Origin of the sequence: Pseudomonas reinekei (genome assembly GCF_001945365.1) — a bacterium.
GTDB classification, from domain to species: domain Bacteria; phylum Pseudomonadota; class Gammaproteobacteria; order Pseudomonadales; family Pseudomonadaceae; genus Aquipseudomonas; species Aquipseudomonas reinekei.
This window is the reverse complement of record NZ_MSTQ01000030.1, coordinates 1-45,415: the sequence shown is the minus strand read 5'-3', so window position 1 is coordinate 45,415 and position 45,415 is coordinate 1. Positions and strand designations below refer to the sequence as shown.

The window sequence follows — 45,415 nt, the reverse complement described above, 5'->3', positions numbered from 1 at the left end:
TGAGCGCCTGCCACAGGCAACCTCGGTTGAAGATTACGAAGCCTTGCTGCCGTGGAACTGCTCGCCCGCATCGCTTAGCTAAGCGCGCCGCCTATTTTTGAACAGGTGGGGTTTATGGAGCGCTTACCACCAACTCAACCTCGACGGACAGTTGATCAGCGACATCGAGCGCGACGACCTGCACCGCGAAGTCCTGCGCACCCAAGGCGCACTCACCAGCTGCTTCGGCTACGACGCCATGGGCCGCAAGAGCTGGCAGTTCGCCTCGCGCCTGCCAGCGGAAAAACTCTCAAAAGTTCACAACCCTGGCATCCAGCCCGACCTGCTGGTGGAGCACGCCTACAACCCGATCCACCGCCGTCACCAGTACGACCCGGCCGGCGAGTTGACCCGCACCCTCGACAAACTGCGCGGCGAGATCAAGTACGAGTACGAAGCCAACGGCCAGTTGCACAGCCGCGACACCGGCAAGCTTGTCGACAGCGAAGAATTCCGCTACGACGCTGCAGCGAACCGGCTGAATTTCAACACCAGCCAGTTTGACCACGTCAAAGACAACCGCCTCAAACGCTGGCGGGATCAGGAATATGCCTACGATGCGTGGGGCAACCTGATCGAAAAACGCAGTGGCATGGGCAAACTGCAGACGTTTGTTTATGACTGCGAAAACCGCTTGGTCCGGGCCGAGACGTTGGTCAACGGCAAGCTGGAAAGCAGTGGTTTTTATCGATACGACAGCCTGGGACGGCGGGTCGGTAAGCAGTCCGTTGTTAATGGCGTGATCGAGCAGAAACACTTCTTGTGGCAAGGCCAGTCGATTTCGATGCCTCGAGCAAGCCGGCTCCTGCGGGGTTCTTTGGGTTAGCGAGAAATAAGCCCGTGATCCAGGGCGTATTTGACCAGCGCCGCTGGCTTGTCGATGTTGAGTTTGCGGCGAATGCTCAGGCGATGGGTTTCCACGGTGCGCACGCTGATGTCCAGTTCCCGGGCCATTTCCTTGTTGTTCAGGCCCTGGGCCATTTTCGCCAACACCTGGCTTTCCCGCGGTGTGAGTTCGTTGTCAGTGTTCCTGTCGGCGATCAATCGTTGGGCGATTTCGGCGCTGTAGAAGGTTCCGCCGCTGGTGATGGCTTCGATGGCCGCGATGATTTCCCGTGAGGGGGCGTTCTTCAATACGTAGCCGCTGGCGCCGGAACGCACCGACTCACTGACGTATTCGTAATTGTCGTACATGCTCAGCATCAGCACCTTGAGCGACGGGTACTGACTGCGCAACACGCGGGTCAACTCCAGGCCGTTCATGTCCGGCAGGCTGATGTCCACCAGCAGCAGGTCCGGCTTACAGCGCCCAACCATCTCGATGGCCTGTGCGCCGTTTTCCGCTTCGCCGACCATTTCCAGTGGCGACATGACGGCCAGCAGCGCCTTGATGCCATCGCGGACCAGGGAGTGATCGTCGACCAGGGCAACGCGGATCGGGGAGGGCAGGTTCATGCAAGGCTTCGCTCTTGTTATTCAGGGGTATCAGCGTTGGCGGGTGGGCAGTTGCATCGGAAGCAGAACATCCAGCTCGCTGCGTCCCGCCATCGAAATCAGTTCGAAGCGGCCACCAAAATGCTCGACACGTTCGCGGATATTGCGTAGGCCGATGCCGGCGTGACGCCGTTCGACCTGGGCGACGTTGAAACCCACACCGTCGTCGACCACGGTCAGCCGCACGGATTGTTCACAGCCGCGCAGGGTAATGGAAACGTTTTTTGCCCCGGCATGACGTTCGATGTTGGTCAGGCCTTCCTGCACGATGCGGAACAACGCAACAGCGGCGCCATCCACCAGCTGACAGTCGAACTCATTGTCGTCATAGGTCACCGTGAGTCCGCTGCGCTGTTCGAATTCCGCGGCCAATTGGCCGATTGCCGCCGACAGGCCAAGGGTGTCGAGCAAGGATGAGCGCAGGTCGTGAGAAAGGCTGCGCACCTCGCCAATCGCTTCGCCCAGCCGTTCGGTGGCGTCTCTTAACGTGCTCAGGCCTTTGTCGTGAGCCTGACCGTTTTCCAGCAGATGGCTGGCCAGTTCGAACTGAAACTTGATCGAGACCAGCACCTGGCTGATGCCGTCATGCAGCTCGCGGGATACCCGTGAGCGTTCTTCCTCCTGGAGGCTGACGATACGCTGGGTCAGGCGCTGCAGTTTTTTGTCCGCCAGACGGTGCTCACTGACGTTGAGGGTCATGCCAGTGGCGAACACGAACAGCACCGCGACGAGGGCGACCACGGCAATCGCCATCATGGTCTTGCGGATGCCCATCGCCACTTCGTCTCGGGCCTGTTGGGTGGCGCGCTCGACGTCTTCGAGGTAGATGCCGGTGCCGAGCATCCAGCCCCAGCGATCGAGCATCACCACGTAGGCCAGCTTGTCGGTCACTTGACCGGAGGACGGTTTGTTCCAGGCATAGCGTTGAAAGCCTTCACCCGACTGCGCGCTTTTGAGCAAGGCCTGGATCACCGGAAGGCCATGAGGGTCTTTCATGTCCCAGAGGTATTTGCCCACCAGTTCCGACTGCCGCGCGTGCATCAAGCTGCGGCCCTCGTGGTCGTACACGAAGAAGTAGCCGTTGATACCGAAACTGAGTTTGCGCAGCTCTTCGAGCACTTTTTGCTGGGCGTGGACGTCACCGTGACCGTCGTCGTAAAGCGGCTCGATCAGGCTTTGCGCCATTTCGACGTAGTTTTTCAGTTCCGCGCGTTTGCTCGCCAGAATGCTGTCTTCGATCAACTGAGCCTGCTGATCACCGAGTTGGCGATTCAGGGAAATCACCAGCGCGCAGATGACGGCAATGGCCAGCACCAGCGGCAGAATCCCGAGGGCGACGATCTTGTGTTTGAGCTGCATCTCTAATCCTGGCGGGGCCGGGGAGGGCGAAGGCTCGGCATCATATGCCAAAGCGAGGGTGGGCCAGTAGCGCGGCTGGACGGAATGACCGGTGAGCGGGATGCCATGGGGTTGAAAGACCAACCCTGTGGGATCCATCCCGTCTACGTAGAACTACGTAGAGAGCGCGTACGTAGTAACGCGGATTTATTTGTGGACGGCATGCGCGGATATTGGGCCAGCTCCGCACAGCGGACACAATTATAAAAATTACCGCCGCAGTCACGAGCTGTCGGCAGGAGACCCTCTATGCCCCGTCTGGCTAAACACCTCGGCTGGTTTGCCGTGGCTGTCCTGGGAGCGATTGCGCTGAGTGTCGTGGCCTTGCGCCGCGGCGAAGCGATCAACGCCCTGTGGATCGTCGTCGCAGCTGTTGCCATCTACCTTGTTGCCTACCGCTATTACAGCCTGTTCATCGCCAATAAAGTGATGCAGCTGGATCCCAATCGCGCCACTCCCGCTGTACTCAATAATGATGGTCTGGACTATGTTCCGACCAACAAACACGTGCTTTTTGGTCACCACTTTGCGGCCATTGCCGGTGCCGGACCACTGGTGGGCCCGGTTCTGGCGGCGCAAATGGGCTATCTGCCCGGCACGCTGTGGCTGATCGCCGGCGTGGTGCTGGCCGGTGCCGTTCAGGACTTCATGGTCCTGTTCATGTCCACCCGCCGCAACGGTCGCTCTTTGGGCGACATGGTCCGCGAAGAAATGGGCCGCATTCCCGGCACCATCGCGCTGTTTGGCTGCTTCCTGATCATGATCATCATCCTTGCGGTGCTGGCGTTGATCGTGGTCAAAGCCCTGGCTGAAAGCCCGTGGGGCATGTTCACCGTCATGGCGACTATCCCGATCGCGATGTTCATGGGCATCTACATGCGCTACATCCGTCCAGGCCGTATCGGTGAAATTTCCGTCATCGGCGTATTGCTGCTGCTGGGTTCGATCTGGTTGGGCGGGCAGATTGCTGCCGATCCAGTGTGGGCCAAGGCGTTCAGCTTCACCGGTGTGCAAATTACCTGGATGCTGATCGGCTACGGGTTTGTCGCTGCGGTTCTGCCGGTGTGGCTGATCCTGGCACCGCGAGACTACCTCTCGACGTTTCTGAAAATCGGCACCATCGTCGCCCTGGCCATCGGTATTCTGGTGACCATGCCTGAGCTGAGAATGCCGGCGCTGACCCAGTTCGTCGACGGCACCGGACCGGTATGGAAGGGCGGTCTGTTCCCGTTCCTGTTCATCACCATCGCCTGTGGCGCGGTCTCCGGTTTCCACTCGCTGATTGCTTCCGGCACCACGCCGAAGTTGCTGGCCAGTGAAGGTCATGCCCGCTACATCGGTTACGGCGGCATGCTGATGGAGTCGTTCGTGGCGATCATGGCCATGGTGGCTGCCTCGGTGATCGATCCGGGTGTGTACTTCGCCATGAACAGTCCGGCCGCCGTCGTCGGTGCCGATGCTGTTACCGTCGCGCAAACCGTCAGCAGCTGGGGCTTTGCAATCACCCCGGAAGCGCTGCAAGCGGTCGCCCATGACATCGGTGAAACCACCATCCTGGCCCGTGCCGGTGGTGCGCCGACCCTGGCAGTCGGTATCGCGCAGATCCTGCACAGCGTGCTGCCGGGTGAAAACACCATGGCGTTCTGGTACCACTTCGCGATCCTGTTTGAAGCGCTGTTCATCCTCACCGCAGTCGACGCTGGTACCCGTGCCGGTCGTTTCATGCTGCAGGATTTGCTTGGTTCGTTCGTACCGGCGTTGAAACGCACCGAATCCTGGACCGCCAACCTGGTGGCAACCGCTGGTTGCGTGGCGATGTGGGGTTATCTGTTGTACCAAGGCGTGATCGATCCGCTGGGTGGCATCAACACCCTGTGGCCGCTGTTCGGTATCTCTAACCAGATGCTGGCCGGTATCGCGCTGATGCTCGGCACCGTCGTGCTGATCAAGATGAAACGCCAGCGTTATGTCTGGGTGACGTTGCTGCCGGCTGTTTGGCTGCTGATCTGCACCACCACCGCAGGCTTCATTAAGCTGTTCGACGCCAATCCGGCAATCGGCTTCCTGGCCCTGGCCAAGAAGTACAGCGATGCGCTGGCCAATGGTCAGGTGCTGGCCCCGGCGAAGAGCGTTGACCAGATGCAGCACGTGATCTTCAACGCTTACACCAATGCAACGCTGACCGCTTTGTTCCTGTTCGTGGTGTTCAGCATCCTGTTCTTTGCCCTCAAAGTCGGCATCGCCGCCTGGGGCACCAAGGAACGCACGGATAAAGAAGCGCCCTACCAAGCGCTGCCGGATGCCTGATCATGTTCAATGACCTGAGTCGACTCGGCAAATACCTCGGTCAGGCCGCACGCCTGATGGTGGGCATGCCCGATTACGACAACTACGTCGAGCACATGCAGACCAAACATCCGGACAAGCCGCTGATGGACTACGAGGCGTTCTTTCGTGAACGCCAGGAGGCCCGTTACGGCAGCAAGGCTGGACCGAAGTGTTGTTGAGTGAATAAAAAAAACCGGCCCTGAACAGGCCGGTTTTTTATGCGCGATGTTGTAAAACTGTCGAATCACGCCGCAAGGCGATCCGAGTCATCATCACTGTGCGAACGCTGAGCCTCAACCTTGCATTCGCGAGGCGTGGAGTCTCGCCGTTGTGCTTGCAGTGCACGATCAGCCAGTTTGGCGTTGTGAATCAGGCGACACAGCACGGCGGCAGTGGCGATGGACAACAGTGGCCAGTAAATGAACAGCGCTTTCAGGGACATGGCGTTTTCTCACGCTGCCGACGTTTTTCGTGACCGCCGAATCTTTACGGCAGTGGTGTAGTGTCATTGTGACATCTTTTTATGACAAATAATGTTGATTGTTGTGCTTGAGCATGAAAATTCTGTAGGAATTGCCATTTGCCCATGACTTCCCAAACCAAAGCGGGATAGCCGTTTGTCGGGGGTATCGGTATGCTCTGCGCGTCGTCTGAATGCCATCGATTAATAACTACAGTGATGCCATGAGCCAATCAGAATCGCGTGCGAATGTTCTAGCGCTGTATCCGGAAGACTCCCGCGAGGCAGCGGCTTTGCTCAAGCAAGCCGTCCCCTTGATGGTTCGCCATAACATTCCACCCAATCCTGTGCATTACGCGCTCTGGTACACCTACAGCAAAGGTCAGGATCCGGAGCTCAACCGGCACCTGGACAGGGTTCTCCGCGACTTCGACGGTTGCCCTCCGGAATCCGCGTCCCGGCTGTTTCGCGAATACATCATTCGTGACGAACTCGAAGACGTTCGCGCCGGGCAGCAACAGGTCTTCAGTCTGGTTGATGGCATGGAGCGCGACGTTTCGCGCAGTGTGATGGGCAGCCAGAACTTCCAGAACCGCTTGGGCCAGTGCCTGGAAATGCTCGACGAACCGGCCAGTGACCGCTTGCCGGGCATTCTCAATGAGCTGCAGCAAAGTACCCGCGTTATGCAGAGCCAGCAGGAACACTTCCTCGGCCAGTTGCAGTCGGCGCAAAACGAAATCAAGACCCTGCGCGACAAGCTGGAGCGCGCCCAACGGGCGGCGACCCTCGATGGGCTGACCGAACTGCTCAACCGCACGGCGTTTACGCGTTTGCTGGAGCAAGCGCTGGGCAATGCCTCCCGGGGCGTGGCGCTGGTCATGCTCGACATCGACCATTTCAAGCAATTCAACGATCAGTACGGCCACCCCTTGGGCGACCGCGTTTTGCAGCATGTCGGGCAGGTGTTGCGCGCCGCGCTGCCCGCCAATGCGTTCGCCGGACGTTACGGCGGCGAGGAGTTCTGCGTCGTGCTGGAAGGCTGCGCCGATCTGGCCGGCGCCCGTGCCTTCGCCGAGCAACTGCGCCTGAAAGTGCAATCGTTGCGGATCAAGGCGCGCGGCACCGATACCGTGCTGGATACCATCACCGCGTCTTTTGGTGTCGCCTTCGCTGAGCCCGGTGAAAGTCTGGAAAGCCTGGTGACCCGCGCCGATGACGGACTGTATGAAGCCAAGCGCAACGGTCGCAATCAGGTGCATGGCATGCACATACGCCCGGCGTAACCCTGCGGTTGCGTTGCGCCGGATTTCTGTATGGGCTTACTGACCGTCCACGCTGCGCGGCACTCCGAAAGGGTTGCTGTCACGCAAGACCTCCGGCAACAACGCATCAGGGAAGCCCTGATAGGACAACGGACGCAAAAAGCGTTCGATCGACGTCATGCCCACTGAGGTGAAGCGGCTGTCTGACGATGCCGGAAACGGTCCGCCGTGAATGGTCGCGTATGACACTTCCTGCGGATGGGCAAACGCGTTGACCACGATCCGTCCGGTCCGCCGTTCCAGAATCGGCAGTAATCGGCGGGCCAGCTCAAAATCGTCCTCTTCCAGATGCATGGCCGCGCTCAATTGACCGCGCAGTGCACGAGCCACCGCGAGCATTTGCGCTTGATCCGTTACCTTCACCAGCAGCGCTGCCGGACCGAAGACTTCGTGTGCCAGGGCCGCTTCGCTGAGGAAGCGTTCGCCGTCCACTTCCAGCAAGGCTGACTGGCCGTCCAGGTCCGCCACCGCTGCCGAGCCTTCAACCACCGATCGGGCGCCAGCGCTTTGCAGTTGGTCCAGACCGTTGAGGTAGGACGCGTGAATGCCCGGCGTCAACATAGGACGCGCTGGTGCATCTGCCACACGTTTGATCATGGCCGCGCGCATCGCATCGAAGCCGTCGCCCTCGATTGCAATCAGGATCGCCGGCTTGAGGCAGGCTTGGCCGACGTTGACCAACATGCGTTCGATGAATCCGTCACCGATCTGCGCGCCGCGAGCAGTCATTGCCCGGGGCAGAATGAATGTCGGGTTGACGCTGGTCATCTCGGTAAATACCGGGATCGGCTCAGGTCGCCGTTGAGCGCGGCGATACAGCGCCATGCCGCCCTGTTCGGAACCGGTGAACGTCACGGCCTTGATCAGCGGATGGTCAACCAACGCCTCGCCGATGGCATTGCCGCCGCCCCGCACCATGGAGAACACGCCTTCAGGCAATCCGCTGTCCTGCACGGCTTTGCGAATGGCCTTTGCCTGAATCTCCGAAGCGCCAGGGTGGGCGTTGTGCGCTTTGACGATCACCGTCGCGCCGGCCGCCAGTGCCGAGGCGGTATCGCCACCGGCCACCGAGTAACTGATGGGGAAGTTGCTCGCGCCGAAAATGGCCACCGGGCCGAGGGCGATTTTCTGCAAGCGGTGATCCATGCGCGGTCGTGGCTGGCGATCGGGCTGGGCTGGATCGATGGCCAGTTGCAGGAAGCGGCCTTTGCGCACCACTTCGGCAAATTGACGGAACTGGGTCGCGGCCTTCGCCGCTTCGCCCTGAAGTTGCGCCTCGGGCAGGCCGGTTTCCAGCGCGGCCCGTGCTGCCAAGGGCAGGGCGACTGCATCGAGGTTATCGGCGATGCGCTCGAGGAAGGCCGCCCGTTCAGTCAGCGAGGTATGGCTGTACTGATCGAACGCTTCATCGGCGAGGTTCACCGCCATGTCCACTTCCACCACGCCACCGAAGGCGAAGTCCGGCTCGATGAGTTGATTGGTCGAGGGATTAAGCGCTTTCATGGTCCCGGCACTGGCGGGGACTTCGTTGGCGCCGATTAACAGGTTTCCGGTCAGTTTCATTTTCAGCTCACGACTTGAGGGTGGCGATCAATTGCTCGGTCGTCACAATCGAATGGGCGTACGTCGGACCGTTGAGTTCATGGGCGGCGTGCATCATTTCCGGCTTGAAAGCGGCGGTGGCGTCGCGCACCAGGGTGACGTGGTAGCCGAGTTCCTGTGCGTAACGGGCAGTGGCTTCAATGCAAGTGTTGGCGAGCAAGCCGACGATGATCACGTGGGTAATGCCTTGCTGCTTGAGCCGGAAATCCAGGTCGGTATTGGCAAAGCCGCTGGAACCCCAATGCTCCTGAACGATGATGTCGCCGTCCTGCGGCGCAAAGTCTGGATGCCATTCGCCGCCCCATTCGCCACGTGCGAAGTGATGCATGTGCTGGATCTTGCATTGGGTGGGGCTGGGGTGATCCCAGTTTTCGTAGTCGCCTTGTTCCCAGCGACGGTGCGGTACGATGACCACCTGGATGTCGAGGGCACGGACGGTGCGGTCGAGGCTGCGCAGGTTATCGAGCAGGCCGACCTGGTTGGCGATGGGTTCGAGCAGGGGGAAGATCTTGCCGCCTTCGGACAGGAAGTCGTTGTAGGGATCGACCAGCAGGTAAGCGGTCCGATCAAGCGGGTAGGCTGCGTTGGACATGACTGATTCTCCAGGGATTTAGACTGACCCATGCCATGGGATTGCCTTGGCATGGTGTTAATATGATAATCATAGTAACCAGGAAAGAGGCAAGCCCGTATGGCGGTAAAGAAGAATAGTCCTGAAACGTTGTGCCCGATTGCGCGGGCCGAGGACATCGTCGGCGATCGCTGGACCGTGCTGGTTTTACGCGAATTGTTCATGCGCAATCATCGTTATGACGAGATTCAGGCGCAGACGGGCGGCACCCCGCAAATGGTCGCGGCGCGCCTTAAAAGCCTGGAGGCTGACGGCATGGTCGAGCGCCGCGCCTACAGCGAAAGGCCCCCGCGCTACGAGTATCACCTCAGCGCCAAGGGTGAGGCGTTTTACTCGGTGGTATTAGCGTTGCGCGCCTGGGGTGAGACGTGGTGCAAATCCGCGGATGAAGGCCTGGCCGTGCGTTACACCCACAAGACCTGCGGCCAGCCTGCAGGGCTGGGGCCGTTGTGCGGACATTGCGGTGAGTTGCTGAGCCGCGAAACGTTGATCAGCGAACCTGAACCAGCTTACGTCGAAGAGCGCGCGACACGGCGCGAAGCCTTCAAGGGCAAGCGCGGGGCGGTGGCCGACAAGCTCGAACAGTGAGACCCCGCCGCAGGCTTCGGATCATCGATGTGTTAACGCCAACTATTCGTTCCAGTAATAGTGACCATCACCCATCACAAGTTCTGTTGCTGGCGGCAAACAAGGAAAATCGCGCCCATCTGAAACGCTTCTACCGGAACCGGCGCGATGAAAAAATTGACTCGACTGGCGCTTTTCGCACCCTTGCTTTTAGTAGGTTGTGCCTCAACGCCAAACGACCCGACGCTGACCTTGCAGACGAAAAAAGCGCCTGAGGATTACGCTCAGTGTGTGTTGCCAAAACTGCATGAAGGCGCGCTACACGCCACCGTCTCGGAAACCTCGCGCAGCTATCGGATTGTGGTTTCGAGCAAGGTCGCGGCCAACGATGTTCTGGAGGCGTACAAGGGCAAGGTGTTCCTGTATGAACGTACCTTGCTGGCGTCGACTTTCGGCCCATCGCGGCTCGAACGCGCTGCACAGGAATGCCTTTAAGCAACCGTCTACCCCGCCTGTTTCCTTCGCATTGACACGTTTGTGATGAACGTGTCGAGGCTATTTATCGCCTCGGTTTTTCTTCGCCGTTTTTAATATTGATCAAGTGTTCAATTGTGTTGCGTCGGAGGTGTTTGCCTCGATATAGTGGCAAAATAATATCAACTATAAATTACCTGCCAGCAGGGCTGCGGCACCCTCGTTTTTGCGTGGTCTGTTTGCTGGTTGACGAATCGCTCATTCGAGAATGTTCATGTCTAATCGCTCTCTGCACTTCAAACTGTTCTGGACGGCGCTGATTGGTACCGTTGTCGTCATGGCACTGCTGCTGGGCTCCATCGCTTACATCGCCTATGGCTCATCCGTAAAAGAAACGTTTGCCCTGGTCGATACCATCGTCAAGGCCAACGCCAAAGAAGTTGAAGTTGAACTGGGTGTCGGTTTTACCGTGGCCGAATCCCTGGCCAGTGTCGCCATCGCGATGCAGCAACAGCAGGTCGACCGCAAAACCGCCGATGCAATGACTCGCCAGTTGTTTGAAGCCAATCCCAAGCTGTTGGGGCTGGGCCAATACTGGGAACCGAACGCGTTCGACGGCAAGGACAGTGAGTTTGCCAACCAGCCGAATCACGACGCCACGGGCCGCTACCTGACCTACTGGAACCGTGCCAGTGGCAGCGTGAAGTCCGAGGTATTGAGCGGTTACGTGCCGGAAAATGCTGACAACCAGTATTACTACCGACCGCTGCGTTCACGCCAGCCGTGGGCCTCCGAACCCTATGCCTACGGCATCGGCAGCGGACAGAAAGTGATGTTGGTGTCGATCATGGTGCCGCTGTTGCAAGGGGGCAAAGCGATGGGTGTGGCCGGGGTCGATATCCCACTTGAAAGCATCACCCGCCAGCTCTCGACCATCGATGCCTACAAAGGCTATGGCGCGCTGATTTCCAGCGACGGCCTGTACGCCAGCCATCCCGATGCCAAGCGTTTGAGTCAGCCTGCCGACGAGTTGCCAGCAGCCGCCAAAGACGCGATCAAGGCCGGCCGGTCTTACAGCTTCGAGCACGATGGCTGGGGCTATGTGCTGCAACCGGTGCACATCGGCAAGTCGCCAAACAACTGGGCCCTGATGGTCGCTTATCCGCTGGCCGAAGCCATGGCCGGGATCAATCAATTTCTTTACACCGCGGTCATCATTGGCCTGGTGGCCTTGCTGTTGCTGGCCATCGTGCTGTGGCATTTGCTGGCGTGGCAGATTCGTCCGCTGTCGGGGCTCACGGTCGGTATCCAGGCCTGGGGTGGAGAACTGGGGCTGCGTTTCGAACAGCGCAGCGGCGATGAAACCGGAAAACTGGCCGGGGCGTTCAACCAATTCATTCAGCGTCTGGGGAATCTTGTGGGCTCGATTCGACAGAGCAGCACGGCACTGATGCAGATCTCCAATCACCTGGGCGATACCACGCAAGCGGTGGCCGAACGTGCGACGTCGCAACACACGGCCACCGAAGAAATGGCCAGCGGCGTCACGGCGCTGGCGCACTCTGTGACCGAGATGTCCCAGCAAGCCGAGGATGTGGAACAACTGGCGCGCAACACCGAAGCATTGACCACCCACATTTCCGGCGACATGAGCCAGACCCTGGCCGGCATCACCCACATCGACCAGACCATGGACGTGGTGGCGGGCGCGGTGGGCGATCTGGAAAAACGTTCGCAACAGATCGCCGGGATCATTGCGGTGATCCGCAGCATCGCCGATCAGACCAATCTGCTGGCCCTCAACGCCGCGATCGAAGCGGCGCGGGCAGGTGAGCAGGGCCGAGGGTTCGCCGTCGTGGCGGACGAAGTGCGGCAACTGGCGGAACGTACCAGCCGCTCGACCGGTGAAATCGGCGAGATGATCGGCGCCATCGGTTCGGACGTGCGCAACACCGTGGCCAACGTGCAGCAGGTCGGCGAAGCGGTACGCCAGGGCGTGGTGCAGCTGACCACGTCTGCCCAGGGCGTGGATCAGATTCGCCAACATGCCCAGGATATCCTCGCGCGCATCAGCGAAGTGGCGCGCCAGACTCAAAGCCAGGCTGCAACCGGGGAGCAATTGTCGGTAGCGATCCAGGGCGTCAGCCGAATCTCCGAGCAAAACGACCAGGCGATTCGCAGCCTGCTCGATCAGTCCCAGCAACTGCGCGACCAGGCCGGTTCCTTGAACCAGCAACTGACGCAATTCCGCGACTGACACACAAATCCCCCTGCAGGCGTCAGCAAGCCGGCGCCTGCAGGGTGGGTTATTTGAGTGCGGCCGTGCTCTGGCGCAACGTCAGCTCGAACGGCAACACCACATGCCGCTGCGCCAACGGCTTCTTCTCGATCAGCGCGATCAACATTTCCACGGCTTTCTGGCCGAACATTTCGGCCGGTTGCGCGATGGTCGTCAGCGGCGGGTCGCAATAGGCCGCGAACGGGATATCGTCGAACCCCACCAGCGACACATCCTGCGGAACGCGCAGCCCCTGTTGCTTGAGGTGCTTGAGCGCGCCGATGGCCATCTCATCGTTTTCGCAAAACAGTGCAGTGGGACGATCAGGCAGTTTAAGCATCGCTGCCGCGCCGTCATATCCGGCCTTGAGGCTGAAATCACCGTGACAGATCAATTCCGGGTCGCAGGCAATGCCGGCGTGCTGCAACGCATCCTGATATCCCGCCACGCGATCGCGGGTCAGAGGGCTGCTTTTCGGGCCTTTGATCAGGCCGATGCGGCGGTGACCGAGTCCGATCAAGTGTTCGGTCATGGCCTTGGCCGCGGCGCGGTTGTCGAGGCTGATGGTCGGATGGCGACCGCCCTGAATGACTTCGCAGGCGTTGACGATGGGCGGCAGCTCGGCGCTGGGGAAGGGTGTCTGGAACGGGTCGTAGGCGCGTAACTGGATCACGCCGTCGGCTTGATGGTTGTACACCAGCTCGGCGAACTCCCGTTCGATTTCCTCGCGACCCTGGGTGTCGCACAGCAATAAACGATAGTTAGCCACCTGCGCGGCCTGTTGCGCCCCGCTGATGACCCGGGCGAAAAAAGTGTTAGCGATGGCCGGCACCAGAATCACCAGGTTGCCGGTCCGGCGCGAGCGAAACTGCACCGCCATCAGGTTCGGTCGATAACCGGCCTGTTCCACGGCGGCGTTGACCTTGTCCCGGGTTTCGGGGAGCACACGCTCGGGCGACTTCAATGTTCGGGACACCGTGGCCACCGAGACACCGGCCAGCCGGGCCACTTCGCGGATATTGGACAAGACCACCTCGTTTTCAAACAGCGCGGCCAGCGAGCTTACCGCAGGTCGGCCATGGGCTGAAATGTTCGTGGACGCTAAACCGGGGTTTGACACGTCACCCAACAGCGCCTAAATTTCCGCCACGATGTAACCGGTTACATCATGACTGGATTACTACCTGACATCCGCATCAATCAGGGAGCAAGTGAATGAACGCTGCCGTGCCAAAAATAAGAATGGGATTTGTCGGAGGCGGTGAAGGGGCCTTTATTGCCAAGGCTCATCGTCAGGCCGCCGGGCTCGATGGGCGCTTTGAACTGGTGTGCGGTGCGTTCAGCCGTGATGCCGAAAACAACCAAAACACCGGCGCGGCACTGGGCCTGTCGGCATCACGCTGTTACAGCGACTGGCGGCAGATGATCGAATCCGAGCGCGCCTTGCCCGCTGGGCAGCGCATGGAACTGGTGGTCATCGTCACCCCCAATCACCTGCACGCACCGGTGGCCAGCCAGGCACTGAGTGCAGGGTTTCACGTGTTCAGCGAAAAACCTGCGGCGTTGAATCTGGCCGAACTGCTGGCGCTCAAGGACGTCGTCTCTCGCAGCAATCGTCTCTATGGCCTGGCCCACACTTACCTGGGCTATCCGATGGTCTGGCAAGCGCGGGAGATGGTGCGCAGCGGGGTGATCGGTGCGGTGCGCAAGGTGATTGTCGAGTACCCCCAAGGCTGGCTGAGCCAGGACGTGGCCGCGCAGGGCAACAAGCAGGCTGCCTGGCGTGATCTGCCGGAGCAGTCCGGGGTGGGCGGATGCATCGGTGATATCGGCACCCATGCCTTTTCCCTGGCCGAGTTTGTCGCCGACCAACCCATCCAGCACCTGTGCGCGATGCTGGGCGTGCACATCGAAGGCCGGCAGTTGGACGATGACGCCTCGATGCTGTTCAAGATGGCCGATGGCGCCAGTGGTGTGCTGATCGCCAGCCAAGTCTGCGCGGGTGAAGAGAACCCGCTGAAAATCCGGGTCTACGGCGACAAGGGCGGCCTGGAATGGCGGCAGGAAGAACCCGCCAGCCTGGTCCATCGCGCTTTCGATCAGCCGTTGCGCATCCTGCGTTCCGGCGTCGGCCAGCCATGGTTGTGCGAAGCCGCCAGTCAGCGCATGCGCCTGCCCGCCGGGCATCCCGAGGGGTATCTCGAAGCCATGGCCAATCTTTACGGCGATTTTGCCAGTGCGATTCGTGGCGAGGTGACCGGCCACGATGCCCCCGGCGTACCCGGCATCAACATCGGTTTGCGTGGCATGGCGTTCATCGAAACCGTCATCGCCAACCATCGCGGCGACAGCAAATGGACCGAACTGGTCTGCACCCCATGACCCTGGAGACTTCCGTGACCACTCCCTCCGAAATCTCATCCGGGCTGCGCGGCCCGGGTATTTTCCTTGCGCAGTTCATGTCCGCCGAGGCCCCGTTCGATACCTTGGCCAACATCGCCCAATGGGCGGCCTCCCAGGGTTACAAGGGCATCCAGTTGCCGACGTCGGGAACGCAGTTCATCGACCTCGCACGCGCCGCCGACAGCCAGAGCTACTGCGACGAATTGAAAGCGGTATGCGCCGCGGCGGGAGTCGAGATCAGTGAATTGTCGACCCACCTGCAAGGCCAACTGGTGGCGGTGCACCCGGCGTTCGACACGCTGTTCGATGATTTCGCGCCGGAGCATCTGCGCGGCCAGCCTGAGGCGCGCACCGCGTGGGCCATCGAGCAGTTGAAACTGGCTGCACGCGCGAGTCAGCGCCTGGGCTTGAAGGCGCACGCGACGTTTTCCGGCGCATTGCTCTGGCCGTACGTGTACCCGTGGCCGCAGCGTCCGGCCGGTCTGGTCGAACAAGGTTTTGCCGAACTGGCCAAGCGCTGGTTGCCGATCCTCGACTGCTTCGAGGCCGCGGGTGTCGACCTGTGCTACGAGATTCACCCCGGCGAAGACCTGCATGACGGCGCTTCGTTCGAGCGTTTTCTCGAGGCGGTCAATCACCATCCCCGCGCCGCGATCCTTTACGACCCGAGCCATCTGTTGTTGCAGCAAATGGATTATCTGGGGTTCATCGACCGCTACCACGACCGCATCCGTATGTTCCACGTCAAGGACGCCGAGTTCCGCCCCGATGCCCGATCCGGTGTCTACGGCGGTTATCAAGGCTGGGTCGAGCGGCCGGGGCGTTTCCGCTCGTTGGGCGACGGCCAGATCGATTTCAAATCGATCTTCAGCAAACTGACCCAATACGACTTTTCCGGTTGGGCCGTGCTCGAGTGGGAATGCTGCCTGAAAGATTCCGCGCAGGGTGCCGCGCAAGGTGCGGCGTTCATCGAGCGACACATGATCACCAGGACGCGCAAGGCCTTCGACGATTTCGCCGGTGTGTCTGCTGATGAACGTTTCAACCGGCGATTGCTGGGGTTGCCCGACGCCTGATGCGGGTCCCTTGCGGCTAAAAAACAACAATAAGACGGTGACTGTGATGACTTTGATGAATGCGCGACTCAGCGCAATGATGTTCCTGCAGTTCTTTATCTGGGGTGGCTGGTTCGTCACCCTCGGTACGTTCCTTGCCAGCAATCTGGGCGCCACGGGCGGGCAGATCGGCATGGCGTTTTCGACCCAGTCCTGGGGTGCGATCATCGCGCCCTTTGTGATTGGGCTGATTGCCGACCGTTTCTTCAATGCCGAGCGCATCCTCGCGGTGCTGCATCTGATCGGCGCGGTGTTGCTGTTTCAGCTGTACCGCGCGCCGGACTTCAGCACGTTTTACCCGTATGTGCTGGCCTACATGATGATCTACATGCCGACCCTGGCCCTGGTGAACTCGGTCGCATTCCGCCAAATGAGCGACCCGGCGCTGGAGTTTTCGCGCATACGCGTGTGGGGCACGATCGGCTGGATCGTGGCCGGTGTGGTGATCAGTTTTGTGTTCGCCTGGGATTCGCAAGCGGCGATTTCTGCTGGCGGCTTGCGCAATACGTTCCTGATGTCGGCCATCGCCTCGCTGCTGTTGGGGCTCTACAGCTTCACCTTGCCACGCACTGCGCCCTTGAAGCCGGAAGCGGGGCGTGGCGGGCTCAAGCAAATGCTCGGGCTGGACGCGCTGGGTCTGCTCAAGGATCGCAGCTATCTGGTGTTCTTCATTGCCTCGATTCTGATCTGCATTCCACTGGCTTTTTACTACCAGAATGCCAACCCGTTCCTCGCGGAAATCGGCGTGACCAACCCCACGGCGAAGATGGCCATCGGGCAAGTCTCCGAAGTGCTGTTCATGCTGCTTCTGCCGCTGTTCATTCATCGCTTTGGCATCAAGCTTGCGCTGTTGGTGGGCATGTTGGCGTGGGCCCTGCGCTACCTGTTGTTTGCCTACGGCAATAACGGCGACCTGGCCTTCATGCTGTTCACCGGCATCGCTTTGCACGGCATCTGCTACGACTTCTTCTTCGTCTCGGGCCAGATCTACACCGACGCCAAAGCCTCGGAACGATTCAGAAGTTCAGCCCAGGGCTTGATCACGTTGGCCACTTACGGCCTGGGCATGCTGATCGGTTTCTGGGTGGCGGGGCAGGTGACCGATCACTATGCGACCACCGCAGGCAGCCACGACTGGAAGCACATCTGGCTGTTCCCGGCAGGTTTTGCCCTGGCGATCTTTGTCTGTTTCTCCCTGGCGTTCAAGGGCCGCGAGGCGGCGGTGATGCAAACGTCGGGTTGATGCCCCTCGCCGCAGCGCTTTCGCAACGCGCTGCGGCCATTACCGAAAAGCACAAGACTTGCGGCGGAAAAGCCGGATAATGGCCGCCATTCGTTTAGCTCGTATTCTGGTAATCCCGCATGGAAATCAAGGTCAATTTTCTCGACAACCTTCGACTTGAAGCCAAGTTCGATGACTTCACCGTGGTGGCCGATCAACCCATCCGCTACAAGGGCGATGGATCGGCACCGGGTCCATTCGACTACTTCCTGGCTTCGTCGGCGTTGTGTGCGGCTTACTTTGTGAAGTTGTACTGCCAGACCCGCAACATTCCCACCGACAATATCCGTCTGTCGCAGAACAACATCGTTGACCCGGAAAACCGCTACAACCAGATTTTCAAAATTCAGGTCGAGTTGCCGGCGGATATCTCCGACAAGGACCGCCAGGGCATTCTGCGTTCCATCGACCGTTGCACGGTGAAGAAGGTGGTGCAGGCCGGGCCTGAGTTCGTGATCGAAGAGGTGGACAACCTCGACGCCGATGCCCAGGCATTGTTGATGCCTGCTTCGATGTCAGAGGCGGGCACCTACATCGCCGGCAAGGATCTGCCGCTGGAGCAAACCATCGCCAACATGTCGGGCATTCTCGCCGGCCTGGGCATGAAGATTGAAATCGCTTCGTGGCGCAACATCGTTCCCAATGTGTGGTCGCTGCACATCCGCGATGCGCACTCGCCGATGTGTTTCACCAATGGCAAGGGCGCCACCAAAGAAAGCGCGCTGGCGTCGGCACTGGGCGAATTCATCGAACGCTTGAACTGCAATTTCTTCTACAACGATCAGTTCTGGGGTGAGGAGCTCGCCAACGCGGCGTTCGTGCATTACCCGGACGAGCGCTGGTTCCAGCCTGGTCCGAAGGATGAGCTGCCGACCGAAATCCTCGATGACTATTGCCTGAAAATTTACAACCGCGATGGCGAGTTGTGTGGCTCGCACCTGTACGACACCAACTCGGGCAATGAAGAACGCGGCATCGTTTCGCTGCCGTTTGTGCGCCAGTCGGACGGCGAGGTGGTGTACTTCCCGTCCAACCTGATCGAAAACCTGTTCCTGAGCAACGGCATGAGTGCCGGCAACACCCTGGCCGAAGCGCAGGTGCAGTGCCTGTCGGAGATCTTCGAGCGCGCGGTGAAACGCGAAATCATCGAAGGCGAGTTTGCCCTGCCGGATGTGCCGGCCGACGTGCTGGCAAAGTATCCGGGGATCCTCGCCGGGATTCAGGCGCTGGAGGAGCAAGGCTTCCCGGTGTTGGTCAAGGATGCGTCCCTGGGTGGCGAATTCCCGGTGATGTGCGTCACCTTGATGAACCCGCGCACCGGCGGCGTGTTCGCCTCGTTTGGCGCCCACCCGAGCCTGGAAGTGGCGCTGGAACGCAGCCTTACAGAGCTGCTCCAGGGCCGCAGCTTCGAAGGCCTGAACGATCTGCCTCAACCGACGTTTGAAGGGCACGCGGTGACCGAGCCGAACAACTTCGTCGAGCACTTCATCGACTCCAGCGGTGTGGTGTCGTGGCGCTTCTTCAGTGCCAGCTCCGACTACGAATTCGTCGAGTGGGACTTCTCCGGTCAGGGTGAAAACTCCAATGCCGAGGAAGCCGCGACCCTGTTCGGCATTCTCGAAAACATGGGCAAGGAAGCGTACATGGCGGTGTATGAACACATCGGTGCCACCGCCTGCCGCATTCTGGTGCCGGACTATTCGGAGATCTATCCGGTCGACGATCTGATTTGGGATAACACCAACAAAGCCCTGTTTTTCCGCGCTGACATTCTGAACCTGCACAGCCTGGACAAGGCCGGCCTGAAAGCACTGGTCAAGCGCCTGGAAGACAGCGAACTGGATGACTACACCGACATCACCACGCTGATCGGCATCGAATTCGACGACAACACCGCTTGGGGTCAGTTGACGATTCTGGAGTTGAAGCTGCTGATTTATCTCGCCCTGCAAAAATTTGAAGAGGCGAAAGAGGCGGTGGAGATGTTCCTGCAGTACAACGACAACACCGTCGAACGCGGCTTGTTCTACCAGGCGGTGAATGTGCTGCTGGAGATGAAGCTGGACGAAGACCTGGTGCTGGAAGACTACGAAGCCAACTTCCGCCGGATGTTCGGCAACGAGCGGATGGACGCCGCCATCGGTTCGGTCGAGGGCGCGGTGCGCTTCTACGGGTTGACGCCTACCAGCATGAAGCTCGAGGGGCTCGACCGACACCAGCGCCTGATCGACAGCTACAAAAAGCTGCACGCGGCGCGGGCCAATGTAACGTCTGTCTCCCGTTAATCGCACTGATGACAAAAGCACCTTCGGGTGCTTTTGTCGTTTTTGACAAGCCGCAACCCGACGCGCTCGGTCACCCTTTTTTTGCCTCGACCGGGGTCATTGCCTCGCTTGCAACACGCTGATTCCAGCACTTGCCACCCGCCCTCGTGACGTTCCGCTCCCGGTTCGACTAAGGGAAACCTTTACCTGCCTTGGCGTTTTCCCCCCTTCGGATGCTGTTCGTCTTAATACCGGCGCGGCGTCTACTGACTTACCTTGCGTAGACAAGAGGCGTGTCGTCGCCACGGATTGTTCCATGCAATCCGTCTGGCGGTTTACCCCATAACAACAAGAGGCCTTGGTAATGCGCGATTCAAACGTCCCCTGCATCTCCCCTGCTTTGCGCCGGAAAGTGGCATGTATCTGCCCCTCAAGTTCCCGGCGACTTTTAGTTTGACACTGCTCCTATAAATACAGTGCCCAGAGCACATACAGATGTGGAGATGTTAGATGCATCATGTAAAGCAATCTTGCCGCGGGCTGGGTATGGCCGGCGTGCTGGGGATGATCTGTTCGCCTTTGGCGGCACAGGCCGATGTCATTGATGACAGTCACTTCAAAGTGGATACCCGTAACTTCTACTTGCACCGTAACTACACCAATACCAATGCACCGGATTCCGAAGTGCACAGTTGGTCCCAGGGTTTCGATGCGCAATTCACCTCCGGCTACACCGACACGGCGTTGGCCATCGGCCTGGATGTCGATGCGCAATACGCCCTGCGCCTGGATTCGTCGGGCAACGACGGTTCGCTGCCGTACAGCGTGAGCGATCAGCAGACAGCCGATGATTACAGCCGCGCCGGTGCCACTTTGAAGATGCGTTACAGCAAGACCGAGTTGAAGGTCGGTGATCTTCGCCCGCAATTGCCGGTGGCGTTCGATGACCCAAGCCGTCAGCTGGATACCATCTATCAGGGCGCTGTGGTCGAGTCCAGGGAAGTCGACGGATTGACGCTGACCGGGGGCCGTTTCTGGTCGGCCGCGACGCGGGAATCTTCCAATCACGAGAAGCTGTACAAGTTTGGCTCTACCGATAACCTCGACAGTGACGGCCTGGATTTTGGCGGCGCAACCTACGACATCAGCAAAAACCTGCAAGTCAGTTATTTCTACGGCGTGTTGCACGATATTTATCAGCAGCACTATTTCGGCCTGATGCATATGGCTGACCTGGGCAACGGCTACAAACTCAAAACCGACTTGCGCTACTTCAATAACAATGAAGACGGCAATGCCCTAAACGGCGAGGTCGACAACCGCTCCTACGGTGCCTTGTTCAGCTTGCTCAAGGGGGCTCACATGTTTGGCGTCAGTTACCAGCGCATGCTCGGTGACAGCGTGTTCCCGACCATGAATGGCTATATTCCGCAGCCTTACCTGGTGCACTGGTCGTCTCTGGCCTTTGTCCGTCCGGATGAAAAGTCCTGGTCGGCGCGTTACAGCTATGACTTTGCCGGGATGGGCATGCCGGGGCTGAAGTTCTTCACCCGCTACACCAAGGGCACCAACTGGGACCGTGGCGGTAACCTGAGCGACAACGAAGAAAGCGAACGCTTCCTGGGGCTTAATTACGTAGTGCAGAGTGGACCGTTGCAAGGCCTCGGGCTGGACCTGCGCAACATCGATGTAAAACAGAAATTCGGCTACGACTACAACGAATTCCGCGTCGCCACGACCTACACCTGGAAGTTCTGGTAAGCGTGCTGACACCATAACAATAAGAGGCCTGACCATGATCGAACCCATCATCCTTTACATCTGCCCCGCAACTTCCCAGTCGGTGCCCAGTGCACCGTCACCCGGTGCGCTGCGCGCATGAGCGGATTCCAAAAGGAGCAAACACTAGTGAATATCCAGGTCGATAACGCGGTCCTGCAGCAACAGAAGAAGACTTACCTTTACGAGTGGTACGTGGTGGGTCTGTGCATGATCGCGTACATCTTTTCCTTCGTGGATCGGCAGATCCTGGCGCTGATGATCGAACCGATCAAAGCCGACCTGCAGATCAGCGACACCCAGTTCAGCTTGCTGCACGGGCTGGCTTTTTCGTTGTTCTACGCCTTCATGGGCATGCCCATCGCCTATCTGGCCGACCGCTTCTCCCGGCCGAAGATCATCGCCGTCGGCGTGGTGTTCTGGAGCCTGGCGACAGCGGCCTGCGGCCTGAGCAAGAACTTCCTGCACATGTTCCTCGCGCGCATTGGCGTGGGCGTCGGCGAAGCGGCCCTGTCGCCGTCTGCCTACTCGATGTTCAGCGACATGTTCCCCAAGGAAAAACTCGGCCGCGCCGTGGGCATCTACTCGATCGGCTCCTTCGTCGGTGGTGGTCTTGCGTTCCTGGTGGGCGGCTATGTGATCGCGATGCTCAAGGACATGAACACCATCGAGGTGGCGTTTCTCGGTGCGATGAAAGCCTGGCAGCTGGCGTTCTTCATTGTCGGACTGCCCGGCATCGTCGTTGGTTTGCTGATCTGGCTCACCGTGCGTGACCCGGCGCGCAAAGGCCTGCAGGTCGATGCACAGGGGCGGGCGAAGAAGGTCGGGTTGAGCGATGGCTTGCGTTTTCTCGGTCGCCACCGTGCCACCTTTACCTGCCATTACCTGGGCTTTTCGTTTTATGCCATGGCCCTGTTCTGCCTGATGAGCTGGAGCCCGGCGCTGTACATCCGCAAGTTCGGCCTGTCGCCCATGGAGGCGGGCTACATGCTCGGCACCGTGCTGTTGGTGGCCAACACCACCGGCGTGCTGTTCGGTGGCTGGCTCACCGATTATCTGGCCAAAAAAGGTCATCAGGACGCCGCCATGCGCACAGGCGTCATCGGTGCCCTCGGCATGGCGGTTCCGGCCGTGATGTTCTCGCAAGTCGATCAGCTGTGGCTGTCGGTGACGCTGTTGGTGCCGGCGATGTTCTTTGCCTCGTTCCCGATGCCGGCGTCCACGGCGGCGATGCAAATCCTCGCGCCGAATCAGGTGCGCGCCCAGGTCTCGGCGGTGTTCCTGCTGATCAGCAATCTGCTGGGGCTGGGGTTGGGCACCACACTCGTGGCGTTGTTGACCGACCGTTACTTCGGGACGCCAGCGGCGGTGGGCTCTTCGATGTCGCTGGTGATCGCCGGTGCGTCGGCGCTGACCGTGCTGCTACTGTGGCGGGGTTGCCGGCATTTCCGCGAGAGCTATGCGCGGGAATACCCGACGCACGCTTGATCGGGCATAGTCCATGATCGGCGCCTCGGCCTCGCTCCTTTCGAAGGGAGCGGGGCCTTGGCGCTTCAGGCCGGGAGAACCCTTGATGCTGAATGACGTACACCTGCTGGAACGGCACAGTCTGCTGAGCTCGGCCGATTACCGTGAGATCAAGGACAAGGTCAGCCACTACCTGTGTCCACACAGCTTCAACGTGCTGCGTGACGAGCCGATTCACACCCGGCTCAACGGCGTGTTTTTCGGCGATTCGGCGCTGCTCGACTTGCGCTATGGCGCGCCGGTGGAAATCACCATCGGCGACATTGCCGATCAATACCTGTTTCGCATCACCTTGCAGGGGCATTGCGAAGTGGCCCACGGCCGGCGTAGCGCGGCGATGCAGTCGGGCTGCCTGAGCGTTTCCTCGCCCTTCGCGCAAAGCCGCATCGTGACCGATGGGCAATGCCGCAACCTGATCCTGCGTGTCGACCGCGATGCCCTGGAGGCGCAACTGCAACGCCTGTTAGGTCGCAGCCTGCGGCAGTCGGTGATCTTTGATGTCAGCGTCGACCACCTCGGCGCCGGCGTCGTCAGCCTCTATCACACCCTGGACTACATCTGCCGGCTTTACGGCGATGGCGTCGACGGTTCGCGCCTCGCCAGCGGCCTGTCCGAATACCTGATGCAATTGCTGCTCACCCAGTTGCCGCACAACTACTCGGCGGATCTGTTGATCGACTCGCGCGCACCGCTGCCGCATCACGTGAAGAAGGCCCGCGACTACATTGAGGCGCACCTCGACCAACCGATCAGCCTGACGACCTTGAGCGAGCTGTGTGGCGTTTCAGTGCGTACGTTGCAGAACGGCTTCAAGCAATTCCTCCAGCAAGCGCCGGTGGAGTTCATTCGCGACCGGCGCCTGGCGGTGATCCACGAATCGCTGAAGCAGGGCCGGGACGGTGAAACCGTCACCGATATCCTGTTGCGTCACGGCATCAACAGCTTCGGGCATTTTTCCAGCGCCTATCGGCTGCGTTATGGCTGTTTGCCGTCGGACACCCTGCGGCGACAGAAGCACTGAGACGGCTGCGCAATCCGTCACCCGGCTGCGCAATCGGGTGAGTCCGCAGCGGTCCAGCTCGATAGCATCGAGTCACATACAAGAGGAGTGACTCCATGAAAATTACAGTGTTGGGTGGTGGACACGGCTGTTATGCCGCTGCTGTCGAAATGGCTGAAAAGGGGCATCAAACCCGCCTCTGGCGTCGTGACGGCGCCGCGCTCAAGGCGCTGCTGGCCATCGGCAGCCTGACCATCAAGGACTACAAGGGCACTCGCCAGCTGTCCGTCGGCAAAACGGGCGACAACCTGTCGTTGACCGATAACCTGGCCGAGGCCCTGAGCGACGCGCAACTGGTGCTCATCCCGCTGCCGTCGACCTCCCACGAAGCCCTGGCCAAAGACGTGGCGCCGCACCTGCGCGACGGCCAGGTGGTGTTCCTGCCACCGGGCACGTTCGGCAGCTACGTGTTCGCCAAAGCCATGGCCGATGCGGGCAACGGCAGCAAAGTCGCCTTCGCGGAAACCGGCACGTTGCCGTATCTGGTGCGCAAGCATGGCGCCAGCGACCTGGTGATCAGTGGCTATGCCACCCGCCTGCCGACCGGCGTGTTCCCCAGCAACCTGTCTGAGCACGCCTTCGCGGTGTTGCGCGAGGCGTACCCGAGCGTTGAGCCGATTGAGGACGCCCTGAGCGGTGCGTTGATGAACGCAGGCCCCATCATCCACCCACCGCTGATCATGATGAACGCCGGTCCCCTGGAGCACTTCGAGTCCTGGGACATTCACAACGAAGGTACCCAGCCGTCGATTCGCCGCGTGACCAACCAGCTCGACGCCGAACGCATGGCCGTACGCGAAGCGCTGACCTACGGCGCGCCGCACTTCCCCCTGGCCGACCACTACAACATCCGCGAAGGCGATGAGTGGATGTACGGTCGCGGTGCCCACGGCAAGCTGACCGACAGCGGCGACTGGCGCGAAGATATCGACCTGCAAAAGCATCGCTACATGCTCGAAGACACGCGTTTGGGGTTGTCCTTTCTGGTGTCCGTCGGCCGCTGGGCCGGTGTGCCGACACCGGTTGCGCAAGGTTTGCTGAGCATTGCCTCGGTTGTCGCTGAACGTGATCTCTACGCCGAAGGCCGTACCCTGGAAAATCTCGGCCTGGCCACACTCGACCGGGCGCAGATGACCGAACTGCTGACCAAGGGTTTCAACTGATGAACGCCGCGTTGCCCCACGTCAGCGTGGTCGGTGCCGGGCGGATGGGCGAGGGCATTGCCCTGGCGTTCATTCATGCGGGCTTGCCGGTCACCCTCATCGACATCAAGGATCGCGCCGAAGATGAGCGGCACGGCTACTTCGAACGGGTGCGCAACAACATCCGCAGCGAACTGCAGATGCTGGTGCGGCTCGGCATGCTCCAGCTTGAACAGGCGGACATCGCGCTATCGCGCTTGACCCTGCAATCCCGGTCTCAAGCTGCAGAGACACTGCGCCTGTGCGACCTGGTGTTTGAAGCCGTGCCGGAAATCATCGGGGTCAAGCAGCAGACGTTCGCCTGGGTCAGCGAACATGTCCCGGCATCGGCCATCATCGCATCAACCACGTCGACCTTTCTGGTCACCGAGTTGAGCGAAATGGTCAGTGAGCCGAAGCGCTTCGTGAACGCCCACTGGCTCAATCCGGCCTACCTGATGCCGCTGGTGGAAGTCAGCCGCAGCGAAGCGACCTGCCCACACGTGGTCGAACGCTTGCTGCAACTGCTCAAGCGCATCGGCAAGGTGCCTGTGGTGTGCAACGCCGTGGCCGGCTACATCGTCCCGCGCATCCAGGCACTGGCAATGAACGAGGCCGCACGAATGGTGGAAGAGGGCGTGGCCAGCGCAGAAGACATCGACACCGCCGTGCGCGTCGGCTTTGGTTTGCGCTTCTCTGTGCTGGGCCTGCTGGAGTTCATCGACTGGGGCGGTGGCGACATCCTCCATTACGCCTCGCGCTACCTCAGTGGCGCGCTGTCGCCGCGCTTCGAGTCGCCGCAGGTCATTGCCGACCACATGCAAAACGGTCGCAATGGCCTGCGCGATGGCCAGGGCTTCTACGACTACCGCGACCTCGACGTGGAGGCCTACAAGCAACAGCGTCTCGGTGACTTTGTCCGCAAGCTGGAGTTGTCGGGGTTGACGCCGACGTTCGATAGCGCGTTGAAGCAGGCGTGAGTTCAGGGCCGGGAACCCGGCCCTGACCGTTAGGGTTTCTTCGGCGGAACGATAAAACTCACGGTCGTACTGGTGAGGATTTTATGAGTCGGGTCGGCGATCTCAAGCAGCACGTTGTGAGGGCCGGGTGTCAGTCCGACCAGGATAATCGGGTCTTCACTGGTGTGCGCCCATGTACCTTTCCAGTCGTCGACGGTCACGTGAAGATGGCTCAGACGAGGTGATACATCAGCCGCCGCTTTACCGAATACCGGCATGATCCTGGCGTGTTCCGTTCGATACTGGATGATGACAACCCCGCGCGCGAGCGGCTCGGCTAGCGGCGGATAGGCCATGAGGCTTGGCACCGATTCGGATTCCAGGGGCAGAATCGCCGGCGGCGGGTGGGTGTCGGCTGCTTGACCAGAGGCGGTTGAGCAAAAAAACGCAGCCAACGTGATGGCCGTCAGATTTCCGAGAGCGAGGGACATGAGGGTTACTCCCGCGGGATGTCATCTAAGCCTAGATCAAGCTACGTGTTGCGCGGGGGTTGATACAGCCTGGAATCGCGGGGTCAGCAAAGCAAGCATCAAATGTGGCATTTTTTCGACCTTGAGGATTGTTTAAGTTGCTGGCTATTCGAAGTGCTTTTCGGCAGAGCGCTGAAAGGCTGCAGGCGAGAAAAGCTGATTCGACTAGGGTAAGAATTGTGATTGCCGATTAGCAGCGAAAAACCAGTCTTTCGGGCCTCATTTCCCGCTTCAACGTACGTATGCACGGGAGTAAATCCACCCATGGAAGCCAACCGATTCGGTGATATTGCTGCATTTGTCTGCGCCGTGAAGGCTGGCAGTTTTACTTCCGCGGCCGCTTCACTGGGTCTGACCCGATCGGCTGTCGGTAAAAGTATCGTTCGTCTTGAGAGTCGGATGGGGGCACGGCTGCTCAATCGCACCACGCGCAAACTGAGCCTGACTGACGAAGGGCAGGTCGCCTATGAACGCTGGAAGCAAATTCTCGAGGATCTTGATGAGGTGGATGCAACCATGGCCTTGCGCCGTGGACGGCCGACCGGCACGTTCAAACTCACAGCCCCACTTTCTTTCGGCCAGCGCCACATCCTGCCAATTCTGGATGCTTATCTGAAACAGTGGCCCGAACTTCGTGCTGACGTCTGGTTCACCGATCGCTTTGTCGACCTGGTCGAAGAGGGGGTCGATATAGCCATCCGCATCGGCACGCCAAAAGACGATTCCCAACTGTTGACCAGAACCGTGGGTTGGCAGCAGTTTGCAACGTGTGCCTCGCCCTCTTATCTGGCCCGTTGCGGTGTACCGCAAACACCTGCAGAGCTTGTGGGGCACGACACCATCGCGTTCATCAGTGGCCAGGCCAGTGTCTGGCGTTACCAGACACCCGACGGCCTCTATTTCCATGAACAACCCGGGCGGCTGAACATTGACAGTTCTGAAGCCATGCGCGAAGCGGCGCTGACGGGCATTGGCCTGGTTCACCTGCCGACCTATATCACGGGTAACGACTTGCGCGATGGAACGTTGGTGGAAGTGCTCGAATTTTACCGTGCAGCGCCCGATCCAATTCGGGTTGTGTATCCGAGCAAGCGTCAGTTGTCGCTGCGTGTCCGCGCATTTATTGATCTGCTGATTGAGCGCTGGGAAGCTGGAGTGCCTTGGGACACTTGAGAGTATTGGGGACTCAGCGGACCTTGTGATGGTCTGTTGGTGGTGTTTATCGGACTTGAGGAATCAATAAACATGTCAGTCATCGCCACTCACCGAGACTGCCACCATGACAATCGCGACTCGACACGCGCCGCCAGTGCAATCTGACACCTTACCGACCCCCGATCCCTTGCTTGAGCGTCATCCTGGTTTTCGCCGTGTGTTTGAGCCACAAACGCTGACGGTGGGTCTGATTTTGCCCCTCGAAACCCACGCCGGCCGAGCCGCGCCGACCATGCGAGGTCACGTGGAAATGGCGCAACGCGCCGAGGCGCTTGGTTTCGGTGCGCTGTGGATGCGTGACATTCCGTTCTACGACCCGGACTACAACGATGTGGCGCACATCTTTGAACCTCTGGTTTACATCGGCTTTCTGGCCGCCGCCACACGCAGCATCGTCCTGGGAACCACCGGCATCGTGCTGCCTACCCATGAGCCCATGTACCTGGCCAAGCAAGCGACGTCTCTGGACCAGTTGAGCGAAGGACGCCTGGTGTTGGGGTTGTCCTCGGGCGATCGTTACACCGACTACCCGATGCTGGGCATCGATTATGAATCCCGTGGTGATCGCTACCGTGATGCCTTCTCGGTGTTTCGCACCCTGATTGAGCAGGACTTTCCGCGCTTTCGCTCCGAACGGTTCGGTGGTTCATACGGAAACCTCGACCTGGTGCCGAAAGCGCCGTATGGGCGCGTCCCGTCAATCGCTGTCGGCCAGGCACAGCAGAGCGTCGAATGGTTGGCTGAACACCTTGATGGCTATCTCGCCGGCGTGCAAAGCCCCGAGCGGTTGGTGTCATTGGGCGAAAGCTGGCACGCCAGAGTGCGTGAAATCGAAGGGCGCAACGCGTTCAAACCGTTAGGGCTCGGCGGCTACTTCGACCTCAGCGACAACCCGGACCAGCCGTTCCAGCGCATCCAGGGAGGCTTCCGGGCGGGGCGTAATGGCCTGCGTAACTACCTGGAGCAGGCGCAGGCTGCCGGTATTTCGCATATCGCGCTCAACCCCAAGGTCAGCCGGCAACCCTACGGCGAGATTCTTGACGAGCTCGCTGAGCACATCTTGCCGCTCTTCCCATCGCATGTTTGAGGTCCGGGCCACTGTCGCAGGGGCGGGTGCCGCCGGGGCACCTCCCTGTCATTCTTGTAGGACAACATGACAACCGTGGCCGGGCGCTCGTGGTTAGTAAAAATCAATTTCGTAGCCGAACCGTGACGCTGCACTGACGATATGTTGCCCCATGATCTGACGCGCCGCCGCCGCATTGCGGTCAGTCAACGCCTGCACGAGATCTTCATGCTCACCCCGTGCTGCATGGGGAATATTGCTGAACACCGGGCCCCGTCGCGCAAAGTTCATGGTGATCAGTGCCCGCATCGGTTCAAGCACGGTGCGAATCATCGTCTCGAGATAGTCATTGCCAGACGCTGCGGCCACGGCCCGATGGAAGTCGAGATCGGCGTTCACCGTGTCCAGCGTCGGTTCGCCTTCATATTGCATTCGCAGGACCGCAGCCTGGATGGTTTTCAGTTTGTGGGGCGTCATGTGCGAGGCTGCGAGTGCGGCAGCCTGGCTTTCCAGTACAGCCCGCACTTCGAACATGTTGCGAATTGTATTGTCACCGTCCAGCAAAGACGTGCGTTCGCGCTGGGGGGAAGGTTCCGCCGATTGGGGCGCGGCCGAGACGAACACGCCCACACCTTGGCGGGACTGGATCAAACCCTGAGCCCGAAGTGTGGCAATTCCTTCGCGCACGACATTCCTGCTGACGCCAAAGTTTTGCGAGAGAAATTGCTCGGTTGGCAACCGGTCTCCCGGACGCAGTCGGCCAGAAGCAATCTCGTCGCTCAACGAGCGGGCGATGTGCTCGGCCAGATGAGGGCGCCGCGCCACGGGTTGCACATTCATTTCACTCATTCCTTTCCTCCCTTTCACTTGTCTTCTTAATCTACATCAGAAGACTTGTTCCCAACAGTTGAAACTGAAGTTCATTGAACGCATAAAAAATATAAACAAATAAAATCAATGAGTTAAATGAAATTCAGGCGATGGCATGCCGAAATCATCAGTTGTTCAGTTGAAGGACAACAGGACGTCATGTACGTTGTCCTCAACCTGGCTCGCGCGAATCGAAAATCGCCGCGCCAACCCTGCAACCTGTTTGAGGCGACGTCTTATGAAAATTGCCAGTATCGAAACCATTCCGCTTCGGATTCCCTTCACTACGGGCGGGCCGTCGGCCGGTGGGGTTTGGGGCCCGAAAGACCTGCAAATGGTCGATTCCCTGGTGGTGAAAGTCACCACGGACGAGGGGATCGTCGGCTGGGGCGAAACCTTCGGTTTCACCGCCATACCGGCAGTGAAAGTCGTGATCGACACGATCCTCGCGCCTGAACTCATCGGCCGTGATGTGACCCTGCGTGAGAAACTCCAGGGCGATCTGCAAAAAAAGTTTCACGTCTTCGGTCGCAGCGGCGCATTCATCTATGGCCTGTCGGCGATTGACATTGCGCTGTGGGATATCGCCGGCAAAGCGGCGGGTAAACCGATCTACCAACTGTTGGGAGGCAGCGAGGCCACTTCGTTGGCGGCCTATGCAAGCTTGATCCGCTATGCCGACCCTGAACTGATCCGGGTCAATGTGCAGCGCGCGGTCAACAGTGGTTTCCGTCACCTCAAGCTGCATGAAGTGAATGCCGATGTGATCCGCGCCGCGTGCGAAGCCGCAGGCCCCGGCGTGGAAATCACCCTTGATGTCAACGCCCCATGGTCGGTGCGTGAAGCACTGGATATGACCGAGAAACTGCGCCCGTTGAACCTGCGCTGGATCGAAGAACCGGTGTGGCCGCCGGAAGACTACGCGGGCCTGGCGCGGGTACGGCAGCACGGCGGCATCCCGGTTGCGGCCGGCGAGAACGCTTCGACGCTGATGGACTTCCAGCATCTGCTTGAAGCCGGCGCGGTCGATTTCATCCAGCCTAGCCCGGCCAAGATGGGCGGCATTACCGAACTGCAAAAAGTCTATGCGCTGGCCAATGCGCATGGCGTCACCGTGATGGTCCACGCCTTTTATGACGGCCCGGGCCTGTTGGCCGCCGTGCATGGCAGTGCCGCCCTCGGCGGCGCGAAGTCCCTGGTCGAGTGGCGTTACTTCGATCTCGAAGCGCAGCTCTATGGCGACGCCATCATTCCGCGTAACGGCCGCATCGACGTACCGCAAGGGCCCGGGCTTGGCATCGAGCCCGACCAGGACGTCATTCGGGACTACCGCATCAAACCCTGACCGACCGCTTGATCGTCGCCGACGCGTCGGCCTCGATCAGCCACGACCACATTCTTGATAAAAATAAATACGAGGATTGAGCACATGTTAGACAGAATCGTAGGGCCAATTTTGCCCGTCGCCTTTGTGATCGCGCTTGGCTACATCGCCGGCAAACGCGGACGACTGACCCATTCGGACAGCCTGTTGATCAGCCGGTTGGTACTCGGCTGGATTTTCCCGGCACTGTTGTTCGTCGGGATGGCGAGCACGCCTCGTGAACAGCTTCTTGACTTCAAATTCGTCGCGGCGACGTTCATCGGCATCATGGGCATGTACGCGATAGCGCTGGCAATCGGCTGGTTCACCACGCGCAATCTCAAGGTCGCAACGCTCAAGGGCTTCGTCAACGGGTATCCGGACGCGGCCTTCATGGGCATCCCGATCCTCGCAACGATGTACGGCGCCGGCAGCATTTATTCGGTGCTGGTGCTGAACCTGGTCGCGAGCCTGGTGATGATTCCGCTGACGACCATGCTGCTGACCATCGCCGATGGAAAGGGCAGCGGCACCCAGGCGTTCGTGTCGAGCCTGTCGGGAGCGGTACGCCGTCCGCTGATGTGGGCGCCGGCCCTTGGCATTCTGATTTCGCTGCTGCAGGTCAAGCTGCCGCCGATTGCTGCGGAGTCACTCAATCTTCTCGGCAAGGCAACGCCTGGCGTCTCCCTGCTCTGCCTGGGACTGATCATGTCGTCCGAGAAACTGAAAATGTCGGGTGAGGTGTGGGGCAACCTCGGGCTCAAGCTCCTCGTTCACCCGGTGTTGATGTTCGCCGCCACTGTGGTGCTGGGCACCCATGGGCTTTATGCCCAACAGATGATCCTGCTTTGCGCGCTTCCGTCGGCGACCATCCCGGCGATGTTCGCGAACCAGACCGGCGCCTATCAGAGTGAAGCTGCGACCTCCATCCTGGTCAGTACGGTGCTGTCGATCGTGACTTTTTCTTTCGCGATCTACCTGATTGATGGAGGACTGGCTGCTGCCTGATTGGTAGTTGCGCAGGGCGGGTATCGCGTAGCCCAAGCTGCCCGGTCATCTGCGCGAGCTGCCTCGCAACTGCGCCGGACTCACTCCCAGGCGTTGCCTGAACACGGTCGTCATGTGCGCCTGGGAGTTGAAACCGCAGCGGTAGGCGATTTCTGTCAGGGTCGCTGTCGAGTCGCGCATCAGGGCGCGGGCTTTGGCGAGGCGTCGGTCGATCAGGTAACTATGGGGACTTTTGCCGGTGGCGCTTTTGAATGCCCGCATGAAGTAACCTTCGGACAATCCCAGTAATTGCGCCATTACCGGTACACCCAGCGGGCCGTCCAGGCCCGCGTCGATGAACTCATCGAGCAAGCGCATCCGGCTGCCGGTTATCGAGCCAGAATGCGGCGATGAACTCGTAGCGGTTTGCGTCGTTCGTTCAGCCAGGGCCAGTGCCCAGGCCTCCCAGTCGTCCTCAACGGACCCCCGCAACAAGGCGCTGCGCATCCGCCGGGCAAGGATCGTGGCGTGTAGGTCGATGCGGTTGTTGAAGGCACGGTCTCCCGCCAAGGCAATACCGTCAGTGCGCAGCACGCGCAGGTATTCACCGCCCTGGGGTGATTCGGACAAGACGTCGCAGCCGACCGGCACAAACGCCAGGCCGTCAGGTATCGCATCGAAGGGCAGTACCCGGTCGCTGCCGATGGCGTGCAGGCCGCGCTGGCTGTCGAAGGCGAAACCAATCGCAGATTGCGCCGCCACATAACGGGTAGCGTAGGCGCAGCCAGGCAGCAATTCGATCAGCCACGGCCCGGCTTCGACCCGGCGGACCGGTTCAGACGGGGAAGGTGACGGCAGTCGGGTTCGATGGCTCATGAAAACCATACTAAACAAGAGCGGGCGCAAAAGTCAGGTCAGTTTTCTGAAAGCCGGCAGCGGGGGCCGTGTCTAGACTGGGCAAAACCTCAGGGGAACAGCTCATGCACAGACTGACATGCGACGACATCGAACAAGCAGCCCTACGTGTTTATCAGGTCATGCCTGCGACCGCCCAATACGCTTGGCCGTTGCTGGCGCAACGGCTGGGTTGCACGGTGTGGGTCAAGCACGAAAACCACACGCCGACCGGTGCTTTCAAGGTACGCGGTGGCATTACCTTCATGCATTGGCTCAAACGTGCGCACCCCGAAGTGAAGGGCATCGTCAGTGCCACCCGTGGCAATCATGGACAGAGCCTGGCGCTGGCGGCAGGCGCGGCAGGTTTGCGGGCCTTGATTGTCGTGCCGCAAGGCAATTCGCTGGAAAAGAACAACGCCATGCGCGGCTTCGGCGGCGAAGTGGTGGAGTTTGGCCGCGATTTCGACGAGGCCCGGGAGGAGGCCGCACGCCTGGCACAAATCCATGGTCTCTTCCTGGTTCCGCCGTTCCATCCCGAGCTGGTCAAAGGCGTGGCCACATACGCGCTGGAGCTTTTCAAGGCAGCGCCGGACCTGGATACGGTGTATGTGCCGATTGGCTGTGGATCGGGGATTTGCGGGGTGATCGCCGCCCGCGACGCGCTGGGCCTGAAGACTCAAGTGGTGGGCGTGGTTTCCAGCGAAGCGGCCGCCGCAAAGTTGTCGTTCGAAGCCGGAGTCATCTGCGAAACCGCCACGGCCAATACCTTTGCCGATGGCCTGGCGGTGCGCAAACCCATTGCTGAAGCCTTTGCCGTTTACGCGCAGGGTGCAGCGCGGATCGTATCGGTCAGCGACGAGCAGATTGCCGAGGCCATGGACGTGTATTACACCGACACCCACAACCTCGCCGAAGGTGCGGGCGCCTCTGCCCTGGCGGCGCTCATGCAGGAGCGTGAGGCCATGCGGGGGAAAAAGGTGGGCGTGATTCTATCCGGTGCCAACGTCGACAAATCGGTGTTTGCGAAAGTGATTGCGTGAGGGCAGAGGGGCGTGTGTATCGCTGTGTATCCGAACCCGCTGTACGGAGACTGGCTTACAAATGCCCTCGAACCGGATACATCCGGGATACACGGTTGCAGTCAAATAGCCCTGCCTTAGCGAGAAAGCAGATGCGCCTCGCACCACGGCTTATCGCCCTTAGTGGCAATGACCTTAGCGGCTTGGCCGCACACCGTATCCGGAGAATCACCATGTCCCGTATGTCGAACAAATCCCGTATTGGCCTGATCGCTGTTGCACTGGCCGGCAGCATGAACCTCGCTTCGACCGCTTTTGCTGCAGACGCTCTGCCTCAGGGCTACCAACTGGCCTCCGCGGAAAAAACCAGCGAAGGCAAATGTGGTGAAGGCAAGTGTGGTGCTGACGAAGCCGGCGCCAAGGTGACCAAGGCCGGCGAAGGCAAGTGCGGTGAAGGTAAATGCGGTGATGCTTCGTTCGCTCGTACCGACACTGACCACGACGGCCGCGTTTCGCTCAAGGAACTGCTGGCTGTAGCCCCGCAAGGTGCTGAAGAGTTCAAAGCGATGGACACCAACGGCGATGGTTTCCTCTCCGAAGGCGAGGTGTACAAATTCCGCACCAACCAGTTCACTTCCAACGGCAAGAAAGTGCCAACCGAACTGTTTACCAAGATGAGCAAAGCGCAAAACTGATCGCTTGATGCACATGTAAAAAACCTCCCCGGGTTCGCGCCCGGGGAGGTTTTTTTATGGCGGTTGAAGTGGCCTGTCAGGCAAAAGCGCTGCGGTAGGCAAACAGGCCGGGCAAGCCACCTGTCATGACAAACAGCAGATTGCTGCCGGCCGGGAAGTCGCCTCGGCGCACGGCGGCGAGCATTCCGGCGAACGCTTTGCCGCCGTAGACGGGATCGATCAGCAAGCCTTCTTGGGAAGCGAGCAGGCGCACGGCTTCAAGCATCGCTTCGGTGGGTGCGCCGTAGGCCTCACCGCGTTGGCTGCCGTCGACGTTGATTGCGCTAACGCCCACCGTTGCTTCGTGATTGAGCAGGTGCAGTGTCTGCCGGGTTTTTTCCTGTGTTGTGGCCAGTGCCTGGTCTTCGTCTGCCAATACCGAGTAGCCGACAATCGACGTTGCCGAGCGGGCGAGGGTTACACCGGCGAGCAATCCCGAGTGGGTACCGGCACTGCCGTTGGGCACGATGATCTGATCGAACTGCAGGCCAAGCGCGTCAGCCTGGTGCAGGATTTCAGCGGCGCAGGCGGCGTAACCGAGGCTGCCCCGGGGACTGGAGCCGCCCAAGGGCATGACGAAAGGTTTTTTGCCCTGATCTTTGAGCTTCGCGACTAATTCGTCAGCGTAGGCGTTCGGTGTGACGCCCCGCGCTAGCCGGTGCACTTTCGCGCCGAACAGATCGTCCAGCAGGACATTGCCGTTGTGGCAAAAATCGTTATCGGTGCGCACGGCTGATGGCGTCAGAATCAGTTCGCACGCCAGGCCTTGGCGCGCGGCCACCGCTGCGGTCAGCCGCGCATGATTGGATTGAAAACCACCCCAGGTCACCAGCGTGTCGGCACCTTCGGCCAGTGCTTCACCCAGCAGAAACTCCAGTTTGCGCAGCTTGTTGCCGCCACCGCCGAGCCCGGTGAGGTCATCGCGTTTGACGTAGAGGTTGCAGCCATTGAGTTCGGGCAACTGGCTCAGGCGGGTCAGTTTCTGGATCGGTGTCGGGCCTTCAAGCAAAGCCGCCCGTGGATAGGCAGTCAGTGCGGCATCAAGATGATTCACGTTGTGGGGCATGGAGGTTCGCTCGTGGAGTGAAAGAACGCAGTGCATCGGTCACTGTAAAAAAGCCCTGGGGTGAAGGTATACGGTCGTTTCGGAATTACTGTTGATACACCGTGTAACTAACGCTCCCGGCCAATCCCGTGCAGGAGTCGAGCTGCATATCATTAATCCAGATAACAGCTGTCTATTAAATTCGCTTCTTGAGATACCTTGCTCGCGCGTACAGTCGGCCCCGACTGATGAACGAAAGGGCAGACAATGAACACTGTGAAGCCAACAACAGCCGGTACTGCGCTACAAACGGCCAGCCCCTGGCGAGGAACCGTGGCCGGGTTTTCGGCGAGTCTTGTGGGGATTGGTCTGGCGCGGTTTGCCTATACGCCGTTGCTGCCGGCCCTTGTCGGAGCGCATTGGTTCGATGCTTCCAGGGCGGCCTACCTGGGGGCGGCAAACCTTGCCGGGTATCTGGCCGGAGCCCTTTTCGGCCGCTCACTGGCGTCGAAAACCTCAACCCGGTTTACCCTGCGGGCGATGATGCTGCTGGCGAGCATCGCGTTTTTCGCCTGTGCGTGGCCGGTGTCTTTTGCCTGGTTTTTTGCCTGGCGATTCCTCTCGGGCGTTGCCGGTGGCGCCTTGATGGTCCTGGCCGCGCCAACCGTACTGGCGCACGTTCCGCCCTCCCGCCGGGGCTTGGCCGGCGGTTTGATTTTCATGGGGGTGGGCGTCGGGATCGCCGCGTCGGGGACACTGGTGCCGATGCTGTTGCAACAGGGGCTTGAACAAACCTGGCTTGGCCTCGGCCTGATCTCCCTGGCGTTGACGCTACTTGCCTGGTGGGGCTGGCCCACAGCGGATGCCCCGGTAGCCACCCCCTCTCATCACCGTCACGCTGCTCCCAGCGGCACCCTCAAGGCGCTGTATGTCGAATACGCACTCAACGCGGCCGGTTGGGTGCCACACATGATTTTCCTGGTGGATTTCGTCGCCCGCGGCTTGGGGCAGGGGCTGCAAACCGGGGCGCAATATTGGGTGCTGTTCGGCATTGGCGCCACTGTCGGGCCGTTGTTGGCCGGGCTGCTGGCGGACCGTATCGGCTTCGGTCGTGCATTGCGGGTGTCGTTCATCATCGAGGCCATCTGCGTTGCGGTGCCGGCGTTCGGGCTTGGCAGCGTCTGGCTGATGATCTCCAGTGTAATCGTCGGCGCCTTTGTCACCGGCACCGTGCCGCTGGTACTGGGTCGGGTTCATGAAATCCTCGCCCATCATCCGGCGCGACAGACGTCGGCCTGGCAGACCGCCACGGTCGGATTTGCGCTGTTCCAGGCGGTCGCCGCCTATGGCCTGTCGTTCCTGTTTTCCTATAGCGGTGGCAATTACAGTCTGCTGTTTCTCATTGGCACATCGGCCATGTTGCTCGCCTTCGTGATCGATGTAGTGGCGGTGGTTCAACGTTCGACACCGGAGCATCTGTTGAAGTGAATTACGCTGATCGCAATCGTCTTTATTGGCGCCGCAACCTCGCTGTTTGTGTGTTCGGTTCGTTCACCACGCTGGTGAGCCTGAGCATGCTGTTGCCGTTTTTGCCGCTGTATGTGCAACAACTGGGCGTGACGAACCAGGCCGATGTAGTGCAGTGGTCCGCCGTGGCGTTCGGCGCAACGTTTTTTGGCACGGCGATGACCGCGCCGCTCTGGGGACGGCTGGCGGATCGGTTCGGGCGCAAGCCGATGTTGGTGCGGGCGGCCATCGGCATGGCCATCGTGATGTCGCTGATCGGGCTGGCGCGGGACGTTACCGACCTGGTGGTGCTGCGATTGATCGCCGGGCTTATCGGCGGCTATGCCTCGGCCTCTATCGTCATGATCGGTTCCCAGGTGCCGAAGGAGAAGGCCGGTTGGGCCTTGGGCGTGCTGTCGACAGGGGCGTTGTCCGGCAATTTGATCGGGCCCCTGGTGGGCGGATTTCTGCCGCAATGGGTGGGTATTCGCGGCACTTTCTTCGTTGGTGGCGCCATGATTGCGCTGGCAGCGATCACCACCATCGTGCTCATCCGTGAGGACTTCAATCGCCAGTCAGATGGCTCGCGACGGACCGACAACGCTCAAGCGCCGGCCGACCGTTCACGCTGGCCGGTCATCGGCGCACTGTTGCTGACGGCGATGATGGTGCTGCTGGCCAACATGTCGATCGAACCGATCATCACCGTTTACATCGGCCACCTTGGCGTTGCCTTTGATGAGCAGGCGCGGATCGCCGGCGTGGTAATGGCCTGCTCGGCGCTGGGCAGTATTCTGACCGCCGCCAAGCTGGGGGCGCTGGCCGACCGGGTCGGCAGCTGGAACGTCATCATTGGCTGTTTGCTGGTGACGGGCCTGGTGATGATCCCGCAAGCGTACGTCACGCAATGGTGGCAACTGGCGGTGTTACGCGGGCTGATGGGCATGAGCATTGCCGGGTTGCTGCCGGCCATTGCCAAGCTGATCCGCCATTCGGTGCAGGAGCACAACACCGGCAAAATTCTCGGTTATCTGCAATCCGCGCAGTTCTCCGGGCAGGTGATCGGGCCATTGATCGGCGGTCAGATCGGTGCGCATTTCGGCTTGCATCAGGTGTTTCTGGTGACCGGTGCGTTGCTGGCATTGTGCGCGGCAGCCAACGGCTGGGTGAAAAGCCGCTTCCATGCGATGCCCGTTGTTACAGCGGGGCAGTGACACCCTCCACACGCACGCTGTGCAGAAAGGTCGCCAGCGCACTGGAAAAGTAACCGTCAATGCGGCGCACGAATACGGTCTCCACGTGGGCCAGTTCCGGGGGCAGTTCATGCACCGTCACCAACCCCGCACGTGCCGCATCGGCGATGACGCCTCTGGGCAAAAGCGTGATGCCGACGCCGGCGGACACGCAGGCGATGATGGCTTCGATCGAGCCGAATTCCAGCGGCTCGGGAGCCAGGACGCCGAGTTGGGTCATCAGCGTATCCAGGCGTTGGCGATAGGAGCAGCCGAGGCGAAACACCACGGTCTTGAGATTCTCGATACCGGCGATATCGTCCAACCGCAGCACCGCCGGTGAGGTGATCAACACCAGCTCCTCGCGAAACGCGGCTTGCGTATGCAGATCCGGATGATTGACCGGACCGACCACGAATGCACCCTCCAGCTTACAGTCGATGACATCCTGGATCAGGCTGCACGTGGTGCCGGTGCGCACCACCGGACGAACCTCGGGATAAGCTTTGGCAAACCGGGCAATCAGCTGGGGCAGGCGCAGGGCGAGGGTGGTTTCCAGCGTGCCGATTTCCATCACGCCTTTGGGGTGGCCGTCATCGCGGGCAGCGCTTGAAGCGTCGACCAGCAATTTCGATAAGCGGGCGGCGAAAGGCAGGATACGGCGACCGGCGGGCGTCACTTGCACACCTTTGGCGCTGCGCTGAAACAACGCAACCCCTAGCTCATCCTCAAGCGAGCGAATCCGCGCCGAAACGTTAGACTGCACGGTGTTCAGCTCGCTGGCGGCCTTGTTCATGCTGCCGTGGCGCGCCACGGCGTCCACCACCTTGAGATCCGCTACATCCATCAACATCACCTATCTCAAAAAGTAATAGCCATTGCCACGGTTAAAGCCTGATGGAGATTAGAGTCGGGGTGCGGAGAAGACAAGTGCAACAACGATTTAGATTCACCAAAAACGATCAACGGAATCATTATTGATCATTTTACATGATCAAGTGGCAGGCATAGGTTGAAGGGGCACAGATACCGCAGCCAGTGGCGGATCGAGTCTGAATCTGAGGCTGTGGAACAACAATAACGCAACCACTGCAACACGGAGTCAACGTGAATCATGCAACTGAGTCAGCCAGAATCCGTAATCATCCCCGGTACAAGGACTTGGTCTCACGGCAACGACGTTTCGTCGCCAGTCTTACCGCCGCCACCCTTGTCCCTTACTTCGCGTTCATCCTCGTCGCCGCCTTCGCGCCCCACCTTTTAGCGACGAAGATTTCCGCCACCAGCGTCATCAGCATCGGGTGGCCTTTAGGGGCGGTGTTCATTGTCGGGGCCTGGTTGTTTACCGGTCTCTACATCCATCGCGCCAACGGTGAGTTCGATGACCTGACCGCAGAAATCCGCGCGGGGGCCATCGTATGAAACGCATCCTCGGCAACCTCATCCTTCCCGTTCTGCTGTGTGTATTCGCGGCGCGCGCCATGGCCGGCGATGTCATCCAGAACGTCGAAAAACAGCCGATCAACATCACCGCGATCAGCATGTTCCTGGTCTTCGTCGTGACCACCTTGGGCATCACGTACTGGGCTGCCTCCAAGACCAAATCCATGGACGATTTCTACACGGCAGGCGGTGGCATCAGTGGCTTCCAGAACGGTCTGGCACTGGCCGGTGACTACATGTCGGCGGCGGCGCTGCTGGGGGTCACCAGCATGATCTTCTTCAACGGCTTCGACGGCGTGCTGTACTCGATCAGCTTCTTCGTTGCCTGGCCGCTGCTGTTGTTTCTGTTCGCCGAGCGCATCCGCAACTTGGGGCGCATTACCATTTCCGACATCGCCTCTTTTCGCCTCGACCAAAACCGCATCCGCACGCTGACGGCGTTCGGTTCGCTGACGGTGGTGTGCTTTTATCTGGTGGTGCAGATGGTGGGGGCGGGGCAGTTGATTCAGCTGCTGTTCGGCCTGCCTTACAACTATGCGGTGATTGCCGTGGGCCTGTTGATGGCAGTCTACGTGACCTTCGGCGGCATGGTCGCGACCACGTGGGTGCAGATCATCAAGGCCGGCTTGCTGCTGGTGGGCGGGACGCTGCTGGCGTTTCTGGCGCTGAGCAAGTTCGGTTTTTCCTTCGATGTGCTGTTCGAAAAAGCCGTGGCCGCGCACCGTGACGGCGAGCGGATTCTGCTGCCGAGCAAACTGGTGGCCGACCCGCTGTCGCTGATCTCGTTGTCGCTGGGGCTGGTGTTCGGCACGGCAGGGTTGCCGCACATTCTCATGCGCTTCTTTACCGTGCCGGACGCCAAGCAGGCGCGCAAATCGGTGTTCGTCGCCACAGGGTTCATTGGCTTTTTCTACTTGATCGTGGCGGTGCTGGGGCTGGCCGCCATCGTGATCGTTGGGCAGGACCCGGCCTTCTTCGAGGGCGGAAACCTGGCGGGCAAGTTGATCGGCGGCGGCAACATGCCGGTGATGCACCTGGCCAAAGCCGTGGGCGGCGATCTGCTGCTCGGCTTCATTTCCGCCGTGGCCTTCGCGACGATTCTGGCGGTGGTGTCCGGGCTGACCATGGCGGGCACGTCGGCGATTTCCCATGACCTGTATGTGATGGTGGTCCGCAAGGGCAAAGCCGATGCCAGGGACGAGCGTCGCGTATCGCGCATCGCGTCGGTAGGCATCGGCATCGTCGCGGTGGTGCTGGGCATTCTGTTCAAGGACCAGAACATCGCGTTCCTGGTGGCGCTGACCTTTGGCGTGGCCGCGTCGGTCAACTTCCCGATTCTGGTGCTCTCGATGTACTGGAAAGGCTTGACCACGCGCGGTGCGTTGATCGGCGGTGTCGCGGGTCTGGTAAGTGCGGTGGGGCTGGTGATTCTCTCGCCGGCAGTGTGGGTCAAGGTGCTGGGTAATGCCGAGGCGATCTTCCCTTATGACTATCCGGCGATCATTTCGATGAACGTGGCGTTCCTCTTCACCTGGTTGGGTTCGGTCACCGATCGCAGTCACGGTGCAGTGCTTGAGCGCGAGCGTTTCGATGATCAGCTGATCCGTGCCCAGACCGGGCTCGGCGCCGCGCAGGCGGTCAACCACTAAGACTTTCGCGGTCAATCCTTTCCTGATTTGCGACCTCTGCAAAAGGAGTCAGCCATGCAACTTAGAGACAATGGCTTGAGATTTTCCCCCATCACGGTTGCCCTGCACTGGGTCGTGGCGTTCTCCCTGCTGGCGATTTTCGGCCTGCAACTGTTGATTGATAACGCCGCCAGCGCGGCCTCGCAACTGGAGTTCGGCAGGCTGCAAAACCTGCTGGGCCTGATTCTGTTCCTTGTCTCGAGCTATCGGTTCTGGGCGCGGATCACTTCATACCATCCGCTGCCGGTGGGCACGCCGAACCCGATCGAAGTGATCATCAGCCGCTCGGTGGCGGTGTCGCTCGCCCTCGCGATGGTGCTGCTGCCGATCGCGGTGTGGGCTTCACGCTGCGCCGCCGGGCAAGTGGTGGAGTTGCCGGGAGGGTGGTGGATTCCGAGCCTCCTGCCGGTCAATGAGTCACTGCGGCATGTGGTCGACGTGCTGTTCAATATCGGCGCCTCGGCGTTCCTCGCGGGCCTGGCGCTGCACATCTTCGGCGCGGTCAAAAATCACTTTCTCCTGAAGAACAACACGCTCAAGCGGATGCTGGGCAAACATGTGGAGCTGTGAGTCATGAACCAGGACAGACTTGATTTCGCGGGTAACGCCATTACCCGGCTCTGCGGCGTGAAGTACCCGATTTTCCTCGGCGGCATGGCGGCGATTTCCGGCCCGCCATTGGTGGCCGCCGTGGCCAATGCCGGGGGCATGGGCGTCCTCGGCGGCTTGCGACTGCCGCCCTTGGCCTTGCGCCGCTGGATACAGGAAACCCGCGCACTGACTGACCAGCCGTTCGGCGTGAACCTGGTGCCGCAATTCGGTGGCCCGGATGTGTTCGAGGCGCAGTTTCAGGTGATCCTCAAGGAAAAGCCCAAGCTGCTGTCGCTGTTTTACGCCGAAAAATATGCCGCCGACATGATCCCCCGGGCCAAGGACGCCGGGCTGATCGTGATGGTGCAAGCAGGGTCGGTGGAACTGGCCCGCATCGCCATTGCCCAGGGGGCCGACATCATCATCGCCCAAGGCAGTGAGAGTGGCGGGCATCTCAATCGAGGCACGATTGGCATCATGCCGTTGTTGACTTCGATCCTTGCGGTCTGCGAAGGCCGGCCGGTTCTGGCGGCGGGCGGCATCACCCAGGGCGACGATGTGCGGGCGCTGATGTCACTGGGTGCTTGCGGTGTGGTGGTGGGCACGGCGTTCATCGCGACTGATGAATCCAATGCCCATCCGTTGTACAAACAGAAGATCGTCGAGGCGACCACGGATGACACCGAGTACCGCACCGGCTACTCGTTTGGCTGGACCTACGGCACGCCGCATCGCGTGATTCCCAATCGGGATAAATGGAACCTGCTGCGCTTCATCGGCGGCGGCGCCCGGGCGATCGACAAACCGCGGATGGCCGAGAAACTGTCGCTGTATGCGGGGCAGGGCGTGGGCAAGATCCACAGCGTTATCCCGGCGGCAGAGCGAGTGGCGGAGTTGGTGCGCGGGTTGGTGCCAGTGCCGGATACGGGGAGCGGCTTCACCGACTATGCCACGACCGGGCGGTTCTTGAGCGAGCAAAGAAGGACACTCGGTTGGCAATAACAAAATGGGGGAGCGAGCCTGCTCGCGATGGCTGAAGCCCATTCAACAGAGATGTTGCCTGAGAGACCGCTATCGCCAGCAAGCCGGCTCCTACCTGTTTGGGTTCACGCCACCGCCGGCCGGGCGATTTGCTGTTGTGCCAGGCCGATGAAGGCGCTCATGGCGGAGGTGATCATGGTGTCGTTGCGGCGAATGAACACCGTGGAGACATTGGCAAACTCCGCCGGCAGTGTGTGGCAGCGAATCGCATGGCGCACGCTGCAATTTTCCGCAATGGACTTGGGCAGCAGCGTCACGCCCATGCCCGCCGCGACGCATGACAGGATGCCGTCGAGCGTGCCCAGTTCCATGATCTGGTTCGGCACCAGGCCCACCTGATAAAACCAGTTTTCCAGCGTCGAGCGATAAAAGCACCCGGTGCGAAACACCAGTACCGTTTGCTGGGGCATTTTTTCGATGAGTGCAGGCAGGGTTTCAAAGTGGTTGCTGCTGACCAGCACCAGCTCTTCGGTGAACACCTCTTCCTGAGCCAGCGCCGAGTTCTGGTGGAATCCGCCGACAAACGCACCATCGAGCCGATGCGCTTCAATCGCCTTGATCAGTTCCACCGTGGTGCCCGTCAGCAGCGACAACTGCACCTCTGGAAACTGCTCGCGGTATTTGGTCAGCACCTGCGGCAAGCGGATGGCGGCAGTGGTCTCCATCGATCCCAAACGCAGCAATCCCGTGGGGCTGCCGGTGTCCATCAATGCGCTACGGCTTTCTTCGGTCAACTGCAGAATGCGCCGCGCGTAACCGAGAAAGGTTTCGCCTGCCGAAGTCAGCACCACCCCGGACTTCTTGCGGATGAACAGCTCGCGATTGAGCTCCGCTTCCAGCTCCTTCACGCGCATGGTGACGTTGGATTGCACGGTGTTCACCTGCAAGGCTGCGGCGGTGAAGCTGCCCAGTTCAGCGACGGCGCAGAAAATCTTCAGTTGGCGCATTTCCATGATCGTCACCACCCATCATAAAAAGTGATTCTGGTTATATTTAATGATCACTTTACGAGCTTTTCCGTGGATTAGTAAAGTGCTCGAAATGATATGAAACGAGCGTAGTTCGCCGATGAAACTGACTTCAAAAATTGACCATGTGTATGCAGGAGGCTTGGGCATCTTGCAGCCCGAAGGCCAGCAAACCGGCATGTTCAAGCACCGGCATACAGGCCCGGTGCGGGTTGAGATGCTCGGCATTGTTGGTGATCAGCACGGCGATACCCGCGTGCACGGCGGCCCGGAAAAAGCCATTCATCAGTACGCTGCGCAACACTATGAGCGGCTGGCGCATGCCTTTCCCGGCAGTGCCTCTGAGTTGAAGGCGGGCAGCCTCGGGGAAAACATCTCGGCGGTCGGGCTCAGTGAAGTCAACGTGCACATCGGTGATGTGTTCCAGGTCGGCAGCGCGGTTTTACAGGTGTCCCAGCCTCGCAGTCCCTGCTGGAAAATCAATCACCGCTTTGATGCTGAACACATGTCGATGTTTGTCGCCAAGGAGCGCATCACTGGTTGGTACTACCGGGTCATTCAGCCGGGGTGCTTCGAGGCAGGGGACCGGATTGAGTTGCTTGAGCGGCACTCGGTGCGGTTTTCCATTGATCAGTTCTGGCAGGTGCAGTTGTCGCATCGGCCGGTGATTGATGATTTGCTGGCGTTGGCAGTGACCCATGGTTTGGCGCCGGACTGGCAGCGGCGTTTGTCGGAGCGGGCGAAGTATTTGCACAAACGTGCTGACAGCGTTGGTTGATCCAGCCGGCCTTGATGTTGCGGTCGTACCCGATTCATGTGGGAGCTGGCCTGCCAGCGATGGCGGCCTGACAGCCGACCTGGCTGTTGTGGCCACACCCGATTTCTGTAGGAGCTGGCTTGCCAGCGATGGCGGCCTGACAGGCGACCTTGATGTTGCGGTCGTACCCGATTCTTGTGGGAGCTGGCCTGCCAGCGATGGCGGCCTGACAGGCGACCTTGATGTTGCGGTCGTACCCGATTCTTGTGGGAGCTGGCCTGCCAGCGATGGCGGCCTGAC

Annotated in this window: 39 protein-coding genes and 3 pseudogenes; 30 read left to right on the top strand and 12 right to left on the bottom strand. The window is 60.1% G+C overall.

Features of this window, described 5'->3' with window-relative positions:
* Positions 1-127: 127 nt before the first annotated feature.
* Positions 128-811: pseudogene (locus tag BVK86_RS28135) on the top strand (RHS repeat domain-containing protein); the annotation flags it as partial.
* 50 nt (positions 812-861) lie between these two features.
* Here BVK86_RS28135 and BVK86_RS28130 read toward each other — a convergent pair.
* Together BVK86_RS28130 and BVK86_RS28125 are read right to left on the bottom strand one after the other, a co-directional pair.
* Positions 862-1,494, bottom strand: coding sequence for a response regulator (locus BVK86_RS28130; RefSeq protein ID WP_075949495.1), 633 nt, complete (start codon positions 1,492-1,494; stop codon positions 862-864).
* A 30-nt stretch (positions 1,495-1,524) separates the two neighbouring features.
* The gene (locus BVK86_RS28125) at positions 1,525-2,892 is read right to left on the bottom strand and encodes a cache domain-containing protein (RefSeq protein ID WP_075949494.1); all 1,368 of its coding nucleotides are present in this window, start codon (positions 2,890-2,892) and stop codon (positions 1,525-1,527) included.
* Between the two features lie 288 nt (positions 2,893-3,180).
* On the opposite strand from BVK86_RS28125, the gene BVK86_RS28120 reads away from it, so the two are divergent.
* On the top strand, positions 3,181-5,238 hold the full coding sequence (locus BVK86_RS28120; RefSeq protein ID WP_075949493.1) for a carbon starvation CstA family protein: 2,058 nt from the start codon (positions 3,181-3,183) through the stop codon (positions 5,236-5,238).
* Between the two features lie 2 nt (positions 5,239-5,240).
* Positions 5,241-5,438, top strand: a complete 198-nt coding sequence (locus BVK86_RS28115; protein WP_034150399.1) for a YbdD/YjiX family protein — start codon at positions 5,241-5,243, stop codon at positions 5,436-5,438.
* A gap of 65 nt (positions 5,439-5,503) precedes the next feature.
* On the opposite strand, the gene BVK86_RS28110 is transcribed toward BVK86_RS28115, so the two are convergent.
* Positions 5,504-5,701 (bottom strand): hypothetical protein, encoded by a 198-nt coding sequence (locus BVK86_RS28110; protein ID WP_075949492.1) that lies wholly within the window; start codon positions 5,699-5,701, stop codon positions 5,504-5,506.
* A 242-nt stretch (positions 5,702-5,943) separates the two neighbouring features.
* On the opposite strand from BVK86_RS28110, the gene BVK86_RS28105 reads away from it, so the two are divergent.
* Positions 5,944-7,002: a GGDEF domain-containing protein gene (locus tag BVK86_RS28105; RefSeq protein ID WP_173668855.1), complete on the top strand. Its 1,059-nt coding sequence runs from the start codon at positions 5,944-5,946 to the stop codon at positions 7,000-7,002.
* Between the two features lie 36 nt (positions 7,003-7,038).
* Here BVK86_RS28105 and BVK86_RS28100 read toward each other — a convergent pair whose 3' ends face one another.
* Positions 7,039-8,604 carry an aldehyde dehydrogenase (NADP(+)) gene (locus tag BVK86_RS28100; protein ID WP_075949490.1) on the bottom strand — a complete coding sequence of 522 codons (1,566 nt, stop codon included), beginning with the start codon at positions 8,602-8,604 and terminating at the stop codon, positions 7,039-7,041.
* A gap of 7 nt (positions 8,605-8,611) precedes the next feature.
* Positions 8,612-9,235 carry a cysteine hydrolase family protein gene (locus BVK86_RS28095; RefSeq protein ID WP_075949489.1) on the bottom strand — a complete coding sequence of 208 codons (624 nt, stop codon included), beginning with the start codon at positions 9,233-9,235 and terminating at the stop codon, positions 8,612-8,614.
* Positions 9,236-9,334: 99 nt separating this feature from the next.
* Here BVK86_RS28095 and BVK86_RS28090 point away from each other — a divergent pair, with 99 nt between their 5' ends.
* The 4 genes and pseudogenes from BVK86_RS28090 to BVK86_RS30650 form a co-directional block, all read left to right on the top strand.
* Complete coding sequence (locus tag BVK86_RS28090) at positions 9,335-9,862, top strand: winged helix-turn-helix transcriptional regulator (protein ID WP_075949488.1); 528 nt, start codon at positions 9,335-9,337, stop codon at positions 9,860-9,862.
* Between the two features lie 147 nt (positions 9,863-10,009).
* Positions 10,010-10,336, top strand: a complete 327-nt coding sequence (locus BVK86_RS28085) for a hypothetical protein (RefSeq protein ID WP_075949487.1) — start codon at positions 10,010-10,012, stop codon at positions 10,334-10,336.
* Positions 10,337-10,583: 247 nt separating this feature from the next.
* Positions 10,584-11,711, top strand: a pseudogene (locus BVK86_RS30655) (cache domain-containing protein); the annotation flags it as partial.
* Between the two features lie 324 nt (positions 11,712-12,035).
* A pseudogene (locus BVK86_RS30650) lies at positions 12,036-12,572 on the top strand (methyl-accepting chemotaxis protein); the annotation flags it as partial.
* Positions 12,573-12,621: 49 nt separating this feature from the next.
* On the opposite strand, the gene BVK86_RS28075 reads toward BVK86_RS30650, so the two are convergent.
* Complete coding sequence (locus BVK86_RS28075; protein WP_075949485.1) at positions 12,622-13,620, bottom strand: LacI family DNA-binding transcriptional regulator; 999 nt, start codon at positions 13,618-13,620, stop codon at positions 12,622-12,624.
* 188 nt (positions 13,621-13,808) lie between these two features.
* Here BVK86_RS28075 and BVK86_RS28070 point away from each other — a divergent pair, with 188 nt between their 5' ends.
* The 9 genes from BVK86_RS28070 (at position 13,809) to BVK86_RS28030 (ending at position 26,184) form a co-directional block, all read left to right on the top strand.
* Entirely contained in the window at positions 13,809-14,975 is a 1,167-nt protein-coding gene (locus tag BVK86_RS28070; RefSeq protein ID WP_075949484.1) for a Gfo/Idh/MocA family protein, read from the top strand.
* Positions 14,972-16,072, top strand: a complete 1,101-nt coding sequence (locus BVK86_RS28065) for a sugar phosphate isomerase/epimerase family protein (RefSeq protein ID WP_075949483.1) — start codon at positions 14,972-14,974, stop codon at positions 16,070-16,072. Before BVK86_RS28070 ends, BVK86_RS28065 begins: the two co-directional genes overlap by 4 nt.
* Before the next feature lie 46 nt (positions 16,073-16,118).
* Positions 16,119-17,354, top strand: a complete 1,236-nt coding sequence (locus BVK86_RS28060) for a nucleoside permease (protein WP_075949482.1) — start codon at positions 16,119-16,121, stop codon at positions 17,352-17,354.
* Between the two features lie 119 nt (positions 17,355-17,473).
* Entirely contained in the window at positions 17,474-19,678 is a 2,205-nt protein-coding gene (locus tag BVK86_RS28055) for an OsmC domain/YcaO domain-containing protein (RefSeq protein ID WP_075949481.1), read from the top strand.
* Positions 19,679-20,167: 489 nt separating this feature from the next.
* The gene (locus BVK86_RS28050) at positions 20,168-21,418 is read left to right on the top strand and encodes an OprD family outer membrane porin (protein ID WP_075949480.1); all 1,251 of its coding nucleotides are present in this window, start codon (positions 20,168-20,170) and stop codon (positions 21,416-21,418) included.
* A gap of 147 nt (positions 21,419-21,565) precedes the next feature.
* Positions 21,566-22,924 (top strand): spinster family MFS transporter, encoded by a 1,359-nt coding sequence (locus BVK86_RS28045; RefSeq protein ID WP_075949479.1) that lies wholly within the window; start codon positions 21,566-21,568, stop codon positions 22,922-22,924.
* A gap of 85 nt (positions 22,925-23,009) precedes the next feature.
* Entirely contained in the window at positions 23,010-23,984 is a 975-nt protein-coding gene (locus BVK86_RS28040) for an AraC family transcriptional regulator (RefSeq protein WP_075949478.1), read from the top strand.
* 95 nt (positions 23,985-24,079) lie between these two features.
* Positions 24,080-25,186, top strand: a complete 1,107-nt coding sequence (locus BVK86_RS28035) for an NAD/NADP-dependent octopine/nopaline dehydrogenase family protein (protein ID WP_075949477.1) — start codon at positions 24,080-24,082, stop codon at positions 25,184-25,186.
* Positions 25,186-26,184, top strand: coding sequence for a 3-hydroxybutyryl-CoA dehydrogenase (locus BVK86_RS28030; RefSeq protein ID WP_075949476.1), 999 nt, complete (start codon positions 25,186-25,188; stop codon positions 26,182-26,184). The genes BVK86_RS28035 and BVK86_RS28030 overlap by 1 nt, the downstream gene beginning before the upstream one ends.
* Before the next feature lie 29 nt (positions 26,185-26,213).
* On the opposite strand, the gene BVK86_RS28025 is transcribed toward BVK86_RS28030, so the two are convergent.
* The gene (locus BVK86_RS28025) at positions 26,214-26,654 is read right to left on the bottom strand and encodes a DUF6130 family protein (RefSeq protein WP_075949475.1); all 441 of its coding nucleotides are present in this window, start codon (positions 26,652-26,654) and stop codon (positions 26,214-26,216) included.
* A gap of 303 nt (positions 26,655-26,957) precedes the next feature.
* Here BVK86_RS28025 and BVK86_RS28020 point away from each other — a divergent pair, with 303 nt between their 5' ends.
* Both BVK86_RS28020 and BVK86_RS28015 read left to right on the top strand, forming a co-directional pair.
* On the top strand, positions 26,958-27,866 hold the full coding sequence (locus BVK86_RS28020; protein ID WP_075949474.1) for a LysR family transcriptional regulator: 909 nt from the start codon (positions 26,958-26,960) through the stop codon (positions 27,864-27,866).
* Positions 27,867-28,065: 199 nt separating this feature from the next.
* Positions 28,066-28,995: an LLM class oxidoreductase gene (locus BVK86_RS28015; RefSeq protein WP_244160020.1), complete on the top strand. Its 930-nt coding sequence runs from the start codon at positions 28,066-28,068 to the stop codon at positions 28,993-28,995.
* A gap of 93 nt (positions 28,996-29,088) precedes the next feature.
* On the opposite strand, the gene BVK86_RS28010 is transcribed toward BVK86_RS28015, so the two are convergent.
* Positions 29,089-29,823 (bottom strand): FadR/GntR family transcriptional regulator, encoded by a 735-nt coding sequence (locus BVK86_RS28010; RefSeq protein WP_075949472.1) that lies wholly within the window; start codon positions 29,821-29,823, stop codon positions 29,089-29,091.
* Between the two features lie 259 nt (positions 29,824-30,082).
* Here BVK86_RS28010 and BVK86_RS28005 point away from each other — a divergent pair, with 259 nt between their 5' ends.
* Both BVK86_RS28005 and BVK86_RS28000 read left to right on the top strand, forming a co-directional pair.
* Positions 30,083-31,189: a mandelate racemase/muconate lactonizing enzyme family protein gene (locus BVK86_RS28005; protein ID WP_075949471.1), complete on the top strand. Its 1,107-nt coding sequence runs from the start codon at positions 30,083-30,085 to the stop codon at positions 31,187-31,189.
* A gap of 84 nt (positions 31,190-31,273) precedes the next feature.
* The gene (locus BVK86_RS28000; protein WP_075949470.1) at positions 31,274-32,215 is read left to right on the top strand and encodes an AEC family transporter; all 942 of its coding nucleotides are present in this window, start codon (positions 31,274-31,276) and stop codon (positions 32,213-32,215) included.
* Between the two features lie 45 nt (positions 32,216-32,260).
* Here BVK86_RS28000 and BVK86_RS27995 read toward each other — a convergent pair whose 3' ends face one another.
* Entirely contained in the window at positions 32,261-33,079 is an 819-nt protein-coding gene (locus BVK86_RS27995) for a helix-turn-helix transcriptional regulator (RefSeq protein WP_075949469.1), read from the bottom strand.
* A 95-nt stretch (positions 33,080-33,174) separates the two neighbouring features.
* Here BVK86_RS27995 and BVK86_RS27990 point away from each other — a divergent pair, with 95 nt between their 5' ends.
* Together BVK86_RS27990 and BVK86_RS27985 are read left to right on the top strand one after the other, a co-directional pair.
* Positions 33,175-34,131, top strand: a complete 957-nt coding sequence (locus BVK86_RS27990; RefSeq protein WP_075949468.1) for a threonine dehydratase — start codon at positions 33,175-33,177, stop codon at positions 34,129-34,131.
* A 212-nt stretch (positions 34,132-34,343) separates the two neighbouring features.
* On the top strand, positions 34,344-34,805 hold the full coding sequence (locus BVK86_RS27985; RefSeq protein WP_075949467.1) for an HvfA family oxazolone/thioamide-modified RiPP metallophore: 462 nt from the start codon (positions 34,344-34,346) through the stop codon (positions 34,803-34,805).
* A 76-nt stretch (positions 34,806-34,881) separates the two neighbouring features.
* Here the strand turns inward: BVK86_RS27985 and BVK86_RS27980 are convergent, their stop codons facing one another.
* Positions 34,882-35,910: a D-cysteine desulfhydrase family protein gene (locus BVK86_RS27980; protein WP_075949466.1), complete on the bottom strand. Its 1,029-nt coding sequence runs from the start codon at positions 35,908-35,910 to the stop codon at positions 34,882-34,884.
* A gap of 246 nt (positions 35,911-36,156) precedes the next feature.
* On the opposite strand from BVK86_RS27980, the gene BVK86_RS27975 reads away from it, so the two are divergent.
* Together BVK86_RS27975 and BVK86_RS27970 are read left to right on the top strand one after the other, a co-directional pair.
* A complete protein-coding gene (locus tag BVK86_RS27975) occupies positions 36,157-37,377 on the top strand; it encodes a YbfB/YjiJ family MFS transporter (protein ID WP_075949465.1) in 1,221 nt (406 codons plus the stop codon).
* Positions 37,374-38,609: an MFS transporter gene (locus BVK86_RS27970; protein WP_075949464.1), complete on the top strand. Its 1,236-nt coding sequence runs from the start codon at positions 37,374-37,376 to the stop codon at positions 38,607-38,609. Before BVK86_RS27975 ends, BVK86_RS27970 begins: the two co-directional genes overlap by 4 nt.
* Here BVK86_RS27970 and BVK86_RS27965 read toward each other — a convergent pair.
* Positions 38,593-39,474 carry a LysR substrate-binding domain-containing protein gene (locus BVK86_RS27965; RefSeq protein ID WP_075949496.1) on the bottom strand — a complete coding sequence of 294 codons (882 nt, stop codon included), beginning with the start codon at positions 39,472-39,474 and terminating at the stop codon, positions 38,593-38,595. The two genes, BVK86_RS27970 and BVK86_RS27965, sit on opposite strands and share 17 nt — an antisense overlap.
* 260 nt (positions 39,475-39,734) lie before the next feature.
* Between BVK86_RS27965 and BVK86_RS27960 the strand changes: the two genes are divergently transcribed.
* The 4 genes from BVK86_RS27960 to BVK86_RS27945 are packed head-to-tail and all read left to right on the top strand — an operon-like array spanning position 39,735 to position 43,351.
* Complete coding sequence (locus tag BVK86_RS27960; protein WP_075949463.1) at positions 39,735-40,049, top strand: DUF485 domain-containing protein; 315 nt, start codon at positions 39,735-39,737, stop codon at positions 40,047-40,049.
* The gene (locus BVK86_RS27955; protein ID WP_075949462.1) at positions 40,046-41,719 is read left to right on the top strand and encodes a cation acetate symporter; all 1,674 of its coding nucleotides are present in this window, start codon (positions 40,046-40,048) and stop codon (positions 41,717-41,719) included. Before BVK86_RS27960 ends, BVK86_RS27955 begins: the two co-directional genes overlap by 4 nt.
* Before the next feature lie 54 nt (positions 41,720-41,773).
* Positions 41,774-42,328, top strand: a complete 555-nt coding sequence (locus BVK86_RS27950) for a cytochrome b (protein ID WP_075949461.1) — start codon at positions 41,774-41,776, stop codon at positions 42,326-42,328.
* A gap of 3 nt (positions 42,329-42,331) precedes the next feature.
* Positions 42,332-43,351, top strand: coding sequence for an NAD(P)H-dependent flavin oxidoreductase (locus tag BVK86_RS27945; RefSeq protein ID WP_075949460.1), 1,020 nt, complete (start codon positions 42,332-42,334; stop codon positions 43,349-43,351).
* 104 nt (positions 43,352-43,455) lie between these two features.
* On the opposite strand, the gene BVK86_RS27940 is transcribed toward BVK86_RS27945, so the two are convergent.
* Positions 43,456-44,343: a LysR family transcriptional regulator gene (locus BVK86_RS27940; protein ID WP_075949459.1), complete on the bottom strand. Its 888-nt coding sequence runs from the start codon at positions 44,341-44,343 to the stop codon at positions 43,456-43,458.
* Positions 44,344-44,458: 115 nt separating this feature from the next.
* Here BVK86_RS27940 and BVK86_RS27935 point away from each other — a divergent pair, with 115 nt between their 5' ends.
* Positions 44,459-45,136 carry an MOSC domain-containing protein gene (locus BVK86_RS27935; protein WP_075949458.1) on the top strand — a complete coding sequence of 226 codons (678 nt, stop codon included), beginning with the start codon at positions 44,459-44,461 and terminating at the stop codon, positions 45,134-45,136.
* The last annotated feature ends 279 nt before the right edge of the window (positions 45,137-45,415 follow it).

Coding starts and splice junctions, on each gene's coding strand:
- BVK86_RS28060 (WP_075949482.1), top strand. CDS start 16,119: ATGACTTTGATGAATGCGCGACTCAGCGCAATGATGTTCCTGCAGTTC.
- BVK86_RS28050 (WP_075949480.1), top strand. CDS start 20,168: ATGCATCATGTAAAGCAATCTTGCCGCGGGCTGGGTATGGCCGGCGTG.
- BVK86_RS28105 (WP_173668855.1), top strand. CDS start 5,944: ATGAGCCAATCAGAATCGCGTGCGAATGTTCTAGCGCTGTATCCGGAA.
- BVK86_RS28025 (WP_075949475.1), bottom strand. CDS start 26,654: ATGTCCCTCGCTCTCGGAAATCTGACGGCCATCACGTTGGCTGCGTTT.
- BVK86_RS28020 (WP_075949474.1), top strand. CDS start 26,958: ATGGAAGCCAACCGATTCGGTGATATTGCTGCATTTGTCTGCGCCGTG.
- BVK86_RS28095 (WP_075949489.1), bottom strand. CDS start 9,235: ATGTCCAACGCAGCCTACCCGCTTGATCGGACCGCTTACCTGCTGGTC.
- BVK86_RS27950 (WP_075949461.1), top strand. CDS start 41,774: ATGCAACTTAGAGACAATGGCTTGAGATTTTCCCCCATCACGGTTGCC.
- BVK86_RS27945 (WP_075949460.1), top strand. CDS start 42,332: ATGAACCAGGACAGACTTGATTTCGCGGGTAACGCCATTACCCGGCTC.
- BVK86_RS28125 (WP_075949494.1), bottom strand. CDS start 2,892: ATGCAGCTCAAACACAAGATCGTCGCCCTCGGGATTCTGCCGCTGGTG.
- BVK86_RS28085 (WP_075949487.1), top strand. CDS start 10,010: ATGAAAAAATTGACTCGACTGGCGCTTTTCGCACCCTTGCTTTTAGTA.
- BVK86_RS28110 (WP_075949492.1), bottom strand. CDS start 5,701: ATGTCCCTGAAAGCGCTGTTCATTTACTGGCCACTGTTGTCCATCGCC.
- BVK86_RS28005 (WP_075949471.1), top strand. CDS start 30,083: ATGAAAATTGCCAGTATCGAAACCATTCCGCTTCGGATTCCCTTCACT.
- BVK86_RS28040 (WP_075949478.1), top strand. CDS start 23,010: ATGCTGAATGACGTACACCTGCTGGAACGGCACAGTCTGCTGAGCTCG.
- BVK86_RS28000 (WP_075949470.1), top strand. CDS start 31,274: ATGTTAGACAGAATCGTAGGGCCAATTTTGCCCGTCGCCTTTGTGATC.
- BVK86_RS28055 (WP_075949481.1), top strand. CDS start 17,474: ATGGAAATCAAGGTCAATTTTCTCGACAACCTTCGACTTGAAGCCAAG.
- BVK86_RS27990 (WP_075949468.1), top strand. CDS start 33,175: ATGCACAGACTGACATGCGACGACATCGAACAAGCAGCCCTACGTGTT.
- BVK86_RS28090 (WP_075949488.1), top strand. CDS start 9,335: ATGGCGGTAAAGAAGAATAGTCCTGAAACGTTGTGCCCGATTGCGCGG.
- BVK86_RS28065 (WP_075949483.1), top strand. CDS start 14,972: ATGACCCTGGAGACTTCCGTGACCACTCCCTCCGAAATCTCATCCGGG.
- BVK86_RS28035 (WP_075949477.1), top strand. CDS start 24,080: ATGAAAATTACAGTGTTGGGTGGTGGACACGGCTGTTATGCCGCTGCT.
- BVK86_RS27985 (WP_075949467.1), top strand. CDS start 34,344: ATGTCCCGTATGTCGAACAAATCCCGTATTGGCCTGATCGCTGTTGCA.
- BVK86_RS27975 (WP_075949465.1), top strand. CDS start 36,157: ATGAACACTGTGAAGCCAACAACAGCCGGTACTGCGCTACAAACGGCC.
- BVK86_RS28010 (WP_075949472.1), bottom strand. CDS start 29,823: ATGAGTGAAATGAATGTGCAACCCGTGGCGCGGCGCCCTCATCTGGCC.
- BVK86_RS28130 (WP_075949495.1), bottom strand. CDS start 1,494: ATGAACCTGCCCTCCCCGATCCGCGTTGCCCTGGTCGACGATCACTCC.
- BVK86_RS28100 (WP_075949490.1), bottom strand. CDS start 8,604: ATGAAACTGACCGGAAACCTGTTAATCGGCGCCAACGAAGTCCCCGCC.
- BVK86_RS27965 (WP_075949496.1), bottom strand. CDS start 39,474: ATGGATGTAGCGGATCTCAAGGTGGTGGACGCCGTGGCGCGCCACGGC.
- BVK86_RS28120 (WP_075949493.1), top strand. CDS start 3,181: ATGCCCCGTCTGGCTAAACACCTCGGCTGGTTTGCCGTGGCTGTCCTG.
- BVK86_RS27955 (WP_075949462.1), top strand. CDS start 40,046: ATGAAACGCATCCTCGGCAACCTCATCCTTCCCGTTCTGCTGTGTGTA.
- BVK86_RS27995 (WP_075949469.1), bottom strand. CDS start 33,079: ATGGTTTTCATGAGCCATCGAACCCGACTGCCGTCACCTTCCCCGTCT.
- BVK86_RS27980 (WP_075949466.1), bottom strand. CDS start 35,910: ATGCCCCACAACGTGAATCATCTTGATGCCGCACTGACTGCCTATCCA.
- BVK86_RS28070 (WP_075949484.1), top strand. CDS start 13,809: ATGAACGCTGCCGTGCCAAAAATAAGAATGGGATTTGTCGGAGGCGGT.
- BVK86_RS27940 (WP_075949459.1), bottom strand. CDS start 44,343: ATGGAAATGCGCCAACTGAAGATTTTCTGCGCCGTCGCTGAACTGGGC.
- BVK86_RS27935 (WP_075949458.1), top strand. CDS start 44,459: ATGAAACTGACTTCAAAAATTGACCATGTGTATGCAGGAGGCTTGGGC.
- BVK86_RS28115 (WP_034150399.1), top strand. CDS start 5,241: ATGTTCAATGACCTGAGTCGACTCGGCAAATACCTCGGTCAGGCCGCA.
- BVK86_RS28030 (WP_075949476.1), top strand. CDS start 25,186: ATGAACGCCGCGTTGCCCCACGTCAGCGTGGTCGGTGCCGGGCGGATG.